The following is a 57671-nucleotide window of genomic DNA, read 5'->3' on the forward strand; positions in this document are numbered from 1 at the left end:
TCAACTTATGTATCCGGTCTTAGCATTCGTTTCCGAATGTTATCCCGATCTTAGGGGCAGGTTGCCTACGTGTTACTCACCCGTCCGCCACTAACCTAGAAGTTAGCAAGCTAACTTCTAGATTCGTACGACTTGCATGTATTAGGCACGCCGCCAGCGTTCGTCCTGAGCCAGGATCAAACTCTCCATAATAGTTGAAGCCGAAGCTTCTTATCATAGAGCCTTTTGAGGCTCAATCTGTACTGCTGGTTTGTCTCCACCGACTCGAAAGTCGACCTCGACGATTGTTTGTTTCTTACGCTCAATGTTCAGTTTTCAAAGAACAATTTGTGTTTCGTTTTTCTTGTTTGTCGTGCGCCCTCTTGAAGCGGCTTAAATAATATATCACAGCCTCCTAGGCATTTGCAACCCCTTTTTTAATGGAAATATAATACATCGTTTTCGGGGCCAACTAACAAGGAAAGCCGGCGTCCGCCACAGGCGAACGACCGGCCATTCAATGCTTCTCTATCGCGCCTCTTATTGTTCGTCGCGCATGTGCGGGAACAGCAACACGTCGCGGATAGAAGGCGCGTCGGTCAGCAGCATGACCAAACGGTCTACCCCGATGCCAAGTCCGCCGGTAGGCGGCATGCCGTATTCCAGCGCGCGGATGAAATCGTCGTCCATCTCGTGCGCCTCGTCGTTGCCCGCTTCCTTCTCGGTCAATTGCGACTCGAAGCGCTCGCGCTGGTCGATCGGATCGTTCAGCTCGGTAAACGCGTTCGCATGCTCTCTCGCTACGATGAATAATTCGAACCGGTCCGTGAAGCGCGGATCGGATTCCTTTTTCTTCGCTAATGGAGAGATCGCCACCGGATGCCCCGTCACGAACGTAGGCTGAATGAGCGTATGCTCGCAGAACGTCTCGAAGAACGCGTTGACGATATGACCGAACGTCATATGCTTCTCGACCGGAACTTTGTGCTCCTTGGCCAGGGCGTGCGCTTCTTCGTCCGTCATTTGTACCTCGAAGTCTACGCCCACCGTCTCGCGGATGAGCTGGGTCATCGACACCCGGCGCCATGCCGGCGTCAAATCTACTTCTTGGCCTTGATACATGATCTTCGTCGTTCCATGCACCTCTTGCGCGATATGGGCGATCAGTTCCTCGGTCAAACGCATGATGTCCTCGTAGTCGGCATAGGCCTCGTACAATTCGATCATCGTGAATTCCGGGTTATGGCGCGTCGAGATCCCTTCGTTGCGGTATACCCGCCCGATCTCGTATACCTTCTCCATGCCGCCGACGATTAGACGCTTCAGATGCAACTCGATCGCGATTCGCATGTAGAGCTGCATATCCAACGCGTTATGGTGCGTAATGAACGGACGAGCGGCCGCGCCGCCCGCGATCGCGTGCAAAGTCGGAGTCTCGACCTCGAGGTAGCCGCGGCTATCCAGATAACGACGCATCGACTGAATGATCCGCGAACGGGTAATGAACGTCTTCTGAACGTCCGGATTAACGATAAGATCCACGTAGCGCTGACGGTAACGCGTTTCCACGTCCTTCAACCCGTGGAATTTATCCGGCAACGGCAGCAGGGATTTCGTCAACACCTCGAGTTCCAGAACCTTCACCGAAGTCTCGCCCGTCTTCGTCTTGAACACGACGCCCTTAACGCCGATCATATCGCCGATATCGAGCAAGTCGAACGCCTTGTATTTATTCTCTTCGACGGAGTCCTGGCGCACATAGATCTGAATTCGGCCGGAGAGGTCCTGCAGATTCGCGAACGAAGCCTTGCCCATCCCGCGCTTGGTCATAATGCGGCCCGCAAGGCTCACTTCGACCGCCCGCTCTTCCAGCTCTTCTTTGGACAAGTCCGAGTATTCCTTCAGAATGTCTCCCGCTTGGTGCGTGCGGTTAAACTTCGTGCCGAACGGATCGACGCCCAGCGCCCTCAGCTCGTCCAATTTATTGCGCCGGATTTGCAATAATTCGCCTAGCTCAATCGTTTCCGGCTGTTCGGTATGTTCCATCGTATTGCGCCCCTTCACTTCTCGTCATTAACAGGCAAAAAAGCTTCCTTAGGAAGCTTTTCTTTCTGCCTCGATCGGCTTCTCCGCCAGTTATCGTAAATTACATTTTGATATCGACTATTTTGTATTGAATAATGCCCGCAGGAACGCTCACTTCTACCGTCGTACCCTTTTTCTTGCCGATAATCGCTTTTCCTACCGGGCTTTCGTTGGAGATCTTGTTATTGAGAGGGTCGGATTCAGCCGTACCCACGATCGAGTATTCCATCGTATCGCCGAATTCCAAATCCTCTACGACGACTTTGGATCCGATGCTGACCGTTTCCAGATCGATCTCGTCGCTGTTGATGATTCTCGCGTTACGCAGCATTTTTTCAAGCGTGATAATGCGGCCTTCGATGAATGCCTGTTCGTTCTTCGCGTCCTCGTACTCGGAGTTCTCGCTGATATCGCCGTAACCGATGGCAACCTTAATGCGTTCCGCGACTTCGCGGCGTTTGACGGATTTAAGGTTCTCGAGTTCGTCTTCCAGCCTCTTTAGCCCATCCTGGGTCAGAAGCACTTCTTTGTCGCTCATCTCACCGATCTCCTGTCATGGAAAAGATTTTCAGGTTTGTTAATCAAATATATGGTCGGCCACCGCTGACATGACATCGTGATGGATGTATACCGACGATTTTCCTGAAGCTTGGGCGAATATTGGTACTGATTATATTTCAACCCCGAAAAAATGTCAATTCGCGGAAAACCTTCGTATGAAACCGCTTCATTTTAGTGTACGAGAATTTCTCCCGATTCAGAAGCGCCCACGGCATCCCGTTGCAACAATTCGTCTACCGTTCTCACGTAGTCGTCCAGAATGGAGACGACTTCGGAACGCGAAGTCAGGTCCATGATCGAATTTTTGACGACGGCCGAGTCCGGCAGTCCCTTCAAGTACCATGCCAGATGCTTGCGCATCTCCCTTACCGCGACGTTCTCGCCCTTCAGATCGGACAAACGATCCAAGTGCAGCACGGCAATGCGGATTTTCTCCGCGGGAGACGGATCGGCCAGAAGCTCTCCAGTAGTCAAAAAGTGAACGGTGCGGTAGAGCATCCAAGGGTTGCCCAATGCTCCCCTGCCGATCATGACGCCGTCGCAATTCGTATGCTCGAGCAGACGTTTGGCATCCTCCGGAGAAAATACGTCCCCGTTCCCGATGACGGGAATGTTCACCGCCTGCTTCACGTCGCGCAGAATGTCCCAGTTTGCGGTTCCGGTGTACAGTTGCTCCCGCGTACGGCCATGAACGCTGACCGCGGCTCCGCCCGCGCGTTCGACGGCTTGCGCGTTCTCCACGGCATAAATATGCGCGTCATCCCAACCAATGCGCATTTTCACCGTAACCGGCTTCTTCGCGGCATCGGCGGCATACGACACCATTTCGTAGATTTTCTTCGGGTCGAGCAACCATCTGGCTCCCGCGTCGCATTTCGTTACTTTCGGCACGGGGCAGCCCATATTGATGTCAATGATGTCCGCATTCGTGTTCTGGTCGACGAATTTCACGGCCTCCACGAGCGATTCCTTGTCGCCGCCGAAAATTTGCAGGCTAAGTGGCTTCTCGCGCTCGTCCACGAACAGCATTTCGAGCGTCCGCTGATTGCCGTGCAATATCGCTTTGTCGCTCACCATCTCCGCGCAGACGAGTCCGCAGCCGAATTCCTTGGCGATAAGCCGGAATGCCGGATTGCAGACGCCGGCCATCGGGGCTAGCACGACGTTATTGTTCATGGTTACGTTCCCGATCTTAAGCATGTTCTTGTTACTCCTTTCGTAGCCCGCCGCCATCCCAATCGGCATAACGAGCGATTCCTTCTTCTTGCAGAGAGAACGCGGACAGCTCCGTTTCCCAAGGGAAAGGCCGCCCGGCTTCCCATACGTCTTTAAGCGGTACTAACACGAATGCCCGCTGTCCCATTCGGGGATGCGGGAGAGTTAATTCCGGCGTATCCATCGACGCTTCCCCATGAACCAGTAAATCCAAATCTATGTTCCGCGGTCCCCAGCGTACGTCCCTGACTCGTCCCATCTCCTGCTCGATCGCGAGCAACCGGCGCAAAAGGGAAAGAGGAGTCAATTCCGTACGAAGGCAAACCGCCATATTGAGAAAAGAAGGCTGGTCCGTATATCCGAAGGGCGCGGTTTCGTAGATCGCGGAGATGCGCCTGACATCTAATTCGGAATCGGCTTCAAGCCTGCGCACCGCTTCCGTTAACGACGATTCGCGATCTCCTAAGTTGGCGCCAAGCGCCACGTATGCTTCTTGCACGCGTATTTCAATCCTCTACAGGTACGATGTTACCGTTAGCGTCCCGTTGTCTGCGGAACTCCACGGTTACTCCGTCGAAGGTTATATCGAAGGGCGGATTCGGTTTGGTAACCGATACCGTTGCTTTGATGATACTAGTATACGTACCGAGTACGGCCGACGCAATCTTTTCGGCCAGCGTCTCGATCAGCTTGACCGGAGGTCCTTCCACGATCCCCTTGACCAGCGCGTGAATCTCCGCGTAATTGACCGTATCGGCCACGTCGTCGCTCTGCGCGGCCCGTTGAAGATTCATGATGAGATCCAGATCGACGTAATACTTCTGGCCTAGCTTATTCTCTTCGGGATACACCCCGTGATATCCATAAAACACCATGCGTTTCAGCAGCATTCGATCCACGTCTCAGTTCCCCTTCCCTATCCGACGATGCACGATCGCATCCGTCATCGTCGCCATTCGCTTCATCTGAAGCACGTCATGTACCCGAACGATCTGGCAGCCTTGAGCGATTCCTAGCGCGGTCGTCGCTCCCGTGCCTTCCAAAGCTTCTCCCGGCGTTACGCCAATCGTGCGCTGGATGAACGTTTTGCGAGAGGTGCCGAGCAATACCGGAAAGCCCAAGCCGACCACGTCGCTTAACCTGCCCATCATCTCGAGATTCTGGTCCTGATCTTTGGCGAAGCCGATTCCCGGGTCCAGCCAGATCCGATCGTCCGGCACGCCGGCCGCTCGCGCGAGCCCGACGCTCTCCATTAGATCGTCTAGTACGTCGGGGACGAAATCGCGATAGTCGCGATTATCCCGGTTGTGCGTCAGAATAACGGGACAACCGTATTCTGCCGAGACTGCCGCAAGTTCCGGGTCGCGCTTGAAGCCCCAGACGTCGTTCACGATATCGGCTCCCGCTTCCAGCGCTTGCCTCGCGGTTTCCGCCTTGTAAGTATCGATGCTGATCGGCAAGCGGACATGCTCGCGTACCGCCCGAATGACGGGCAAGATGCGCCGAAGCTCCTCTTCTACCGGTACCGGATCATGTCCAGGGCGCGTCGATTCGCCCCCGATGTCGATAATATCGGCGCCGTCGGCCGCCATTTGCTTCGCCCGTTCGACGGCCGCCGCCACTTCGTCATAACGTCCCCCATCGGAGAAGGAATCCGGAGTGGCGTTAAGAATACCCATAATGAGCGTGCGACCGCCCAGTTCAAGTCGCATTCCGTCCCTCAAAGCGTACGAGCGCTCATAGATCGTCGGTTTCATTGCGGTTGCGCGCTCCTTTCCCCAGCTTCCCTGTATGCATGCATTAAGTTATAGGTGATGACCCCGACGGAGTTGCAGCCTCCCGGATTCAGGCCCCGTCCTTCGGCGTTCTCGACTTTCGTCACCGGGACGATCTCCTGGATCGAATTCGTCAGGAACACTTCGTCGGCGTACAGCAACCGATCCCATTCGTACGAGCCTTGTTCTGTTTGAATACCCATTTCGGTCGCTAATGCCAATACGAATTCCCGCGTAATCCCTTCGAGCGGTCCCGTCGATGCCGCGGGCGTGAAGAGCACGCCGTCCTTGATCCAGAATACGTTGCTGACCATTCCTTCGACCACATGCCCTTCCCGGTTAAGGAACAACCCTTCCGTTCCCGGTCTTGCGCCCGAACTAGTTAATTCCCTCTTCGCGTTAATATTATTCATATAATGAAACGACTTTAACCGGATATCGCCCTCGGGCGTGCTGCGGGGAAGGCGAAGCAGCCGCAGCGTCTTGCCTTTGCGGGCGGACGGATCGTCCGGAGCCAGCGGCTTCGCGTACGCGATCTCGTTCGGCTCGCCGTAAGCATCGGCAGGCAAGCCGATCTCTCCCGCTCCCGCGGACACCGACCATCGGATATAGCCGTCTTCCAAACCGTTAGCCGCAAGCAATTCGGCGACGGACTTCCGCATATGCGCCAAATCCGGGACATATCGAATCCCGAGCCGCTCGCAGCCTTGTGCCAGCCGGGCGGCATGCTTGTCCAACAGCCAAGGAACTCCGTTGTAAGTGCGGAAAGTCTCGAACAACCCCATTCCGTACAAAAAACCGTGATCGAATGCGGAGATCACGGCTTCTTCGGGGCGAGTTATTTGTCCATTGTACAGGAAGTTCATGCTCTCACGCCCGACTTCTGGTTCAAGAAATTGCGCAGGATGCGAAGGCCGTTGTCGGTCATGATCGATTCCGGGTGGAATTGCACGCCTTCCACGACGTACTCTTTATGCCGCAAGCCCATGATCAAGCCGTCTTCCGTCTCCGCGCTGATTTCTAGACAGTCCGGCAGCGTGTCGCGTTTGACGATCAAAGAATGATAACGGGTCGCCGTGAACGGGGAAGGAAGCCCTTCGAAGACCGTCCGTCCGTCGTGCTTGATTTCGGAAGTTTTGCCGTGCATGAGTTGGTCCGCGCGAATGACGTCCCCGCCGAACGCCTGTCCGATCGCCTGGTGTCCCAAGCAGACGCCGAATATCGGAATTTCCCCCTTGAATCGCTCCAGAAGCGCCAGGCTTACGCCCGCTTCGTTCGGCGTGCAAGGCCCGGGAGAAATCAGGATGTGGTCGGGCGCCAGCTTGGCGATCCCCTCCAGATCGATCTCGTCGTTGCGGTACACTTGTATGTCCTCGCCCAACTCTCCGAGATATTGCACCAAGTTATACGTAAAAGAATCATAATTGTCGATGACCAGAATCATGAGCGATCTCCCTGCCCTTCGCTGTACTGCACCGCTTTCCAAAGCGCCTTGGCTTTGTTCAGGGATTCCTGAAACTCCCGCTTCGGCACGGAATCGATAACGATCCCGGCTCCCGCTTGAATATGGCAGATCCCCTGGTGAACCGCGATCGTACGAATAATTATATTAAATTCCATATTCCCGTCATAGTCAATCCATCCGATCGAACCCGTATACGGCCCTCTGCGGGTCGGCTCTAACTCTTCGATGATTTCCATCGTGCGGATCTTGGGCGCTCCCGTGATCGTGCCCCCGGGGAATACCGCGGCCAGAACGTCCAGCGCGTCTCTTCCGCGCGCGAGCTTACCCTCGACTTGGGACACGAGGTGCATGACGTGCGAGTATCGCTCTACCGTCATGAGCTCCGGCACCTTCACCGTGCCGTACTCCGCCACCCGGCCGAGATCGTTGCGCTCCAAGTCGACCAGCATCACATGCTCCGCCCGCTCCTTCTCGTTCGACAGCAGCTCGTCCTCCATGGCCAGATCTTCCTCAAGCGTTCGCCCGCGAGGGCGAGTGCCCGCGATCGGCCTCGTCGACAAGCGTCCTTCGTCCAGCTTTACGAGCAGCTCCGGCGACGCGCTCACGAGCGCGAAAGAAGGGGCGCGCAGCATTCCCATGTAAGGAGACGGATTAACGACGCGTAGCCATTCGTACAAAGTCTCGGGAGCGACGCCGATCGGGCGGCTCTGCCTTACCGAGAGATTCACTTGGAACACGTCGCCTTGCCCGATATACCTCTGAATGCTCCGAACCGCATCCTCGTACTCGGCCTTGCTCATCGACGTAGCCAAACCCGGCAAGCTTTCCACGTCGATCTGCAATCGGTCTTGCTCCATCAGAGCCCGCATTTCGAGCTTGCGTTCGACGTTCGCCTCGCTTGCGCCATCCGAGAGCCAGTCCGTCCATTCTTGCTCCATCTCCAAAGCGCGCCTTTCGGCCGCCTCATACAATCGTCGTAACTCCGTATCCGCCATACCCGATTCTACCCGGGCGTGAACCGCGCAATAAACGGCGTTATGGGCATGATCCGCGATCCACAACTCTTCGAAACGCTGGAATACGTATTCCGGAAGTCCCAGATCGTCTCGCGCCATCGTAGGCAATCGTTCCAAGCTGCGCACGATATCGTAGCTCCAATATCCGAATACGCCTCCGATGCAGTCCGGAACCCCCTCCGGCCTCGGACCTTTCCATGGACGCATCCATTCCCGCAGAACGCTTAAAGGCGGCCCCTCCGTTCGGCCGACCTCCGTCCACGCCTCGCCGTTCCCGCCCACGGCCAACACCTGCGCGCCATCGCCATCTCCGACGATGACCGACACCGGATGCAAGCCGACGATCGAATACCTGCCCCCTTTGCCGCTTTCGAGCAAGCAGGCGTACGACGACGCCGTCGCCCAAGCCCGATCCCAAAACTCCGGCAGCACTCCCGATTCCAGCTCTATTTTCCGCACGTAGGGGAGCAACGTATATCCCTTTTCCCGATCGGCGTTCCACCGTAACCACTGCTCTAATGCGATGACTTCCACTAGACTGCTCCTCTGACGATGTTCTTTAATATGCAGGATACCATAAATGCCATCGGCTTGCTTGCCCCGGCTGCGAATCGAAAAAAATTCATTCCCATATATTGACTTGCTATATGTTGGACTGATATATTATGAATCGTCATATAATTGATTATTCCCTGGAGGGAGGAAACAACATGAACAGTCAGGATGTCATTCTAGGCATGCTTATGAAACGTTCCTTATCGGGCTACGAGATCAAGCAGATCTACGAGGATATTTTCGCTTATTTCTATAGCTCGAGTTACGGAACGATCTATCCGATGCTGCAACGGATGGAGAAAGAGGAGTGGATTACGAAGGAAACCGTGCTGCAGGAAGGCAAGCCGAACAAAAACGTGTTTACCATCACGGAGAAAGGAAGGGCGCAGTTCAACGCTTATCTGCATAGTCCCGTCGAGTCGGACGCCGTAAAGTCGGATTTCTTGATGAGGCTTTATTTCGGAGGTTACGCGGGCAACGACATCGTGATGACCTGGTTAAGAGAAGCGGAAGCGAGTACGCAAAAGCAAGTCGAGGGGTTACTGGAGAAATACTCGCTATATAAAGACGAGATGCATCCGGCTCAAGTCATTTGCATCGAGATCGGCATCAAGGAGCTTAGCGCGAAGCTCGAAACCGTCCGCGAAGGCTTGGTGCGCATGGAACAATTAGATGGAGAAGAGGGGTAATCCCATGACCGGAAAGGGTTCAAAACCTAAGCTGATCATCCTCGCGATGGCGCTTGGTTTGTTGATGTCGTCCTTGGATAATACGATCGTCGCTTCGTGCATCAACAAGTTAAGCGAGGATTTCAACGTTTTCGATAAAGTCAGCTGGGTATTTACGGCCTATATGCTGGCGGCGACAAGCACGATGCTGGTGTTCGGCAAAATGTCGGATCTGTTCGGAAGAAAAACGTTCTATTTGATCGGGATCGGAATGTTCCTGATCGGTTCCGCCCTGTGCGGAGTCGCGCAGAACGCCGATCAGCTCATCTGGTTCCGCGTCATTCAAGGGATCGGCTCCGGTGCCTTGTTCCCGATCAGCTTCACCATCATATACACGATCTTCAAGGATCCGAAGGATGCGGCGAAAATGTCGGGCGTATTCGGGGCGATCTTCGGCCTTTCCTCCGTTGCTGGCCCGCAGTTGGGCAGCTTCATCGCCGAGCATCTGGGATGGCGATGGAATTTCTACATTAACGTGCCGATCGGCCTGGCTTCCATGATCATATTGATCATTGCCTTAAAGGAAACGCGTTCGGAGCATAAACCGAAAATCGATTATTTAGGAACGCTGTTCCTCATCGTCACGACCGTTTCCTTGATGCTCGCGCTGGAATGGGGCGGCAAAGATTACGCTTGGAACTCTTGGCAGGAAATCGGCTTGTTCGCGATCTCCGCGATTTTCGGAGCCTTCTTCGTCGCGGTCGAACTGCGCGCTCCTGAGCCCGTGCTTCCTCTTAGCATCTTCAAGAACAAAATGGTGCTCGGAACGAGTATTCTTTGCTTCTGCCAGGGCGTTATCATGTTCTCGGCGATTACCTATTTGCCTTTCTTTACGGTCGGGGTGTTGGGTCGCACCAATTCTAACGGCGTCTTAACGCCCATGATGGCTTCGCTGATCGTGGGAGCGATTCTGTTCGGGTTCTTGCAGTCCAAATTCGCCTTCCGTACTCTCATGCTGTTCACGATGCTGATGACCATCGTCGTTGCCTCATTGCTCGCCGTCGTCGGCCCCGATGCTTCCAACGGTTATATGATCGCGCTTATGATCCTGCTAGGCGTCGGCGCAGTCGGGCCGTTAATGAGCGTCGCGCAGAGCTCCGTAGCCGCGAACGTCGATCCCAAGTACATGGGCGTAAGTTCTTCCATCGTCGGCTTCTGGCGTAACCTCGGAGGAATATTGGGCGCTTCGATCATGGCGACGATCGTAAACAACAACCTGCATCGGCTAATCTCCGCCGGGGCGGATAAGATCGGCATCCCCGCGAACAAAATCGGAGAATTGGCCAATCCGGAGCTTCTGATGCGCGCGGGAGGCCAGCTTGATCCCCAAATCCGCAGGTTCCTCCGGGAGGCGCTCGCAACGGCCATTAATCACGGCTTTATTCTCAGCATTTGCGTTGGCAGCATTGGCTTAGTTACGGCCATGTTCGTAGGAGTGAGCAGATTGGATACGACGAAAAAAAGCCAATCCAGCGCCGCTCATCTGTAAGCTATGTAATTTAGTATAAGTTCCCCGTGGACGCAAAACAGCCCTCGTCTTGGACGAGGGCTGTTCGCTATTCAGGAATTAGTTATCGAAGTTAAACAAAGGCGTGCTCAGGTAACGCTCGCCGTTGGAAGGAACTACGGCGACTACGCGTTTGCCTTCGCCCAGTTCTTTGGCGATTTTAAGCGCCGCGAAGATTGCCGCTCCGGAGGAAATACCCACGAGCAGGCCTTCTTTTTTCGCTACCGCGCGAGCGGTTTCGAACGCTTCTTCGTTCTCGACCGTAAGAACTTGGTCGTAGATTTCGCGATTAAGAATATCCGGGATAAAGTTCGCGCCGATCCCTTGGATCTTATGCGGACCAGGGCCGCCGCCGGACAAGAGCGGGGAAGCCGCAGGCTCGACCGCGACGACTTTGATGTTCGGGAAGTTCGCTTTCAGAACTTCGCCGGCGCCGGAGATCGTTCCGCCCGTACCGATTCCCGCGACGAACGCATCGATCTTGCCGTCGTAAGAGTTAATCGCTTCGACGATTTCCGGACCCGTCGTTTCGCGGTGGATTTTCACGTTCGCTTGGTTCTTGAATTGTTGCGGCAGGAAGTAGTCCGCGTTTTCTTTCACGATCTCTTCCGCTTTCTTAACGGAGCCGTTCATGCCCTCGGATCCCGGAGTCAGAACGAGCTCTGCGCCGTAAGCGCGAAGCAGGTTGCGACGCTCCAAGCTCATCGTCTCGGGCATAACGAGAATCGCGCGGTAGCCTTTGGCCGCTGCGACCATTGCCAGACCGATACCCGTGTTACCGCTTGTAGGCTCGACGATCGTGCTAACGCCCGGTTTGATCAGGCCTTGTTTCTCGGCTTCTTCGATCATGCTGATCGCGATGCGGTCTTTAACGCTGGAACCCGGATTCTGGTATTCCAGTTTCACGTAGATTTCCGCGCTGCCTTCAGGTACGATGCGGTTCAAACGAACGAGTGGAGTATCGCCGATTAACTGAGTGACGTTCTGAACAATTTTAGCCATTAGACATGTTCCCTCCTAAGATATGCGGCCGTGTGCCGCTCGATACGTTAATCCGACTAAATCAGTAGGTTTTTAATATGGTTTCATCTTATCAAACCGTTAAGACGATTGTCAATAGTTGGTTCCAATCCTTTACAGCGCTCGTCTTTACCTAAGGGCGGAGGATCCGATCCTTGACTTCGGCATGGTACTTGTCCAATAACGATTGTTCGAAATCCTTCATCGGAACGGCTTTGCCTAAGGCGATTTGCCTCTCCGCCGCGGAACGGATTTCCGACTCCGAACGGGTTTTAATCTCGCTCCTGCCTTCGAGCTTCACGATGGCATAACCTTGATCGGTCTTAACGGGTCCGGTGACGTCCCCTACCTGCATGTCCGTCGCCGCCTGCATGATTCCCGGATCCGTGAACGGATCGCCGGCTTCTATCCATCCGGCGTCACCGCCTTCGTCCGCCGTGAATTCATCCACGGAATATGTACGGGCAAGCTCGGCGAAATCGGCGCCTTTCGTAAGGCTGGCAAGCAGATCTTCCGCTTGTCCTTTCGTTTGCACGATAATTTGGGAAAGGCGGTATTGCCTTCGGGGAACGAAATCCTCTCGATGCTCGTCTATGTATCGGTCGATCTCCGAAGGCGTCACCTTGACGTCTCGAATGGATAGCTTCTCGAGCAGCAGCCGGTAGCGGGCGTCTTCCAGCACCTCTTCCCGGTTCATGCCGAGCTGTTCCTCCATCTCTCGGTAGAACGCTTCTTCGCTCTCGTATCCTTGCTTCATCTGACGCAACTCCTGCTCCAGTTCCGCGTCCGTCACTTCGACTCCGAGCGAATTCGCCTCTTCCTTCACGGCCTCAAGCAGCATCATGCTTCTAAGGGTATGCGCGCCGTAAGTCGAAAGCAATCGGTCGATCAGCTGCTGACGGGAAAAAGACGAACCTTCGATCGTCGCAACGATATCGTCCTCCGTAGCATTGGTTTGAGGCGCGGTTCCACCGGGAGATGGGGAAGGCGCGGATGTTCCCGACGATTTGCACCCCGTTATCATTGCCAATATTGCCAAGAGGGCCAGCAGTACGAGCGGCTTCTGCCGTATCGTCTCCCTCATGAATGATCATCCCCTCCGCTATCGCTTTGATTAGCCGCGATCCGTTAAGCGATACAGAGCCTCTAATTGCTCGGCATCGAATAAATACTTCTCGTTGCAGAAGTGGCAGTGAAGCTCCGCTTGGCCATCTTCCTCGATTAGGTTTCTCAGCTCTTGCCGGCCGAGCGTGATCAGAACCTTCTCGAAACGTTCGCGCGAGCAATTGCAACGGAAGACGGGTTCGATGATCTCATGAACGGTAATATCGTCCCCAACCAGGAAACGCAAAATGCCTTCCGGCGTTTCGCCTTGGTCCATTAATGCCGTTACGTGCGGCATGGCCGCAATCGCGCGCTCTAGGCGAACGAGTTGTTCTTCCTTTAACCCCGGCATCACTTGGACGATAAAGCCTCCTGCGTGAAGCACGGAATTGTCCGTATCCACGAGTACGCCCAGACCGACGCAAGATGGCGTCTGCTCCGAATCGGCGAAATATAGCGTAAAGTCTTCCGCGAGCTCACCCGAGATGATCGGAACGCTGCCCCGATAAGGTTCCCTTAGCCCAAGGTCCTTGGTCACGTTAATAAATCCGTTGCGGCCTACCGCCCCGGCGACATCCAGCTTCCCTTCGCTATTGCTAGGGAGATGTACGTGAGGGTGATCGACATACCCTCTCGCTTCGCCCTTTGCGTTAGCGTCGACGGCGATCTGACCGATCGGCCCGTCGCCCTTCACTTGAACCGACAATCTCTCGTTGCCTTTAAGCATAAGTCCCATCATCGTAGCGACCGTCGCGGTTCTGCCGAGCGCGGCCGTTGCAGTCGGGAACGTATCCTGCCTGCGTTGCAACTCCGACACCAATTCCGTCGTCCGGGCCGCGAACACGCGCAAGCCGCCATTCCAGGCGGTACCCCTAATAATTTCGTCTTTCATCCGGCGAATTTCCCCTTTCCTTGCTTACCCCTAATCATGCGACATCGCCGTCCGTCGGACGGCGATCTGTCGGAATTATGGTTGCTGCCTAAGATTACCCGTTTCGTTCGTATACGATTCGCAAGCCTTCCAACGTAAGCAATGGATCGACTAGCTCGATCGTCTCCGACTCTTCCGCGATCAATTCCGCCAAGCCCCCGGTTGCGATAACCCTAGGCTGCACGTTAAATTCTTTGCAAATTCTTCTGACGATCCCGTCCACTTGGCCGGCATAGCCGTAAATCATCCCCGACTGCATAGCCGCCACCGTGTTGCGGCCGATAACCGCCTTCGGCTTCGTCAGCTCGATCCGCGGCAGCTTCGCCGCCCGCTGGTACAGCGCCTCGGCGGAGATGCCAATTCCCGGCACAATAGCTCCTCCCAAATAGGCGCCAGTGCCGTCGATATAATCGAAGGTCGTCGCCGTACCGAAGTCCACGACGACAAGAGGCGTGCCGTATTGCTCGATACCCGCCACCGCGTTCACGATACGATCGGCGCCGACCTCGCGGGGATTCTCGTAACGGATGTTCAAGCCCGTCTTAATGCCCGGGCCGACGACCAACGCATGTTTGCCGACGTATTTGACGAACAGCTGCTCAAGCGTATGCATAATTGGAGGTACGACGCTAGAAAGAATTACGCCCTCTATTTGTTCTGCCCGAACGCCGGCCAGTTGAAACAGATTGCTGATCAGGATGCCGTATTCGTCCACCGTAGAGGAACGATTCGTGCTTAAGCGCCAGTGATGCGACAACGTACGGCCTTCATAAAGACCCAGTACGATATTCGTGTTGCCCACGTCCACGACCAAGATCATAAAGACGCCGCCCCCTTCTTCTCGTTCAAGTCCAAGCTAATATCGAGCGCTTGGAACGAGTGGGTCAGTCCGCCGACCGAGATAATATCCACGCCGCTGCGCGCCACTTCCGCCACGCGATCGGGCCGGATGCCGCCGGATGCTTCCAAGACGATATGAGGCGCCAGCTCGCGAATCTTCTTCACGGCAACCGCCATGTCTTCCGGGCTCATGTTGTCCAGCATGACGATGTGCGCGCCGGCATGAACCGCTTCCTCCGCTTGGGCTAGCGATTCCGCTTCGACCTCGATCATCATCGTGTGCGGGATGCGGGACCGCGCCGCTAGGACGGCTGGCGTAATGCCTCCGGCCGCCTTAATATGGTTGTCCTTAATCATGACCGCATCGTACAGGCCGAAACGATGATTCGCGCCGCCGCCTACTCTTACCGCATACTTCTCGAGCGTCCGATGTCCGGGCGTCGTTTTGCGGGTATCCGCGATCTTCGCTTTTTGCCCTTCGGCCGCAGTTACGTATTCGTTTGTTTTCGTCGCAATCCCGGACAACCGCTGCAGGAGATTAAGCGCCAATCGCTCGCCGGTAAGAATACTGTGCGTGGAGCCTTCCACGATCGCCAGTACCGTACCCTTCGCCACCGTAGTGCCGTCCGTTACTTGAGCGTTAAATCTCAAGCTAGGATCGACCACCTCGAACACGAGTCTCGCCAGCGGAATGCCCGCGAGAATGCCGGCTTGCTTAGCGTGAATAATACCGCTCGATTGATGCCCTTGAGGTACGATCGCCATCGTCGTTACGTCCCCCGAGCCTATGTCCTCCGACAGCCATGCGCGCAGCTGAGCCTTTACCGTCTCAACCGCGGGACCGCCGACCGTCCAATCGCTCTCTCGTTCAAACATCGTTGTCGACCCTTTCTGTGCTTATGCCATTCTCTCGGTTTAATATCGTATGCTTGCGCCAGTTCAGATCATCTCTCTGCGGATAGTCTTCCCGGTAATGTCCTCCGCGGCTCTCTTCCCGATTCAATGCCGCCTCCGTCACGAGCAAAGCGCAAGTCAGCAGGTTGGCATATTCCAGCTCTTCCCGTTTCGACAGATTTAATTGGAATAATGGCAATTGCTTCTTCAGTTCTTCCAAGCCCTTCAGCAATCCCGCCCGGTCCCTGTGAAGTCCGGCATAACGCACCATGCTCTTCTGAAGCTTTAATCTGCGTTCGATCAAAGCGCCGGTCAGAGTCGCGTTCCGCTGCGAATTCGAACCGCTTCCGTCCGCGACCGATTTGCCTTCCGGCAGCTGATTGATCGTATCCACGATCCTTTGGCCGAACACGATCGCCTCGGACAACGAGTTGCTCGCGAGTCGGTTAGCCCCGTGAACGCCGGTCGAAGATGCTTCTCCGCAAGCGAAAAGGCGACGGATGCTCGTCTCCCCGCGCAAGTCGGTTTTCACTCCGCCCATCATATAATGAGCCGCCGGAGCAACGGGAATCCAGTCCGTCGTCATATCCAGCCCGTAGTTCAAGCAGAATTCGAAGATCGTCGGGAAACGGTGCTTAATGAGCTCCGGAGTTTCATGCGTAATATCGATATAAACGTAAGTAGATTTCGTCGCTTCCATCTCGTTGACGATCGCGCGGGCAACGACATCCCTAGGAGCGAGCTCCAGCTGGGGATGGTAGTTTTCCATGAAGCGATCTCCGCGAATATTACGTAAGTATGCCCCTTCGCCGCGAACGGCTTCGGAGATCAGAAACCGGGGCGCTCCCGGGTAGCACAGAGACGTCGGATGAAATTGATTAAACTCCATGTCCCGAATATCGGCGCCGGCACGGTAAGCCATCGCGACCCCGTCTCCCGTGGCGACTTCCGGGTTCGTCGTATAGCGGTATAACTGACCCATTCCGCCCGTGCATAAGATCGTCGCCTGCCCGAATACCGCTACTCTCGAGCCATCCGGCTTCTGTACGTGGGCGCCGCGGCATTCGCCGTCTTCGGTCAGAAGATCGAGCACGAAGTGGTCGTCCCATAGCTCGATCTTCGAATTGGCTTTTACTTCCTCGGCCAAAGCCCGCACGATCTCGAATCCGGTCGCGTCGCCGTTGGCATGCAGAATGCGCCTCTGGCTGTGAGCGCCTTCTTTGGTCAAGGCAAACTGCCCATCTTCTTCATCGAAGAGGGTTCCGTAACGAATGAGTTCTTGAACCCCCGCGGGGCCTTCGTGCACGAGTACGTCAACCGCCGAGGCTTCGCATAATCCTGCTCCGGCGATCAGCGTATCTTGGGCGAGAAAATCGGGCGAATCGTCGTCCGACATGACGGCCGCAATGCCGCCTTGCGCATAACGGGTATTGCTATCGAAAAGCGATTTCTTCGTAATCATCAGAACCCGCTTCGTCTCGCTTGCTTTTAATGCCGTAAACAAACCGGCGATTCCGGCTCCGATCACGATGACATCCGTCTCGATGCGTGGAAGCTTAGCCAAATCAAAATCGACAACGTAACGTGGAATCATAAGGTATGTCGTCCCCACTCCAAAAAGAGAGTAGCGCAAGCTACTTCGCGATCAAGGGTTACTTGACCAGCAGCATGCGCTCCAGCGATAAACGAGCTTTGTCCGCAACGTCTTGCGGCACGTAGATTTGCGGTTGCATCGTCTCCAGGCATTTCACGACCTTCTTCAGGTTGTTGACCTTCATGTTCGGGCAGACGAGGAATTTCGAAGCGAAATGGAAAGTCTTGTTCGGACTGTCCAGTCGTAATTGATAGCCGGTTCCATCTTCCGTACCGACGATAAACTCCGGATGATCCGACTCGCGGCAATATTTCAGGATCGCCGTCGTGCTGCCGACGAAGTCCGCCATCTCGACCACTTCCGGACGGCATTCCGGATGAACCACGAATTGCGCGTTCGGGTGCTTGGCTCGCATCTCTTCGACATCTTTAATCGTAAGCATGTCGTGAGTATTGCAATACCCTTCCCAGATGATCATCTTTTTGTCCGTGAATTGTTGAACGTAATGACCCAGGTTCTTGTCCGGACACCAGATGACTTCATCCGCGTCGACCGAGTTGACCACCTTGACCGCGTTCGCGGACGTACAGCAAATATCGGTTTCCGCCTTCACGTCGGCCGACGAGTTAATGTACGTAACGACCTTCGCGTTCGGATGCTTCGCCTTTAATTCCTTGAGACCGATCGGATTGACCATATCCGCCATCGGACAGCCCGCGCGTTCGTCCGGTACGAGTACCGTCTTATTCGGAGCGAGAATCTTAGCGCTCTCCCCCATGAAGTGAACGCCGCAGAAAACGATGACGTCCGCATCCGTAGAAGCCGCCTTCTGAGCGAGCAGGAATGAATCTCCCCGGAAATCGGCAACCTCCTGTATTTCATCGCGCTGATAATAATGAGCGAGAATAATAGCATTCCGTTCTTTCTTCAGCTGCATAAGCCGCTCGCGCAGCTCGCGGTTCTGTTCCGCCTTGCGCTCTAACGCCAAAGCCTCCATGTCGATCTCCTCCCTAGAGTACGGCAGTTTGTGAATGTATGCACAAACATAGTGGGACTGCTGTCATTATTGTGGACGAAAAGGACTTCGTTCATTAACACTTAATTTACACTTGCCAAGTAAGGCTGTCAATTCATCTTACGCCGAATAACCGCCCTTTTTTCGCCTTGCGGCCCGACATGACAAACGGGGTGTCCGCCTTGCGCAATTAAGCGCGCGGACACCCCGTCGTAGGAGAGATTAAGCTTATTTCGGTTCTTCTTCCGTGCCGTCATCCTTGCGTAAATCCGGCATCGTCGTTAAGGGTTCGTCTTCGCGGGTTTGAATCCGCACTTTGACATCGCCCACGGTATCCACGATCAATTCCGTCTTCGGCTCTTCGCCGCTTCCGGAATCTTCTCCGTCCGCGTCGACGATCATGCCTTTCTCGATCAAGGATTTGATCTGATCGAGGTCCAGCGTCTCCACGTCCAGAAGCGTCTTGGCGATCAGATGCATTTCTTCGCTCTTCTCGGTCAACAGCTTCTTGGCGCGGTCGTAGCAATCGCGCGTAATGCTTTGCATCTCTTGGTCGATCTCGTAAGCGATAGCGTCGGAATAGTTCTGCTCATGCCCGATATCGCGACCCAAGAACACTTGGCCTTGCGAGCTGCCGAATTGCATCGTTCCGAGCTTCTCGCTCATCCCGTATTCCATGATCATGGCGCGTACGATGCTTGTCGCCGACTTAAAGTCGCTATAAGCGCCCGTACCGATCTCGCCGATGAAGATTTCCTCCGCCGCGCGGCCTGCGAGCAAGCCGGTCACTTTGTCGAGGAGCTCTTGTTTCGTCACGAGCATCCGGTCTTCCTTCGGCAACATGATAACGTATCCGCCCGCGCGTCCACGCGGAATGATCGTAACCTTGTGAACCGTGTCGGCATGCTCGAGGAAAAATCCGGCGATCGTATGGCCCGCTTCGTGATAAGCGACGATCCGCTTCTCGCGGTCGCTGATGACGCGGCTCTTCTTCTCGGTACCGACGATAACGCGGTCGATCGCTTCGTCGACTTCCTGCATCGCGATATCCTTCTTATTACGACGAGCGGCAAGCAATGCCGCTTCGTTAAGCAAGTTCTCCAGATCCGCGCCGGTGAAACCGGTCGTCCGCTTAGCGATCGTGCCAAGACGCACGTCTTTGTTAAGCGGCTTGTTGCGGGCATGAACCTTAAGCACCGCTTCGCGGCCTTTCACGTCTGGACGGTCGACCGTAATCTGACGGTCGAAGCGGCCCGGACGCAGTAACGCCGGATCAAGAATGTCAGGACGGTTCGTTGCGGCTACGATAATGATGCCTTCGTTCGCGCCGAAGCCGTCCATCTCGACGAGCAATTGGTTAAGCGTCTGTTCGCGCTCGTCATGTCCGCCTCCGAGGCCTGCGCCCCGTTGACGACCGACCGCGTCGATCTCATCGATAAAGATAATACAAGGAGAATTCTTCTTCGCGTTCTCGAATAGATCGCGTACGCGGGAAGCTCCGACCCCGACGAACATCTCGACGAAATCCGAACCGGAGATCGTGAAGAACGGAACGCCCGCTTCGCCTGCTACGGCGCGAGCCAGCAACGTTTTACCGGTACCCGGAGGACCTACAAGAAGAACGCCCTTCGGAATACGCGCGCCGACCGCAGCGAACTTGCGCGGATCTTTCAAGAATTCGACGACTTCGACCAATTCCTGCTTCTCTTCGTCCGCGCCGGCCACGTCTTCGAACGTGACCCGCTTTTTCTCTTCATTATAGAGACGGGCACGGCTTTTGCCGAAGTTCATCACTTTGCCGCCGCCGCCCTGCGCCTGATTAATCAGGAAGAAGAACAGAACGAACATAATAATGAAAGGAATAATGGAGGTCAAGAATGTCAGCCAGAAGCTTTGTCCCGGCATTTTTTTGTCTTCGATAGCAATGTTTTTCTCGCGGGCGGTATCGTGCAACTTCTGCGCCGCGAGCTCAGTCAGAGGAAGGCGACCGGTGAATTGCTGGCTCTTCGCTCCCGCTGGCATTTGCTTGTACTTACCCGTAATGAGATACGTACCGCTCTGAGCTTGCATCGTCAGCTCGGTGGCATTACCAGCCTCGACCACCTGTATGATTTGGTTGTAGTTTAATTCCTCCGTCGTATCGTTCTTTCCGATGAAAAACTGAACGATCCCGACTGTCACCAAAAAGATAAGTAAGTAAAACCCTGTATTCCGGATGAACCGATTCATCCCCGACCTCCTCTCGACACGCTTACATCATTTTACCATAGCCTGTCTTGGCATCACAATCATTACGCCCCCGCGATGTGACGGGGTTTAGCTCGAATAAACTTCCGGCTTAAGTACACCGACGTAAGGCAGGTTGCGGTATTTCTCCGCGTAATCGAGCCCGTAGCCGACGACGAACGCATCCGGAATCGTGAAGCCGGTATAATCCGCGTTCAGATCTACCGTCCGGCGGCCCGGCTTATCGAACAGCGCCACCACGTTAACGGAAAGCGCGTTGCGGCGTTCCAGTACGTCGATTAAGTAGCTTAGGGTCAAGCCGCTGTCGATAATGTCTTCTACGATAATGACGTCGCGCCCCTCGACGGAAGCATCCAAATCCTTAATAATTTTGACTTCCCCCGACGATCTCGTCGAGTTGCCATAGCTGGATACCGCCATGAAATCAAGCTCGATCGGAATCGTAATGTTCTTGGACAAGTCCGCCATAAAAATAAAAGCGCCCTTCAGTACGCAAATGACGAGCGGGTTGCGCCCCTCGTAATCGCGGCTGACCGCTGCTCCCAACTCCTGTACCTTCTGCTGTATTACTTCTTGCGAGTATAGAACTTCTTGAATGTCGTTTTGCAAAGAAGGTACCTCCCAGTGAGATTATTACACGGTATGATGGCTTTCGTCCGATCATGCCCTAGTTTTCCGTCGCGTCGAGCGTTATCCGCAACGTCGTTATCGTGCGATCGGTGACTAGCGCATGGCTCGATCGCCGCATTCCCGGTATCCATAGCACGCGTCCATCGCGATCCGCCAGCAGCGGCAGTTTATCCCGTAAAGAACGCGGCACTTTCGCATCGACGAACATATCTTGCACTTTTTTGGTGCCGTTTAGTCCGTACGGTTGCATGAGATCGCCGGGCAGGCGACTGCGAATCCGAAGGGGAAACTTTAATTGCCCGAAATCAAAGCAAGCTTCTTGCCGGTCTGCCTTCGCACTGGATACGGCTCCGTCCAGTCGCTCTAACCTTACCCGGTCCCCGGTTTCTTTAATCGTAACCTCGTACAAGCTCTCGGTTACGTCATACGCAAAATGTATCGATTCCGGAATGGCCGGACCGATATAACCCTCTTCATATTCCCTGCGAAACACCCAGCCGTCTCCGATATCCAATTGGACGACCGTCGGACGTTCCTGCGCGATTGCCGTCAGAATTTCCTCGACTTGGGGGAAATCCAGCATTTGGCGCGGGTTTGAAGAACAGTTTAATATTAATTTAATCAATCTGCGTTGTAAAGCGACGTGAAGGCCGCGGAACCAACGTCGCTCTAGCCGGAAGCCCTCTCCCGAAGGAGTAACCCCCGTTTGGAACGCCTGCAAGGTCTCGGTTTCCATATAGTCGTCTTCTGCCGCCGCCATATCGGCCAGCCGGATTAAGGAGGTCTTCAGCCGCGGATTATGCTGTTCCAGCATCGGCATGAGGTCCATCCGGACGGCGTTGCGGAAGTAATGCCTATCGGCATTGCTGCTGTCGACCGCGTAGGGCACCCCGTTTCGCTTACAATACTCGAGAAGCTCACATTTGGTTATACGCAGCAAAGGGCGAATCAGTTCCAATTCGTCTTCTTTACGATGGGAGGGGATACCCGCAAGGCCTCCGATACCGGTTCCGCGGATAATTCTCATGAGCACGGTTTCCGCCTGATCGTCCGCGTGATGGCCCGTAATCAGATAGGAGCAGCCATGCTTAAGGGCGATGTTTTTTAGGAAAATATACCGTTTCTCTCTTGATGCGCTCTGGGGGTTCATTCCCGTTTCCGCTATGTACGCCGGCATGCCGAGCTCCGTCGACTCGAAGGCCAGTCCCCAATCGCGCGCCGCGCCGGCCACCAGTTCCGCTTCCGCATCGGATTCGGCTCCACGAAACTGATGATTCGCGTGGGCAACGACGATGCGGAACGGCGTTTCCTCCGCCATCGCTCGGAGCAGATGAAGAAGCGCCATCGAGTCCGGTCCTCCGGATACCGCCGCGACGACCGCGCTGCCTTCGCGCCACCAGCCGTCCGTACGAGCCTGCTCCATGATCCGAAGCTTCCATTCTTCCTGGGGCTGCACCGTCATTTCTCCTTTAACGCTTATTGACTCTTTATTGAAGCAACCAAACCGCCGTCGCCGAAACGCTGAGCAAGATTGCGCCCCCGAGCAAACCGGCCATCCAGCGCGGCACCCTATCTTCCGGCGCCTTAAGGCGCTGCGAGGAGCGGAATACGCTTCTCCATTCTTCGGAGGCTTCCTTCGTATTCTCGAATTTTCCGTTTAACGCTTTCTCCATCCAGCTCTCGAGCGGAGCGAGTCGCGCATTGCTCCGTACGAGCTTCATTAACTCTCGAGGATGGCGGTTCTGCGGAAGCAGCGTCCGGGTCAATTGAACGAGACGTTTGCCTTCCAGCGCGTGCAACCATAACATGGCCACCGAGAAATGATCGTAAGCCGGATCGGCGATCCGGCTTCCCGCGAACCAATAGCCACGGTCATAGATTTCGGTAAATTGACGAACGCTGCGGCCGATGGCCGAAGCGCCGCCGTAATCGACCAATTCGACGCGTCCGTACTCGCCTACAAGTACGTTATCGCTCTTAATATCCCCGAATGCCCAGCCGGCTTCGTGCAATTGCGCAAGTCTCTCCAACAGCCGGAATCCGACGACTCCGAGCCATTGCGGTCCATGCTGTCGCAAATACGCCTGAATCGGACTGCCCGGTATATACCGCATGACGTAATAGGGAATGTTTTTCCCATCGATAACCGCATCGTCGACGTCTAACAGAAAAGGAACCCGCCCTTTCTCCGAACTATCCAAGGAGGCTAGGATATTCGCTTCTCCTTGGAGCTCGGACGTCTCGAACCCGAGCTTCACCGCGCAAGCCGATCGATAGCCGATTCCCGAAGAAGCCAGATACACATGCCCATTCGAGCCGAGCCCTAGCAGTCTCTCCAAGCGGTATTGCTTGCCGTTCCATCTGCCTCTGATCTCCGTGCCTTTCGGAAGAGGTCGCTGTTCATTAGACGACGTAGTCACTGCGCACCCCGTTCGATTCGCCCCTCGTCCCTTGGATCGGCGTCTCCGTTAGCTCTGTTTTGCTTATTTTACCACAAGTCGCGCGGATAAAATCAACGACCTGCAACAGAGCCGGCCCCGTAGGCGTCGTCCCCTTCATACGGATGCGGCCGAACAACGAGCCGATCTTGGAAGCGTCGGATGTCCAGCCCGCGTCCTTGACGCAATAATCGTGTTGCGTATCCCCCGGAAAATGGAACACGGACACCTGGCTCCTTCCCGTTCGGGCTTGGATGCTCAGGGTGAGATCCCTGACCGCTTCTTCCACGGCTAGAAGCTTGGGCTTCATGCTTGCGCTCGCATCGATCAGGAGCGCGACGGACAGCGACATCGTCTCCTCCATCTCTTCCATAACCTTTACGATTTCCGCCCGCTTCGGCGGAGGCAGCGCGCCAACGTCGTTCACGCCGAACAGTTCGCGCAGCTCCTGATTAACCGCGTTGCGAATCGTTCCCGCGACCGTCTGCCTCGTCATCATCTGTACCGTCCGTGACAGCTGACGGCTCGTCACGATGCGGCTAATCCCGCCGCCCGCGCGGGCAATCTCGGCAATCTCCGCCGCCCCGTACTCGCCGATCGTGCCTTCGTCGATTACCCCTGCCACGTTCACCGTGATCCCCTCGGCATAAGCCTGCGCCGCCGCGATTACCGGACTGTCACCTACGTTCGATCCGCCGTCCGTAATAAGCAAAATCTGCTTCATCATTCCCACACTCCTTAGGTTCTAGCATCTATTAAGAGTTTCGCCAAGGAATGGGAGATTTAACCTCGATTAGGCGTTGGGATAAACTGAGGCGGGGTTGAACTCCTTCCGGCATTTCCACCGAATGGCCTTTGTTGCTACTGATAGCGGAAGGTGGTTCCGCTATCTCCCATGTTCTGGCCCCCGAAGACACATTAACGGATTCTCCTTCCGCTATTTCTCCTTAATGGCCTCTGTTGCTACTGATAGCGGAAGGTGGTTCCGCTATTCCTCATGTTCTGGCCCTCGAAGGCACATTAACGGATTCTCCTTCCGCTATTTCTCCTTAATGGCCTCTGTTGCTACTGATAGCGGAAGGTGGTTCCGCTATTCCTCATGTTCTGGCCCCCGAAGACACATTAACGGATTCTCCTTCCGCTATTTCTCCTTAATGGCCTCTGTTGCTACTGATAGCGGAAGGTGGTTCCGCTATCTCCCACATTCGAATCAGTTAGTGGTCTGGCAGAACCTTATTTCGCTGAATCAAGCGACAACGAGACTGTTAGTGGTCCGGCAGAACCTTACTTCGACGAATGGAGCAACCGCGAGACGATTAGGGGTCTGGCAGAACCTTACTTCGACGAATCAAGCAACCGCGAGACAATTAGCGGTCTGGCAGAACCTTACTTCGACGAATCGAGCAACCGCGTGACAATTAGGGGTCTGGCAGGACCTTAATTCGACGAATCGAACAACCGCGAGTCAATTTGTGGTCTGGCAGAACCTTACTTCGACGAATCAAGCAACCGCGTGACAATTAGCGGTCTGGCAGAACCTTACTTCGACGAATCGAGCAACCGCGTGACAATTAGCGGTCTGGCAGAACCTTACTCCGAAGAATCCAGCGACACTCCCCAAACAAGTTAAAGCGAGCCCCCCTTCGCCGGGAGGCTCGCTTATGGTATGGCCATCTATAGAGTCACCTACTTTAAGTATCAATTAACTATTGCGATCGTTCCGCCTAGCCTCCTTCAGCCCTTCATAGGGTTTATGATTCCTACGCTCTACTTCCTGCTGACTTGTCACCTCTCCCCTAGACTATGTTCCCAGCCAAATGCTTGTTCGCCTCAACACAACCCAGCCAACATCCGCCAACTCTCATCCGTCGTCCATAGGAGCCCCACCTTTCAGGTTCTCACGCTCGGCACATAAAGCCTCCGCACTCAACTCACCGTCCTTGGACGCTCTAACCGTGTCAGACCCGGCCAACGGAAGGCTGCCCATTCCGGCTGGTGGCGCGTCAACCGGGTGACGATGACGGTCATGTCGTCCTTGATCCCGCCTGGATATTGGCGTAACGCCGTATCTAGAAGCGCTTCGGCGATTTCCTGAGGGTCATCTTCCTCGAGCTCCTGGAGAACCCTTTTCATCCAAATTTCCTTATTGATCGCATGACCCGGAGAATCGAGAATGCCGTCCGTCATCATGATGAGCGTATCTCCAGGCTGCAGTTGCACCCGCAGCAAGTCGATCTCGATATCCTGCAAAATACCGATAGGCAAGTTGTTGGCCGCAATCGGAATAATATCCCTCCCTCGCTTAATGAAGCTCGGCGTCGATCCGATCTTAAGCATCGTAGCATGGGCCGTGTAAAGGTCGATCAATGCCAGATCGACCGTCGCAAACATTTCGTCCGGAGAGCGCAGCAGGAGGATCGAATTCACCGACTTAACCGCCAGCCGCTCGTCGATGCCCGACTGCAGCAGCTGTTCCAGCATCGATAACGCGGCGCTGCTCTCCATTCGCGCCCTCACCCCGTTGCCCATCCCATCGCTTAACGCCACCGCGAACTTCCCGTTGCCTAACTCCACCATGCTGAAGCTGTCTCCCGACAATAGGTCGCCGTCCTTCGCGGCGCCCGCTACCCCCGTTTCCACCTCGTAGATTTTCGCCGATCCGAACGTTACCGTGCTCAGGTGAGCGGCAGGCTCTCCGCTTCGTTCTACGCGGACCGTTACCGTCTCCCCGAGTATTTCCGTCAGGATCGGCGCGATCATCTTGCGGCATTCGTCGTACCCGCTGTGGAACGCGTGTACCATCTCAATGTCGATATGTCCCTCCTCCAAACTAATGATATCTATATTTTGAATCGCTAGCCCCAGATGGTCGAGCGCGTCTCGGATTTGCCTCTCTTGGGCGTCCATCTGTTTGGCCTCGCGACGAATTTCTTTCACCAGATCGTCCATGACCTGCGATACTCCCGTTAGTTGATCGGCTACGAGGAAACGGCTATCTTGGAGCTGCTGCCGCCAATGCAGGTCGTTCCGGTACACGCCGTATTGGCGCTTGAGCACATCGAGCACGAGCGGCGTCTTCGTGCATACCCGCTCCCAAGACTTCGGAATTTGCGCGGGCATCATATCCGGATTCTCCTCCACCGCCGTCATCATGTCCGTCATGAGCTTGTAGGTCTGGATAAAATGTCCATCCCAACACAATCCCCGGCGGTGACAGCCCGAGCATGCCCGCTCATGAACCTCGTTCACGAAATGATCGAAGTCTCGGCTCTGTCTCGCCGTTTCCCCCGCTTGGGTCATCTGGCGGAAGCTCCTCGACAGTTGCCGGAACACCTCCGAGAACTTCTCTACCCTTTCCGCCGTCAAATCCCGAACTTTCTGGGCATAATCGTTCTGGTTCTGAGCATAAGTTGTAGTACCGGGCACGAATCTCGCCAGCACCTCCGCCGCGAAACGCGGAGTCGCCAATAACAATACGCAAGCCGCGACTGACGCCCACGTAGACACCATCGTCGCCGCGGCATTCTCCTGATAGAGAACGAGCACCGAGGTTCCCAGCAGCAAACCGAACGCGGATGCGGCCTTACCGCCTTCCCGCACAAGTCCGGCCATCAAGCCTCCGAAAGCAAGCAAGCCGATATCCGAAGGCGTGCCATGGTTGGACAAGCTTAGAATCATTCCCGCCACGACGCCGGCGGAAGTGCCTAGCGCCGGCCCGCCGACGTAAGCCGTCAGAACGACGAAATATCGAGACAATACGCCCGCCACCGCGATGCCATAGATCGTCCACCCCGTCATACCGGTTAGCAAGCACGCGAGCAGGATCGCCAGACCCACCCATTCCTCGTGCCGCAGATCCGCGGCCCTCTTCGCCCGGGTTAGAACGGGAAGCGCATGTACGAGCAATAACGTCAACACGAAAGCTAAGCCCGCTTCTACCAACGTGAGTACATAAGGCAGCCAATCGGTCTTGTCGGCCAATAGCGTGACGAACATTCGAACAAGCAGCACCGACGCGAACACGACGACAGGCGCATGGGACAAATCCGCCCTCTCATACATCGAAAGCCCCCGATGGAGCAAATAGATCACTCCGATCTCCGCGCAAATAACCGCAGGGGCGGGATCAAGCGCCCAGAAGCTTCCCGCGACCAACGATACCATGGCCCAGAACGCAAGATCCTTGCGCAAGTACAGCACGACTCCGAAGAAAGCGGCGGCGAACGGAGCGATTCCCTCCAGCATAGCGGCCCTTCCCAGCAAGAAACCGACAACGATGACGATGAACAGCCATTGCCGCGTCTGCAGCGCTCCTTTTAATCCCGACAGGAACGATGGCGGATGAGAGCTTGTTTGCTTGCGCGTAGATTGATTCGACTTCTGAAACCAACTCTTGCGTCCCGTTTCGGGAGCAAGGGAGGGTCCGGTTCCCGTGCGCGGCACGAAAGGAATTACGGACGGCTTGTCCATGGTGCACACCCCATTTACCAGATTGAATTGTGTTCTTAATTATAGGGTGGGCATTTTATGAAGTTTGTCAGAAACGGTTGGCGGGTAAAAAGTTTTTTCCGACAGGTTCGGGCGGGAGTTGGCGAAGCGCCGCGCGAATACGCGCAACCCGCGGCACGCATGGACTTCACTTGGTTCCCGTTACGCTTATCCCGGCATTCCCGCCTATTACGACAACAAAAAAACGCGCTCATCCGACGGAGGATGGCGCACCTTGCGGCCTCCACGCAGACGCCAACCGCGCGGCAATGCCGGATCGTCGCGAATGAGTGCGGGGAGTTAAAATTTTCTCAGACAAGACTGCCCTGGATAACAACAAAGCCAGACCCTAAGGGTCTGGCTCTGAATACGATACTTGCTCTTATATCTTACGAACGACGTCCGCCACGTCCGCCTCGTTTGGATTCGGTACTTTTCTTAAGATTAGAAATGCGCTCTTCGCTGTCCTTCAGGAAGCGAGACAATTTGTCATCAAAAGAGGGGGATCTTCCGAAACCACCCGGTTTGGAGGGACGACCACCGCGATCGCGTGGTCCACGTTGTTGCGGTTGGTATTGCTGTTGTTGCTGCTGTTCCGGCGGTTTATCCACGGCTTGACGAATGGACAGACCGATCTTCCCGTCCTTGTCCACGTTAATGACCTTAACCGTAACCATGTCATTAATCTTCAAGTGCTCGTGAACGTCCTTAACATAGCTGTCCGCAATCTCGGAAATATGAACGAGTCCCGTAACGCCGCCCGTCAGATCAACGAATGCTCCGAAATGCGTGATGCCGGTAACCTTGCCCTCCAATTTGGTTCCCACTTCGATGGCCATAAAAACCGATGTTCCTCCCTGAACCTAAATGTGCCCAGACTGCATAAGTCCGGCTATGCCAATTATAACCGACAATTCAAAACAAGGTCAACAGACGTTAGACTACATCGAAGCATATGTACAGGCTTATTCTTTCTCGATCTGGAACTCGCCCGGAAGTCCGAGGCCATGTTCCTTGCGAGCAATCTGTCCGAGATACTCGTCATCGTTCAAGCGAGCGACCTGCTGCTTCAGAGCTTCATTCTTCGCTTGGGCGTCAGTAAGCTTCTGATTGACTTCATGCAATTGACCCGAACGATCGTTAAGCTGTCCGTGTTGAACGATCAACACGTATAACGCCCAACTCATGAATAGAACGATCACGAATAGAAATAATTTCAATCTTCTGCGCGCGCCCGTCATCACGGGTGTCGCGGTCATCGTGCTAGAGGACAATCCGACGCCTCCTTTCCCAAGCTGGAACGTTTTCCGAACGAATGTACTGACAACTGTCCTAATTCCCTTATGCGAACGGGAACAGTCGCAATGGAGTAACGCGACTATTATAGCATAATCTGGACATTGGGAAATATCCTTCTTCGGGAGCAATTGCGGATAAAATGTTGTCGAACTAGCTACTTTAAGCGTTTAAAACTAAGGCTTTTTTCTCAGTAAGTCCCTGATTTCCTTCAAGCGATTCCGTATTCGTCCGTAAGCCTGAACCATCGGATCGAACTTGCGCCTGATCGGAAGCGTCTTCGGCCAGAGCCAATTCGTCAAGGCGGCGAACGGTTTGAAGACCAGCTTGCCTACCCAGAGCAGAAGAGCCGCGGTGATGACGAACAGGATATCCAACAGCTTGGCCAACAATCGGACAATCCACAAGAAAGGAGTCCATATCAACGTATTAAACAGCTTCCACAGGAAATGAATCAGCGAGTTTACCGTATCGATCAACTTTCCCGTCAGCTTGATCACCCATTGGCTGAATAACCCGAAGTATCCGGTCACTCCGATACCCAGCCCCAGGAACACGTACATCCGCACTTCGCCTTCGTTCTTGGCGAGCAGTATGCCGAACACGGCGAGCGTCGCCGCCGCCCAATAAGCCACATCCAGCGCGGGCAGAAGCCAACGGGCAACGTGATAACGGTGCGAGGCGACACGGTAGACGTCGAATGCCATTCCCATGGCCAGACCGCACAGCATCATGGAGGCGATGGTCATCCCTTGTGCCGCCGCGCTCACTTGAATAACTTCCCGAACAAGCCCTTCGACTTATTCGCCGTGTTGCCGTCCAGATAGACGAGGGAGTGAATCGTCCCCTCGATCGACACGAGCCCTTGGTCGAGGCTTAAATTTTTCATGTGCAGGTTCTGCCCCCGCACGGTAAGAAAACCGCACTCGGTCTCGAGCAGAAACTCTTCGTTATCGAAGCTCTCCACATTGCTCACGCCGGTAATATCGAGAGATTTCCGGTTCAGCATGCGGAGCTCATGATGCTTGGCACCTTTCGCGTGTTCCATGGCACGTCCCTCCTTGCCTTTAAGACTAGCCTATGGGCGAAGGAGGCGAATTAGAACGTCGGGCGAACCGCCGAGAGCGGAAAAGAAAACGGGAGCAACGAGCGACTTAAGACGCAGGTTATCGGATAAGCACGCAGACCGGCTTGGAAACGGGCAACTCCACCCCGGCATAGATCGGCAGACCGGTGTGCGGTTCGATTCGGAACAGCACGACGGAATCCGATTGCTGGTTAGCCGCTAACAGCCATTGTCCGTCCGGCGTGAGCGCGAAGTTGCGTGGCGTCTTGCCGCGAGTGGAGACGTGGCCCGAGGCTTGGAGCTCGCCCGTCGTTTCGTCGATGCGGAATACGGCGATGCTATCGTGTCCGCGATTCGACGCGTACGCGAACCGTCCGTCCGGAGAGACCAAAATTTCCGCGCAGGTGCTTTCTCCCTTGAAGCTGGCTGGCAGCGTCGTGAGCGAAGCCCGGCGGTTCAGCTTGCCTTCTTCGTCTACTTTGAAATGCGTAACCGTACTGTCTAACTCATTCAAGACGTAGGCGTCATTCGATTCCGGGCGAAACGCAAGATGGCGAGGACCCGCTCCGGGTTCCAGGGACACCGCATCGTAAGCGGACCATTCGTGCGCTTCCGGGCCGCGCTCGTACGTCAACACTTTGTCCATGCCCAGATCGCACACGTACAATAATCGTCCGTCCCCGCTGAAAAATGCGGAATGCGGATGCGGCGCTTCCTGGCGGTCCGCGTTCGGACCCGTCCCCGTGTGACGGAACCGGATCATCGGAGGCCCCGGCTTCGTGTCCGGATTCACGGGGTACATCGTTACCGAAGCACCGCCGTAATTGGTTACCGCGACCCAATCCTCCGTCGGAGTCAGGCTGAGATGGCAAGGATGGATGCCATGCGTCGGCGCGTAAGTCCCGGGTCCAAGCTTGCGGGTGTCGGGATCTACCGGGAACGAAGCGAGCTGTCCGCCCTCTGCCTCGTCGCCATCGACGTCCACGTATTTATCCGTCTCGCTTACCGCGTACAGTCGAGTTCCTTCCTTGTTCATTCGAAGGAACGATGCATTCTCGATATTGCCGTATTCGGCGGTTTTGAAGAGCTCGCCGGTCTCGGGCAGAAGCTCCATTCTCGTTATTCCGATTTCGTTCTTGGCGGCATAAGCGCCGACCCATATTTCATGAGCTTTGGTCATAACGATATCGCTCCTTAATATGTAAAATAAAAGCCCCCGAGTCTCCTCGGGGAACTCTTAATTTATGATACAACAATTAGGGATTTCGTGCAGGGGTGGCGATGTGCTCATAGACGCAGATATTACTGCGTGTCCATCTTCTGTTCCGCGCGAATATTCTCTATGGTCGTTCCGCTACCATTCGATTTCTGAGACTGCCCAGCTTATCGATCGTCACCGTAACGAGGTCACCGGGCTGCAGGTAGATTTGTTTTTCCGGCGGATAACCCATCACGACGCCTTCCGGAGTACCGGTCAGAATAATGTCGCCGGGTTCAAGCGTGAATATCGAAGAAATGTCGCTGATCAGCTCGGCCACTCCGAAAATCATATCTCCAGTGTTGGAATTCTGGCGTTCTTCTCCGTTAACATAGGAACGAATGTTCAACGCTTGGGGATCACCCACCTCGTCGGCGGTCACCAAATAGGGGCCGATCGGCAGAAACCTGTCCCCGGATTTGCCTGCCAGCCACTGAGAGGTGCGCATTTGCAAATCCCTCGCGGACAGATCGTTTGCCGCGCAGTAGCCGAACACAAACTCGAGCGCCCGATCTACGGGCACATATTTCGCCCTCTTGCCGATCACGACAGCAAGTTCGGCTTCGTAATCGAGCTTGGCCGTAGTCATCGGAATGGCGACTTCGCTGTCGTGTGACGTTATGGCATTGTTGAACTTGTTGAACAAAATCGGAAAGGGGGGAATCGGAGAATTGGTTTCCTCCGCGTGTTTGCGATAGTTAAGGCCGATACAGATGATTTTGTTCGGCTCCGTAACGCAAGTTCCCCATTCGACGTCCTCCTCTTTCAGCCATATCCTGTCATCCTTCGATTCCAACGCGAGCAGGAGCAGCCGCTCCAATCGGCCGAGCGCTTCCGCCCCTCCGCGAACGGTTTCCATCGTGCTCAACGGAACATACGTATCGGGACAGAGCACGCCTGCCGCAGCTTCAACGTCCAGCACGCCTTTATCCGAGGCGATCCCGAGCGACCACCGTTTTTGCTTAGCCATGCTCAACAGCTTCATTTTGCGTTGTCCCCCTCGTAATCTCTTTTAAGCTCGCATGCCTGTCGAGCCGAAGTTCCTCCCGAAACAGGCGATCGATCCGCCGCTCGAGCAATTCGGCAGCACGCAGAATGGCCTCGTCGACGGTAACCCCTAATTCAAGCAAACTTGCAAGGGCAATTATACGGCTTCCATTCATTAGTTCCAGGGTCTCCAGCAAGTCTACCGATCCGCCGATTAGAATTGCAGGCACTTCAAATCGTGCCGCGGCTTGCAAGACTCCGTAAGGCGTCTTTCCCCGAAGAGTCTGCGCGTCGATCCGCCCTTCGCCCGTGATAATCAGATCGGCATCCGCAAGCTCGTGTTCCAACCCGCTCTTCTCGATGCAGATCCCGATACCGGACTTCAGCTTCGCCCCTAACAACGCAAGCAACGCTGCGGCAACTCCTCCCGCAGCCCCGGCGCCCGGCTCATCATGCATGCGGAGGCCCGTCGCTTCCGCCATCACGTCGGCCCAATGCGACATGCCCTTTTCTAGCTCATGGACCATTGCCGGCGTTGCGCCCTTCTGAGGACCAAATACGGTCGTAGCTCCGTTCAGCCCGTTCAGCGGATTGTCGACGTCGCAGGCAACGATCCATTCACACTCGCGGATTCGAGGGTCTGCCGAATTCAAAATGAGTCGCTGAATCCGAATTAATGCGCCGCCGCCGCGTTCGACCTGGTTACCGGTTTCGTCCAGAATGCCGAATCCCAGCGCCTGCAGCATGCCTATACCTCCGTCGTTGGTCGCGCTGCCGCCCAAGCCCAACACGAACTTGCGGAAGCCTGCATCAAGTCCGGCGCGAATCAATTGACCGAATCCGTAGGTGGAGGCGGCCAGAGGATTCCGTTCGTCGGACGAAAGCCGGGGCAGACCGCAAGCGGATGCCAGTTCCGCGACGCATACCGAACCATTGCCCAGTATGCCGAATGAGGTTTCCAAGGGTCTACCGATGGCGTCTTCGACGGTTGCGGCAACATAACGCCCCCCGGTTCCTTCGACGAGACAGGAGAGCGTACCCTCTCCTCCGTCCGCCATCGGAACGACCTTGACTTCCCAATCCGGATGCACACCGGTTATGCCTCGGGCAATCGCTTCTCCCGCGCCGCGGGAAGTAAGGCTTCCCTTAAACGAATCCGTTGCGATCACGATTTTCAAGTTCGCTTCAATCCTTTCGGTTAATCGCTGTAAGCACGGACAACGCCCGATCCGCCGATGCCAAGGTAAGCGTCACGTCTTCCTCCGTATGAACGCTGGATAAGTACCACAAGCCGCTTGGACGAACGAGGACGCCTTCGTTCAACATCAGTTCCGCAAACTTGGCATACATCCCTGCATCGCGCTCCGCGAACTCTTCGAAAGTCGTGACTTCGTCGCGTTCGATGAACATAAGATGAAAGACGGGACCAGTCCGGTTCACAACGCCGCGAAGGCCATGTTTGCGCAATAATATCCGCAAACCATCCGCCAACCGGATCGCATTTTGCTCCATCTCGCGGAATGCGGCCCCGTCATCGAGCGTCAATTCCTCGATCGTAGCCAGCGCCGCGGCAGTCGCGATGCAGTTGCCGTTGAGCGTTCCCAGATGGTTGACCGTCCCTCGGTCGATGAGATTCATGATCTCCAGCTTCCCCACGACCGCGCTTAACGCGATACCGCCCGCCATCGCTTTGCCCATTGTGGTCAAATCCGGCACGATACCCAGCCGCTCTTGCGCGCCCCCAGGCCCAAAGCGGAATCCGGTAATGACTTCGTCAAAAATAAGCACGATACCTAATTCCGCGGTCAGCTCGCGCATCCGTTCGAAGTAACCGGGTTTGGGAGCGATACAGCCGTTGTTGCACATGACAGGCTCGGTGATCACCGCGGCAATCTCCGCATGCCTGGCGCGCAACACATTCTCTAGCGCCTCCGGATCATTCCACGGTAGCAAAATAACTTCCTGCAGGCTCGATCTGCTCTGCCCCGAAGTGCCCGGCCGTACTTCATCCGTTTCTCCGGAGGTTTCGGCCAACTTCATATCCGGACTCGGGAAGGAGGTAAAGATCGCGTCCGACCAACCATGGAAATGTCCATGGAAGCGAACGATTTTCGTCTTGCCCGTATGCGCTCTGGCGAGACGAAGCGCCACCATCACCGCTTCTGTGCCCGATCCGCTTAGCGCGACCTTGTCGGCGCTCGGCCACATTTCGGTCAGCCTACGCGCGAGTCGGATCTCGCCGTCATGCTGCAATCCATAGGTGTACCCTTGCTGCATCGCCTCGTGCACTTTGGCCGTTAATACGGGGTGCGCATGTCCTAGGATCAGAGGTCCGTAGGCGAGCAGGTAATCGATATATTCGTTGCCGTCAACGTCGCGAACGCGCGATCCCGCGCCCGAGCTCACGAATAGAGGCGTCGGCTTCATCGCGGCGCGCAATGAGCTTGCGACGCCGCCGGCCAGATAGCGCGATGACTCCGCGAGCTTACGTTCAGATACCTCGAATGATTTCAATTGACTATCCTCCTAATTCCAAGTACGAATTTATGAACAATGAATGCTCGGCTGAGCCATCAAGCCGTAAGGCTTTAACCGGTAACCCGGCTCGTCGCGGGCATCCCCGCGTTCGAAAAACGACCAATCCATCCAAGGATTATGTTGGCCCGACTGATGGAACGGACCCAGCAGATTGCGAAGGCTTCCCGCAATTTCGACGTCGATCCGACATTCGCCATCGGCACCGTTCACCGAATGGGCGATGTCCAGACCGTCTGCATCTTCCCAAGCCACGACGCCGGAGGAATGCCCGTTCACGCGGACTTCCGCGCATACGCCCTGCATTTGTCCTAAGACGAGATGGCAGCTTCTTTTGCTTCCTAACGCTTCCTTTAGAGCCATGCTAAGATCGATCCGGTAATGGTAGACGATGTTGCCCGGATAATGCGGATACCCTTGCAGCGTCCAATCCCCAACCGCTAATTCCTCCGGTTCCCGCACGATCCGCCTCTTCGCGTCGACCGCGAAATCGCCGAGGATATATACATTTTCCATCTCGTCCGCGTTTCGATAGAGACAAGACAGAATGATCTCGTGAGATCCCGCGCCCGTATGCGGCAATCGCGTTTTCAGCCAATCCCGATCGATGAAATAACCCTCGGCGCGCACGGGAACATCATCGCCGTCCAATACGATCCGAAACCGTTCCGCATGCTCTACGGCGATATAGAGGTCCGCGGACAATTCGTCTCCCTGCTCGAAAACGAATCTCCAATCCACCAACGCTCCGTCCCGATCATGAGGATTCAACGCCCAGCGAAAGCGTTGCTGTTGGCCGTTATAATGGATGTCCCGCATGCTTAGACGATTCCGTACTTGCCGCTGCGCCTGCCATACCTGCATCGGCTCGGACCACGGCTCTCCGTTCATCCGAAAGCTGCATAAGTCCAACGGCAACGCGTTGGGCATCGTCCTGGAGAACGGGCAACTCACCGGCAACGTAGCCGTTGCTATCGTCATCTCATGTGCCATACGATAAGTAAAGCGATGTTCGGCGGCAGCGCCCGCGGACGGCAATCGCTCTAGCTCTCCCGCCTTGCGAATCCAATACAGCTTTGACCCCGCCGCACCCCAACGTTCTACGAAACGCATGCCGCCGTTAGACGACGTGACTGCCGGAGAAGTCTTCCGAACGATCTCTCCCGTCAAAGGGTTCCATTCCTCTAGATCACCCCGGACAGAAAGCCGCACTTCCGCTTCCGCGCCGGTTGTCCTATCGTTGTTAACGACGAATAGGGAGTAACCCTCCTCATGCTCTCGGAACATGTACAGAAGCTGGGGAAGCTCCAGCCCGTATTCGCTTCTCAACGATACTCTGCGGAGCCCGTAACCCTCAATAATCGAAATCGCTTTACCGACGTCCTCCGCATGGCGGAAACCGGCATGCCGCTCCAGCGCAAGCCAATCTTCCGACGGCTCACCGTCGATCAGATAGGGCAGACCTCCGATCGCGATGATCAACCCTCCCTCGTCAGCGAACTTCCGCAACAGCTCGAAGGTCGAGCGAAGAGCCGTGCGAAGAGCCGGAAGCAAGACCGCGCGGTAAGGAGCGTTCTTGACGAATAACTTCCCGTCCCTCGCTTCGCCGTCATCGGCCATGATCGTTTCGTCTCCGAAATCGAAGTCGACGTGCTGCCCAAGCAGCGTCTTCACCGTCCGGACGAGTTCGGCCTCGTAAGCGTTGACGGCAAGCAGGCTCGGATCCTCCCATTGCAAATATGAATGCGGATCGCTACCCACCATCGTCCACGCCGTCGACGCGGGATGGATGACCAGCAAATCGCGAATCGGAGCGCCGTCGCTTAATACCGCCGAAAGTCTAGCGAAGTAATTTTCCATGACGTGGTTGTACTTCCACCACGGGGAAGCCTCGCCGAATACCGGCGGGAAATCCCGTTTACGGCAGCCGTTAAGGCTGTATAGCGATAAATGCTGGCATCTGATCGTCACGCCCATCGCGAACTGCCAATCGCCGATCCACTTCTGGCCTTCGAAGGTAAAGTCCCACCCGCAGCAGCCGTAAGTCTCGCTTAGAACGTGTTTGCGTCCGTATTGATGGGCAACGCTCGTACATTGCTTGACGGTCAGCCATTCCTCCGTTTTCTCGTCCAGGACGTCGATTCCGGGAACGTGCTGATGACGGTAATGCGGCATAACCGCGCCGGTGACGCGCGTAGAGATTCCGAGATTATGTTCGATCAGATAGTGTCCGGTAAAAGCAAGTCCATTCGTTTCGCACCATTCGCCGATCTGCCTCGAATACGCGTCCTCGAACCGTTCGGAAATCGTTCGCCAGTAATCGTGCCTCGTCTTGGCGGACTTCTCCCCTTCCAGAAACAAGTAAGGCAATCTTTCGATCAGATCGTAACCTCGCTCCTTCAGAAACCGGTCGCCGAAATCCTCCGTCCACGGAAGCCAAGGTCTTCCCTCCGCATAGCGACAGTGAAAGTCGGCGATGCTCGGCTCGTCGGTGAAAATACCGGGAACCGCGCTGCCGAAATCTTGACCGATAAGCCGTTTGTAAGGCTCGTGCGTGACGGAGAGAAAAGCGGAGACGGCTTCCGGATTCAGATTATCGACCGGTGCCTCGCCGTTGAACCACTCGCTGCCGGCGGAAACTTCGCTACGTAACGCCAGCCATACCGTGGCCCCCCCGTCTCTAGCGTCCTGTTGGCGATCCTTGCGCATCGCCTTCGATTGTTCCTGCTCGGCCGCCCCGAAGGATACGCGCTCCAAAGAAACGAGGGTCGTGCCCTCGCGCAACCGCGCACGGAATATCGCCAGAATCCCCACATCATCCGATCGGGGAGGGGCGTCTCTCATTTCCAGCGTCACGGCTTTGGCGCGATAAGCGTCGCCCATCGATGCCACGCGTCCTCCCGCTCCTCCCGAAGGAAAGCGATCCTCGTCGTATAACCAAGCGCGAAGCCCAAGCTTGCGTGCCGCGGCCACGACTTCCCTGACGCAATTCATCCATTCCTCGCCCATGTACTCCGTCTCCAGCCCTTCGCGCGAATGCATGAAGAAGCCGCCCATGCCCTGCTCCTTCATTTGCTCCGCCTGTCGGACCAGTTCTACGGCGTCCAACCGGCCGTTCCACGCCCAGAAAGGGCTGGAACGGTATTCCGCGCCCGGATCGCGAAAATGATCGCGAAGAGCAAGTTCGGCTCTCCCGGTCATACTCGGGCTCTCTTCCGCGTTCATTCCGCAGCCTTCCCGCCGACGGCCGGGCTTCCGAACCGGAGCACCAGTACCGAGTGCCGCGGAAGGTGCAGCTCGACCCGCCCGTTCTTGAGGCTCGCCGGTTCTACGACGCCGAAGTCGCGGGAACGATCCAACAATTCCCACTCCGCGAAGGTCGAATGCGCCGCCGCGCTCCCCTCCAGCTCGACCGTATATTCCCGGCTCTCGCCGCCGAAGTTGCTGACCCATAGCACGGATTGTCCCTTCTCCGACGTCATGGCCAACGCGTACAGTCCTTCCGCGCACACCGACACTTCCGCGCGGTTAGGGTATGCCGATAGCGATTCGAATTTCTCGAACACGCGATAGGATTTCTGCGGAATGCAATAGGCATCGAACAAGCCGCTGTATAGCTCATGCGGTTGCCCGTCGTAATAGTTGGCTTCGTCGACCGGCGTATCCTGCAGCATGGCGAATACGGCGGCGATGAAGGATGCTCCCTCTTCGTTCTTCTGCCGTTCGAACAGATTGCGGCGGAACGTCTCGCCGCCCGGCTTCCACAGCTGGCGCCAGATTTCATCGTTCGCGCCCTCGTCTGCCCGCATGTAATTCCATTCGTTGAGATGGCTTTCCGTCCGGATATATCCCGCATCGTCCAGCAGCTTACGGGCTTTCAGCGCATTGGTTCTGATCTGGCCGGGATCGTCCGCGTACGTGTGCCACGTGAAGAAATCGAGAGGCAGACCGTGCTCGCGGCAATAAGCTACGAATCCTTCCGTGAAGGGCATGTTGACCATCGTCGCGGCTTGGCCTCCGACTTTCAGCGAGGAATCGTGGGCTTTAATCGCGGTCGCGGCAATCCGGTAAAGGTCGTAATATTGCTCTGGCGTTCCGGACCACATGCATTGCCGATCGGGGTTGTCCGGCTCGTTCCAGATTTCCCAATAACGAATGTCGTAATGGAATCCGTTCGCCCAGCCTTCGTTGTAATGGCGAACGATATTCACGCAGATGCGCGCCCACTTGTCCATGTCGGCGGGCGGGTGCACGTAGTATTTGACTTTCGTATGCTCGATGCTTTCCCCTAAGCGATAGACGATTTTCGCACCCGTCGCCAATACGGAGGCGATATATTCGTCCGTACGGGAGAAATCGTAGCTGTCCGGATCATTCTCGTCCCGGCTCATGTCCCGAAAAATCGTATGAATATCCACTTCTCCCGGATTGGGCCAGTTGGTATCGTGCAACCGGACGAGAGGGATGCCCGCCTTTTCGTAATAGACGGATACATCCATCAAAGAGCCGTAGCAAACGGGTCCGTTGTTTACGCCATGCACCCGTTTGAGCGGGGACGTCTTGCGATCGGAATGCAATATGAGATCAGCCATCGTTTTTCCTCCTAATGGAACATCCAGCCGCCATCGACGTTCAGCGTCTGTCCGGTAATAAAGTCGCTGTCCTCCGAAGCCAAGAAAACGAAAGCGCCCTCGAGGTCGGAGGCGTTTTCCCGACGGGAGAAGCATTGTGCCGCAGCCAGCATTGTCGCGGATGCGTCCAGTTCCTCCTCGCTGAACCGTGCCAGCTCCGTCTCGGTCAGCACGGCGCCCGGCATAAGGCAATTCACGGTAATCCCGTGCTCGCCAACTTCCCGCGCAAGCGCCCTAGTGAAGCCGATGACGGCTCCTTTGGACGAGACGTAGTGCAGCAAATTACGCTGACCGGTCAGGAAGGTTACGGACGAGACGTTGACGATTTTGCCGCGGCCCCGCTCTTTCATGTAAGGAAAAACGGCTTGGGAGCATAGAAGCTGGGAGCGAACGTTAACGCCCATAATCCGATCCCAATCCTCCTCGGTGATCTCGAGCCAATTTTTGCGCGGATCGATACCGGCGTTATTGACGAGAATATCGACGGTGCCGAACCGGCCCGCGACCGCTTGGACCATTGCTTCGACATCGGCGCGACGAGATACGTCCGCTCGAACGAACATCGCCTCGCCACCTGCCTGCACGATTTCGGCAACGACCTGCTCCGCCAGCTCGGGATTCGCGACGTCGACAATGGCCACCTTCGCACCTTCCCGCGCGAAGCGTTGGGCGATCGCGGCTCCAATCGAACGGGCGGCCCCGGTCACGATAGCCGTTTGTCCCGATAGTCTCATAGGCCGCCCCTCGAAGCCGAACCGCCCTCGAGCGCGGGGAGGGCTAATGCCGTATATTGGCGCAGCGCGCCCTTATGATGAAACGCGGGTGGCGACCACTGCCGCAAACGTTCGGCGAGAACGGTGTCGATTTCCGACGCTGTCTGCTCCGCGCCTTCGATGCCGACGATGTCGATGCTTCTCCCCGGAATGTCGATCCGAATGAGATCGCCGTCCCGAACCGCCGCGATCGGGCCGCCGTCCAGCGCTTCGGGACCGAGGTAACCGACGCACGGTCCGCGCGTCGCCCCGGAGAACCTCCCGTCCGTCACTAGCGATGTCGTGCGCGATAGCTCCGGATCGGAGGCGATAAGCTCCGACATGAAGAACATCTCGGGCATGCCGACCGCTTTCGGTCCTTGATACCGGATGACGACGACGTCCCCGGGGACGATACGCTTCTCGAGCAACGCGTCGACCGCGTCGCGTTCCCGGTCGAACACCTTGGCCGGGCCTTGATGCACCTGCATGTCGGCGACGACCGCGAATTTCTTGATCGTCGCGCCGGCAGGAGCGAGATTACCCTTCAGCACGGCAAGCGCGCCTTCGGGCTTAAGGGGTTTCTTGACGGTGTAAATCAGATCCCGGCGATTCAGCTTGTAATTGGCGAGGAACATCTCCGCGAACCGCGGCATCTCGTTTTTATTGAAGTCGTCCAGATTTTCCCCCAGCGTCTTGCCCGTAGCCGTTAAGACGTCCAAATGAAGAAACTCGCGAATCTCGTTCATGACGAACGGCACGCCGCCCGCGTACCAGAACAATTCCGTCGGATAGTGCCCCGCCGTCTTCGTATCCACGAGCACCGGAACGCGGCGGTGAATCTCGTCGAATTCCTCCGCCCGCAACTCGATGCCCGCTTCCCGGGCGATCGCGATCAGATGCATGACGGCGTTCAGCGAGCCGCCGATAGCCGAATGCACGCTAATCGCGTTCTCGAACGCCTTCTTTGTCAAAATCATCGAAGGCACGATCCCGGCGCGCGCAAGCCTCATGACTTGTTGGCCGGCATCCCGGGCGGATCGGCGAATTTCCGCGTTCGTCGCCGGAATTAGCGCCGACCAAGGCAGCGCGAGTCCAAGCGCTTCGGCCATCGCCTGCATCGTCGCGGCCGTGCCCATGTACTGGCAAGCGCCGCAAGTCGGGCAGCATGCGCGTTGGAATGCCAGAAATTCTTCCTTCGTCATCTGCCCCTTGTCGACCTCGACGCTCATATGCCATAACTCTTCGTTAGACCGCAGGCACGGCCCGGCCCCCATCGCCCCTCCCGGCATATGAAGCGCGGGAATATCGAGGCGCGCGATGGCCATAAGATGCGCGGGCACCGCCTTGTCTCCCGCGGAGGAAAGTACCATTGCATCGAACGGGGTCGCGAGCGCGTGGATCTCGACCATCGATGCGATCAGATCTCTCGACGGAAGCGAATAATGCATGCCGCCGTGCGCTTGCGCGACTCCGTCGCAGATATCCGTCGCCGTATAAATAGCGGGCTTACCGCCGAACTGATAGACGCCTTTCTCGATCTCGGCGACAAGCTCTCCCAGATGATAAGAGCTCGGGTGGCTGGCGCCTGCCGTGCTCTCCACGAGCACTTGGATCTTGTCGAGATCCTCGACGCTCCAATCCATCGACATGCGCAGCGCATCGCCTTCGAAACTGATTTTACGAACCTTCTGGCTCTCGTAGACGCGATCTTCCATTATGCCAATCCCTCTTCCCGTTGTTAGATTCGCTCCTATTGCCGCCTCGTTCTACCGGCGAATCCGTCAATCGTCCATCTCGTCGAACGGATAGATCGGCCTCGGCACGCGGTCGAAGACGAGCGAGCGAAGATTGGCCGTGCTGGCCCCCGGAGTGTCTAAAATATAGATTTCGTTCGATAGCTTCTCGTATTCCGAGCGGAATTGGTTGGCCGACTTCACCATGACCAGATCCGCCTTCAGCGGTTCCAATCCCACGCTGCGATACAGCGCCGGATCTCCGGTAAACACCGCCCGTTCCATGACGACGACGGAGATACCCCCGATGGCGATAACCGCGCAAGTTCCCATATTTCCTTCGAGATTCTCGATGAAACCGTCCCCGAACCGGAACTTCCCGCTGCCGATTGTCATAACCGTACCTTCGACTTCAAGCGGAGTTCCCGAATCCGTCGATACCGAGTGCCCTAGCGACAATCGAACCGAACTTCCCTCTCCCGCGGCAACCGCCAGCCGCGCGGCCGCGGCGTCGACGATCGTCAGCATCGCCGTAAAGCGCTTATGGGCGTTCAACTCGAGCAATTGACGAAGCACGTGGACGCTGTCTCCGGGAGAACCGGCTCCGGGACTGTCCGCCGAATCCGATACGATCATCGGACTCGAGTCTTCCCGGCCGTCGGCCAACAGCGATACGGTCTCCGGCACAGAATACAACCGAACGTCGAATGCCCGGCGTTTATCCCACATGAGCGACGCAAGGCGATCGGCTTCCGCTTCCGCGCGCGTACGGTCCTCGCCGACGACGACAATCGAACAGCCCATCTCTTTCACGTCGAGCCAAGGCTGAACCGCGAACAGCGACGTCTCGACGGCGCTGCCGTCGCTCTCCCCGATCTCCGCCTCCGCCCATAGCTCCCTCATCGGACCTCGATACGTCTGTTGATTTTCCGCGGGAACGATCATCGGCACTTTGCGATACGCGATGATCGGTTTCAATCGTCCTCGAATCCGGTCGAACAATAGTTTCGCCGCTTTATAGCCCGTCTCCTGATAGTCCACATGAGGAAAGGTATGATAGCCGACCAGCGCGTCGACGATATCCACCATCCGGCGGGTAACGTTCGCGTGCGAATCGAGCGTGATGACGATCGGAACGTCCGGACCGACCAACTCTCTTACATCCGCCAGAATCTCCCCGGCAACGTCGTCTTCGTCTTCCGCCGACCATGCTCCGTGCAAGGCCAGCAGGACGCCGTCCGCGGGCAGAGATCCGCGAATTCTGCCGAACATCATTTCTTTCAGCTCGTTCAACGTCTGCCTGCCGATTCTTCCCGAAGATACCGCTCCCGTGTACAGCGTCGGAAGAAGCTCTACGCCCTCCTCTTCCGCCGCTTGATAGAATCCGTTCAGTTCGTTGCGCGCGGAGCGATCCTCCGCCATCTTCTCGTCCGCCGCGAAATAATAACGGAGAAAATCGTCTACGGTCGGTACCGCTTTGCTGAAAGTGTTGCTTTCCTGAATAAAACCGCCAGCGATTACCCTCATCTCGAATTCGCTCCTATCTATTCGAATTCCGGCTCGTCCGGTAGGAGAAGCCGTCACAGCGCATGACGCCTTCCTCCAATATCAAAACCAGCGCATGATGCTCGTCCGTTAAGTCATTCTGCTCAAGTACGACGCGCGAAAACGTATCCGCCCCGTCCTCCGGCCGTAAAACCAATTCCTCCAGCTTCCGACCGTCCAAATATGCGGTTGCCCTGCCGTATGCCTTCACCGGCATACGAAGTCGGAATGCGTCACCGCGGAAATTCCACTTGAGCCTATGCTCGATTTCTTCCGAGAAACCCCGGCGATCGACCGAAAAATAGCCGATGCCATGCACATAGTCGGCGGACTCCTCCGGCTCCCAGCGATCCGGGCTTTGCGCCGATCCGGCCAGTCCTTCCGAAGGCAGCAAGTTGACCCAATGCTCCCGGACCTCCCCCTGTATATCCAAACGCGAACACTCGGCGATCACGCCCCCGCTCGCGATTATACCGATACGTCCAGGTACGGCGGTCAGCCCGATTTCCATCTCGATACCGTTAACCGTCGCCTTGCATCCGTCTTGTCTTTGCACGACGGTAATACGATAGGTCGCGGCCTTTCCGAAAGGACGACGATCATCGTAATCATGCCGATCGGATTTGGCCCAATCGGAAAGCGTCTCGCCGTCTTCGCCCCCGATCGCTAGAATACGCTTCGTTCCGTCCCTCGCGATTTGAATCAAGGCAACCGCGCCGCTTTGAACGGCAAGGCCGATACCGTCCGCGAACATGCGCGGATCGGGCTCGCCGTCCGCCCAACGCGGCATGACCGTCGAACCGACCGGTCCGTTCCAGCCCCACGCGACGGTAAATAAACCGGTACTGACGATCTCGGCGATCATCGCGAATTCCTCGTAGCCTTTACGGACGAAACTAACGGCAGGCGCATTGTTCGCGGAGAGCACGAATCGGTCCGCGTACGGCTCCGCCCAAGGACGCGAAGCGGAGTTGATCGTCCCTTCGCCCCGCTCGTTTAACGCGGGATACATCGCATGAAGCATCCCGTCCGCGGTTACTTGTCCGGAGTACGTCTGTCCCCATATGCCGTATCGCTCATGGCCGCGGGGGAAAGAGTGCCAGCAGGAGCCTTCCTGATGAAGCTCCCAAGCTTCTTCCAGATGGGCCTTTTCAAGCTCCGCCCGGAATACGGCCTGATAGGAACGATTGCTCCCGACGGATGTGGCGGGCGCGTATACGTAACCTCCATGCACGTAAGCGGGATAAAATTCTAGCGGCGCCGGATGATACTTCAAGCTTTGCGGATACAAAAGGAACGCCGGATCGCCATACGGACCGTCGGGCCGATCGGCGACGAGCGCCGCCAGCGACCAGGAGCCTCCCGTATTGCGCGACATGCTCATCATGGCGACGATCAGCCAATCTTCGGAACGCCGAATGAGCGTGCTGGCGTAAGTTCGCTTGTACATCCCCTTAAGCAGCGGCTGATCCGTTTCGTTGCGGAGAGGATGCGCATGCTTAATGAAGGGGCCTTCCGGTCGGGAAGCCGAGGCATATGCGATGCCCCCCTGCTCCTCCTTCAGCGAGCCCCAGCCGTAAATCATATGGTAGATTCCGTCCTCGTACACGACGGAAGCATCGAGAGTCGCGAGCGTCGCATCTTTCGGCGTATAACGATCGGCCAGCCCCCTGCCGTCGAATACGGGTCCGGTGTTGTGCCAGCTTGCCCCTCCGTCGGTCGAGCGCAGAAGCGTAATAACTCCGAGATGAACATATCCTTTCGAATACAGGCTTACGTAAAAATACCAATTTCCGGATACGGGATCGATGAAGAAATATCCGTTAACCGGCCAATCCCATACGCCGACTCCGACGTGGACCGGATTGCCGGAATATTCGGCGAAAGTGTCGAACGAAGGATCCCCGATCAGAGGGTGGGAGTGCCAATGCCGAACATGCCGGCTCTCCGCGTAGTTCATGTTCTCTCCTCCATCGCGCTCAGGATTTGACCGAACCGGCGGTAATGCCGGCTACCATGTATTTCTGACCCGCAACGAAGAATATCAGGCATGGGATGATGGCGATCATAATATCCGCGAATAAGAGGTCCCACCTTTGACTGAACTTTCCGTAAAATTTAAAAACCGTCATAGGAAGCGGCCATTTGTCTCCCCCGGCGAAGTAAAGATAGGTCGTAACGTCGTTCCAGACGCCGATGAAGTTAAAGACGATAACGGTGACAGTGACCGGAGCCAGCAGCGGGAAAACGATGCGGAAAAACATTTGAATCGGACGGCTGCCGTCTATGATGGCCGCTTCGTCGATCTCCCGCGGGATCGTCCTGATAAACCCGGTATATAGGAAGATGCTTAAAGGCAGCGTATAAGCGACAAATATAGAGATAATACCCAGATACGTGTTGTTCAGGTGCAGAACGAGCATCGTGAAGTAGGTCGGGATGATCGCCGTCGGCACGATAATGCCCGTCAGAAAATAGAGCGAAGTAAACTTGGCGAATCCCGAGCCTTTTCTAGCGATGTAATACGCCGCCATGGCGGCCAGAAATCCGGCGAGGATGACGACCGTGACGCCGATAAACACGCCGTTCGTCAAGCCTTGAAGCGCATTGGACTTCGCGAATACTTGAGCGTAATTATTGAAATGGAGGCTTTTGGGCCAGCTGTAACCGAGTCGGTTGGCGCCGAGCGTGTCTTTAAGCGAGTTGACCACGACGATCCAGATAGGCATGAGGTAACATAGGGCGACAACAACCATGACCGCTTCCAGAAGCCAGGTTGCGGAACGGAACTTAAAGGTTCGCTTCATCAATAATCGACCTCCAGTCTGCGGAACAAACCGAGAGTGATAAAGCTGACCAGACTGATTACGATCGTGAACAGCAAGCCCGCCGCAGCGGAATATCCGAACAAGCCCGAAGAGAAAGATTTGAAAATGAAGGTGCCGTACACTTGCGTCGCGTCCGCCGGCCCCCCATTCGTCAAACCGTATACTTGTCCGAATACCTTCGCGCCTCCGATGAGACAGAGAATCGTATTGATGCAAAGCGAATAGATCGTAAGAGGAAACGTAATGTGCCTGAACTTGCTGATTCCGCCCGCGCCGTCCACCGTAGCGGCTTCGTAGTATTCCTTCGGCACGGACTGTAGGCCCGTCAGAAAAATGACGACGATCGCGCCGATCGACATCCATATATCCATTACGCAGATAGCCGTCATGGCATACTTGGTGTCGGTCAACCAGTTCTGGGCCAAAAACCCGAGCCCGACGTGCCGAAGCAGCGTATTGATCGGTCCGAATGTCGGTTGGTATAGCGCGCTGAACACATAAGCAATGACGAGCGGATTAAATACGAACGGCGAGAAAATAATCGTCCGGTACGTATTTTTGTATTTGACGCCGTTGTTCAAGATGAGGGCCAAGCCGAAACCGACGACGATTTTCACAATGGTCGTGGCAGCCGTGAAAATGAGCGTGTTGCGCACTGATATCGCGAACACCGGCGATTCGAACAAGTCTTGAAAGTTTCGCCAACCGTTGAATTTGGGATGCAACGGGAAGTAGGAGGACCAGTTCGTGAACGCCATGACGAGTCCCGATAAATTAGGCAAAATGAAAAACAGACTGAATAGGCAAAAAGCCGGAAGGACGAACAGCACCGAATATTGCCCGGATATTCCTTTCGATCGCATGCCGCACCTCCTTTCCAATAGAACCGCCGCGCCGGTTTCCCGGTTCGCGGCGGCGTGTTTAACTGCTAAGCCGATTACCAGCCCGGGGTTTGGACGGTGCGGTTATATTGCGCATAGTCCGTATACCAGTCATCGAAAGCCTTCTTGATGTCTTTGCCGTTGAAAATATCCAGGAACGGTTTCCCGGCATCCGTACCGAGCGGGAAAGTCGGGAAGTGCTGGCGGATAACGTCGAGCGTGACCGGCATCCCGGTTTGGGCAATGTAGCCGTCCATCTCTTGCTGCCAGACGCTCTTCTCGGTGTTGTAGTCCTTGTAAGGCGCCGCGCCCTGCACGGGTTTAACCAGCAAGTTGAAGTGATCCGGTTCCATCAAATAATTGACCAAATCCTTGGCTTCTTGCTTATGTTTGCTGTTCAGCGGTACGCCCAGCGCGCGTCCCGACAAGTTAACGACTGCGCTGATCTTCGAGTCGTCCATCGTGAACGGCATGAAGCCCAGATCCTTGACTTTCTCGGCATCGAGCTTGGCAAGATCGTCGTACAGCCAGTCGCCGAGAACGGTCATTCCGTACTTGCCGTCAAGCAGCCCTTGATAGCCATCCGCGATCAAGAGAGACAGATGGTCTTTGTTCGTATAAGGAACGAGCGAAGTCATGCGCTCGGCAAACTGCATAAAGCCGGGCATCTCGGAAGGTTTCGTCTCGTTCTTTGCCATCTTCGCCGCATCTTCGTCGGTGACCGAGAATACGCCGCCGACGGCTTGCAGCATCTGGTAAGTCCAGCTGTCCTTGCCCGGGATGAAAATCGGCGTGACTCCCGTCCCTTGAATCTTCTTCAATCCGTCCATCAATTCCGCGTAGTTCATCATCGGCACTTTGACTCCGGCCTTCTCGAACACTTTCTTGTTGTAGATCGCGCCGAAATATCCAAGCGGGAATGCATAGGCTTCGTACGCTACGCCGTCTTTCGCCGTGAAGAGTTTCACGCTGTCGAGCGTCTTGTCCACCCACGGTCCTTGAAGCGGTTCAAGGAAGGAGAAGGGAATCAAGCCGTCGCCGGCGTTGGCCATGAACAGGTCCGGCGCGTCGTTGGTCGACATTTTGGTTTTCAGGATGTTGATGAACTGATCGTCGGGGTAGACGTCGACGCGTACCGTGTTGCCGGTCGACTCCTCGTATGCGGCGATGGCGCTCTTAAGCCCTTCGGACTCTCCCCAAGCGTTGAAGGTAGCGAGTACCATTTCGACCGGTTTCTTGCTCGGAGCGGACGCTCCCGCAGAAGGCGAGCCGGCTGGCTCTTGCGAAGACGCGTTGTTGGAGTTTCCTCCGCACGCGGCCAGAATCGAAATCATGATAGCGGTTACCAATAACGTCATTCCTAACTTGCCATTTCTTTTTAACAAGCGACGACCTCCAATAATCTGAATTTTCAATCAATTTGGATGCATGATCATTATTGCAAACGGAATGCCCTGCAGGATATAGAGGATTGTTCGGTCGATCTGGATTTTTGGACAAATTTGCGGACGGTCGTTCGGTCAGAGCGTCATCAGCTTGTTCCAGATCTTGTTGTAATTGCGCCAGTCGCTATGGATTCGCGGACTATTGCTCAGAATAACGCCGATTGTCCCGTAATGGGGATCGATCGACAGCATACATCCGGTGAACCCGGGATGCCCGATGCACGCGGGGGATTGCAGGTCGCCGAAACATCCGTGCGGGTCGACGTCCGACTTCCGCCAAGCGATCGGCGTCTTCGAGAATCGGCCCCCCGTCGTCTCGCGAAGCATCAAATCGACGCCGGCCGGCGAGAAAACGATTGGGTCCCCGTGTTTCCGGAGAAGGAACAATCGCGCGAACAGCATCAGATCGGATACGGTGGAATACAAACCGCTATCCCCGGTCACGGCCGCATTGCGTAATCCGCCCATACCGCTTCCCGTCTCGTAGTTCCAGGGCAGTACGAACGTGCCTTCTTCCAAAAGCGGCGTCTCGAACGTCGTATCCTTCATCCCGAGCGGATCGAACAGGCATTCCCTGGCGAAAGCCTCCAGCCGCTTTCCCGACAACCTTTCGATCATATCCATCAGTATCGTGTACCCTTGCGTAAAATAAATCTGGCGTTCTCCCGGCGTATACGAACGGGAATCGATCGCGTAAATTCGACGCAAATACGCTTCCGCGTCTTCCCTGTTCGGCCAAGGCTCGTCGATTCCATCGTAACCGGCGGTATGCGTCAGCAGATGCCATACGGTTACGTCGGGAAAACGATATTCCGGAATAACGGATCTCACGGGCGAATACAAGGTAAGCAGCCCCTCTTCGATCAGCTTGACGATTAGGCTTGCGGTTACGATCTTGGTCACCGATCCGACATTAAAACGCGTCCGGCCGTCGACAGCCGCCCTTTCATAGCCTTCCGGCGCGGAATATCCCCCCGTGAAGGCATAGCGAATTTCCCTTGAGCAATCCAAATATCCGATAGACAAGCAAGGACTTAAATCCTCTTCCATCAGCCGATGGAAATACGAATCCAACCTGGGCGCATGCGCCGTTAGTATCATCCCGATCGCCTCCGATCCTATCCCGTCGCCTTGTCTTCCCGGAAAAATAGCGTTGTTTGTACTATACAATAATCGATCTCTCGTGAAATATGGAAGATTGTTCGACCGTTCTGGATTATTGACCATATTTAGTTCCTACCGGCTATTTCTCCTTGGGTATGTGCTAAAATAAAACCAAGGGGTGGTCAGACTGAGAATACGCAATCCGTTGCAAATCAGACTTTTCTTCTTCTATTCCCTCGTCTTTATTCTGATTATCATTCTTGCAAGCGTTCCCACTTATATTTATCTCAAACGAGGAATCGAGAAAAACGCCCTCAACACGATGAACGAAACGGTCGGGAACGTTGCGGAGAAGCTGGACGCCCGCCTGAAGGAATTCGACAACATCAGCAAACAGCTTTACCTGAGCACGGATTCGAACAACCGCACCATTATTCAACACTTGGGAATTCTACAAAACGATAAAGGCTCCTTCGACGAGGTCGAATCCGTGCAAGCCGTCTACAGTTTGCTGGGTCTCGTCACTTCTATATACAACGATATTCACCGGCTCACGATCTTTACATCCCGCGATGTCGTCTATTCCAATCCGAAAGCTCAAATGTCCGTCGCGAAGGCTTATCCGGACTCTTTCGAATTGCAGGAAATCCGGCATTCCGCGGGCGAGACGGTTTTACGGTATTCGGCTCACGACCGTTGGGCAAATACCGGCGCCTCGCCGGTTTTCAACTTCAGCCGGTTGCTTAACCCGAGGCAGGATAAAATCGCGGTCATCGAAATGCAAATTCGCGCGGGCGATATGCTGCCTCTCGACCAAATTCGCTCGATATCGGGCGCCATCCTCACTTTGTCCGACGGCGATCGTATTCTTTTCGATAGCGCGGCCGGCGATGCTTCTCAACCGCGGCGGAACGAGTACGTCTTCCGGAAAAATATCGAATCCGCGAATCTGACGATCTCTCTGACCGTTCCTCGCCGCGTCGTCCTGTCCGAGCTTGTTCTTTTCCGCAATTTCTCATTGGCTACCCTATTCGTGCTTGTCGTGTTCTCCCTGCTCGTATACTATTACTTGTCCAGACTGCTCACCCAGCCGCTAGTCAAATTAAAAGAAGCGATCGACTCTATCGATCTGGAAGACAAGAGGCTCAATATCGACAACAAGTACAAGGTCAACGAGATCGAGCGAATTAACAGGTCCTTCCGCAATATGAATTCCCGACTGCAGCATTCCCTCGAACAAATCGTGCAATTCCGTATGACGCAGCTGCAATCCCAGTTCGATACGCTTCAAGCGCAGATTAACCCGCATTTCCTGTTTAATATGCTCGGCATTATTCAAGAGTCCGCCGAGAACGGAGAACTCCCCCAAGTACGGACGATTTCTCGCAGCTTGTCCGAATTCATGCGCTATTCGATTTCCATAGATTCGCCGGTCACGACTTTGGATACGGAAGTGTCCTTCTCGATGCGCTATTTGGAACTAATGAAGACGCGTTACATGCATAGGCTGACTTACTCCTTCGACTTCGATCAAAATATGCTGCACATGATGGTGCCGAAGCTGATTATCCAGCCGCTTTCGGAAAATGCCATCAACCACGGATTCGCGGGCATTCCCCACCCGCTTCATATCGAAGCGACGGGACGGCTCGTCGGCGAACAGTGGGAAATACGCTTCCGGGACAACGGAGCAGGTTTCGGTTCGGAAAGGTTGGAAGAGGTGCGGCTCAAAGTTCAGGAGGCGCTCGATCATTTGAATTCCGACTTCGATACGGTAAAGCTGGGAATGGGAGGCATGGGCCTGACCAGCACGATCGTCCGGCTCAAGCTCATGTTCCGAAGCAAGCTTCAGGTAGAGATCGGCGATCACCCGGACGGCGGAGCGGAAATTACGATGCGGGGATTAATCAACGGGTAGGTGACTTCACATGAAAATCCTGATTGTAGACGATGAACCTTTCTACATCGAGCAATTCAAGAAGAAGCTGGCGATCGCCGGCTCCGAGTCGGGGGTCGAAATCGCCATCGCCGGCGAATGTTACGATGGCCGTGAAGCGCTGGACTTTATCGCCAAGGATAAGCCCGATGCGGTATTCACGGATATTCGCATGAGCGCGCTCGACGGCATTGAACTGGCTAAGGCCATCCGGCAACGTTATCCGGAACTTCCCGTCGTCATCGTAAGCGCTTACCCTTCCTTCGATTATTTGCGCGAAGCGATGCGCGTCAATGTCTCCGAATATCTGCTCAAACCGATCGAAATGCAAGCGTTAAAAGCGATTCTCGACAAGCTGTCACTGCAATGCCGCAGCCGTAGCAACAAAATGGCCAGGGACTGCCTGCAGGCGGTATTGGCTTCTCCCCAATTGGAGGAAACCACGGTCCAAGCCGCGCTCCGGGCGCTAGTCCATCCTTACTATCGCGCGCTTTTCATACGCAATAGAGAATCCGTATACGAATATCCGGTGCTGGCGCCTAATATCGAAGAGGACAACGAGGTGCTGCAAGAGGCTTTAAGACCGTTGTTAACCGGGCAGCCTTCCTGGATCATTCCGCTCGACGACGGAAGGTCGCGGCTGATCGTGCTCGCTCTGACCGATGCGAACGGGCACGACCTGTCCGCCATTCTGGCAACCGTTTCCGCCCATTACGCCAGCGATGGCATAAGACCGTCCATCATTTACAGCGACGCTTTTGCCGATATTCTAACGTTGAACCGTCTCGTCCCTACTCTGCGAACCGCTCTGGCCGATAGAATCGTTATCGGCAAGCCATCGTATTTCGAGTTGTCCGGCCTTAGCGTGCCTTTGACTGCCCCCTATTCGGATATCGAACGGGCCAAGCTGGACAAGCTGATGGTCTCGCGCGACACTTCCGGAGCGTCAGCGTTCATTCGCGGACTGTTTCGGAGCTGGGAGAACGGCAGTTATCCCATGAAAACCATCGGCAAAAGGATGAAGGAAATCGTCTCCGGAATCGAGCGGAATAGTGGCGACTCGAGCCGGCTGGAACCAGGGGACGGGGACGCGCGAATCGACGAACTTCTGCAGACGGCCCGAACGTTGCCGGAACTCGCCGAAGGGTTCCTTTCCATGCTGGCGCTCGTCTTCGAATGGGACGAGGCCGAGCAAGAAAACGGGGATTTCAGCCGGCTGTTCGCCCGAATCGAGACTTATATCGCCTCGCATATCGGCCAACCGCTTTCCCTTCCGTTGCTTACCGAGCAATTCCATGTCTCCAAGACGCTGCTTTGCAACCTATTCCGGGATTATACGGGCAAGTCGTTCGTCGAGTACGTGACTTCTTATCGGATGCGCAAAGCGCAGGATCTCATGCGTTACTATCCCCGCATGCGCAACAAGGAGATCGCCGAGATGGTCGGTTACCCCGACCAAAACTACTTTAGCCGGGTGTTCACGACGGCAATCGGCATGAGTCCGAGCGATTTCCGGTCGCGCAGCGCCGCTAGCGGAGATTAACGCCTTATTTGTCCAATATTCCATGTCTTCCGAACGATTATCCATATCTTCCTCCCGATTTTCTCCGCTATAATTCGCACCAAGAGCGGCCGAACGAATAGCACGGCGGCCGTCAACTTGAAAGAGGAGCTGAATATATGAATTCAAGGTTTTGGCGTATGGCAATCGTTTTCGCGCTCGTACTGCTACTTACCGCACCTCGACTTACCGACCTTCCCATCGCGTACGCTTCATCGCAGACGTATTACGTCAGTTTTTCCTCCGGCAACGATTCGAATGACGGGCTTAGCGCCGCCACTCCCTGGAAGACGCTTGGCAAGGTTTCTTCCCGGACTTTCGGCGTCGGCGATTCCGTTTTGCTTAAGAAAGGCGATACTTGGACCGGGGAAACGCTGTATCTGAACGGCAACGGCACTTCGTCCAACTGGATCACGCTCTCCTCGTACGGAACGGGAACGGCCAAGCCCGCCATTACTCCCTATGCTTCCGTGGCCGCAATTCCCGCCGCCAATCCAACCAATCTCGCCGCGAACGGCTTGCTCTACGCCGTTTATCTTCATAATGCAGCCGGCTGGAAAATCAACGGACTCGAAATCGGTTACGCCAAGAGCGGCATCGTATACGTCAACGATACCGGCGGGACGCGCGACGGGTTATGGATCGAGGACTGCTACATCCACGACATCGTCAAATGGCCGATGAACCCTTTTCCATCTGCCGATAATCGGCTTGCCGCTCTACAGATCATGTCCTATTCGGTAGGTATCTACACCCATCTGGACGAATCATCGCCTTCCAATCAGCGACTAAAAAACGTCACGGTCAAAAATGTCGCGATCGATCGGACCGACGGGCCGCTCGAAATCCGCAAAGCAGACAACGTGTCTCTCGAAGGAATCCATACGAACGATTCGTACCACGAGGGCGTTCAGCTGACGGGCATAAACGTCGGTTACTCCGGGACTCCGATCGGTCTCATGAAGAACAGCGTCATTCTTAATTCCGGCATCAACGGCATGGCGTGGGGAACCGCCGGCCTGCAATTCAACGCCGTAGAGAACTTCGTGGCCGACAACGTTGAAATCGGTTATACCTATTCTCCGAACGGTATTGACGGCGTCGGCATCGATTACGAGGGACTGAACAAAAACGTCACCGTAAAGAACAGCTTCATCCACGACAATGCGGACGAAGCTGTGATGGTATACCGCAATCCCCAGTGGAGCGGAGGCGTCGAGAACGTCAATACGAGTTTGATCGACAACGTTTTCCAGAATAACGGTATCAACAACGACGGCAACCCGCACGCGGCCTTCTTGGTGCAGCAGTACAACTATGCGAACGGGGGCACCGTATCGGGCAACACGATCGTCAAGACAAGCCGGGCGCAAGCGCTCAACATGATCGTCGAGCGCACGCCCCAATTCAACGAATACTGGCCAACGGGCAGTTATTCCCTTTCGAATAATACCGTCAAACTTCCGAACGGCAATATTTTGAATTACGCCTCCACGGGCTTCAGCGGCACTCAGGGCAAGAACGGTTGGACCTACAGGCAATTCAACGGCTCGACGATCAGCGATCTCTCTTGGAACAATACCGATCAAACCTGGCAAGGTAGCGCGACATTCTTGCTCGTCGGCGAAGACTGGATGCATCCCGCGACCGGATATGTAACCGAGCGTATTTGGACGGCTCCGGCCTCGGAAAATATCCGAATTACGGGTAATCCCAAGAAAACCGATTCCGCTCTAGGCAACGGAGTCATCACGAGCATCTGGAAGAACGGCACCCAGATCTGGGCGCAGACGGTCACGACTACGACCGGCGTCCAACACGACATGCAAGTCAGCGTTAATGCGGGCGACACGATCGCGTTCGTCTTGGATCCCAACGGCGATTCCTCCTACGATAAGACGACTTGGAATCCGGTCGTCGAGGAAATCAAACAGACGGCTTACACGGCGAACACGGACTTCGGTCCGCAGCAAGGCATGTACGGCTGGCGTTATGTCGAAAACAACGGGAGCGCCGAAACGAATATGACGTGGAACGGCGCTTCGGGCGTTTGGTCGGGATCCGTAAACAACCTGTTGATCGGGGACGACTGGCAGCATCCGGCAATCGGAATTCAATCGCAGCGGAAATGGGTCTCACCTTCGTCCGGCACCGTGCGGATTACGGGGACCGTCCGGAAGTACGACTCCGCCTCCGGCAACGGCGTTATCGCAAGCATCTGGAAGAACGGGACCAAAATATGGGGAGATACGTCGGTAACAACCTTGACTGGAACATCGCACGACTTTACGGCAACGGTAGCGGCGGGCGATGCCCTCTATTTCAAGATCGATGCGAACGGGGAGCCTTCCAACGATAAGACGTTTTGGAATCCAACGATCAGTCTCGCTCCGTCCTTCAGCTTCGACGAGAAGATGGCGCCGTATTGGTCGGGAACTTCGATGTAAAACGAATCGGTTCAGAATCACCCGAACGATTTCCTGGTGCACGCTTATGCCAAATAATACATTCCCTCTCCAAACCACCTTCTTATGACGAACGCCGGCATTCCCTTGCTCTTGGTTAATGCGCAAAGAAAAAAGTCAGCACAATGGCTGACTTTTTCGCGTTCTATTGGCAAAGTGCTTAGAGCCCGAACGGGTCTTCCTCGCGCTTGCGGGCTTCTTCCTTCAGGACGGTGTACATGCCGGCGACATCTTCCTTGCGGGTGGACTCGGCCAACCGCTCGATCTGCACGGTTAACGTCCGCTGCCCGAATTGGACGTCCAGCACGTCTCCAACTTTTACGGTGGCGCTCGGTTTAGCCTCTTTACCATTGAGAAGGACGCGCCCCTGTTCGGACACGTCCTTCGCAACGGTGCGGCGCTTAATAAGGCGCGACACCTTCAAAAACTTATCGAGACGCATCTAATTACTTAACGGCGTCTTTCAGTTTGTTACCCGCTTTGAAAGCAGGAACTTTGGAAGCAGGGATCGTGATGGAGTTACCCGTTTGCGGGTTGCGGCCTACGCGGCCGGAGCGGCTGCGAGTTTCGAACGTGCCGAAGCCGATCAGTTGTACTTTGTCTCCGCCAGCAAGAGCGTCGGTTACTTCGCCCAAGAAGCCATTCAATACGGATTCTACGTCTTTCTTCGTCAAGCCGCTTTTTTCTGCGATGTTGTTGATCAGGTCTGTTTTGTTCATGGTACGGAATTCCTCCTATGATCTTTACCTAAATTCGTCGGGCGAGCCCTTGAGCCGCCTGCAACGTTTGATTGTTTATTGCATGAAGTGTACTATTCTGTCCCTTGCTAAAAAAATCCTGCCAATTCGCAAAAAAATTTCTCGAAATAGGTAGAAAGTACGGGAAAATCAGCGAATTTTAGGTCTTTTTAAGGTTTTACGCGCATTTTGGCCTCTCGCCACCAATTATCCATCTCTAACAAGTCAGTCTGCTCAAAAGTCCGTCCGCTTATACGCAGTTGCTCTTCGATGTACTTGAAACGCTCCGCGAACTTGCGATTCGTGCCCGCGAGAGCTTCTTCGGGATCTGCTTTGAGGAAACGGGAGGCATTAACGACAGCGAACAGAAGATCGCCCAGTTCGTCCTTCTGACGCTCCGAAGATTCCTCTTTGGCCGCATGGCGCAGTTCTTGCAGCTCTTCCTCGATTTTATCGAACACGCCGGTCAGATCGGGCCAATCGAAGCCGACGCCGGACGCTTTCTTCTGGATCTTATGAGCGCGCGGGAGGGCGGGAAGATCCTTCGGAAGGCCGTCGAGGAGCGATAGGCGTTCTTCGCGTCCTTTGAGTTTCTTTTCTTCGGCTTTCATTTGCTCCCAGTTAGCCAGTGCTTCTTCCGCGTCTTGGGCATTCTCGCCGCCGAAAACGTGAGGATGACGGAAAATCAGCTTATCGTTCAGCTCCGCAAGCACGTCGAACACGTCGAACGCACCGGTCTCCTCTTCCATCTGGCTATGCAGAAGCACTTGCAGAATCACGTCGCCGAACTCTTCCTTCATTCCGTCCGGATCGTCCAGATC

General features: G+C 55.4%; 48 protein-coding genes and 1 rRNA gene (1 of these 49 running past the window's edge). 5 read left to right on the top strand and 44 right to left on the bottom strand.

Annotated features, from left to right (window positions below; all coding sequences use genetic code 11):
• The 10 genes from D7Z26_RS25370 to D7Z26_RS25415 all read right to left on the bottom strand — a co-directional run.
• Nucleotides 1-192, bottom strand: a 16S ribosomal RNA gene (locus D7Z26_RS25370); the annotation flags it as partial.
• Between the two features lie 327 nt (nt 193-519).
• Complete coding sequence (gene lysS / locus D7Z26_RS25375) at nt 520-2025, bottom strand: lysine--tRNA ligase (protein ID WP_120979840.1); 1506 nt, start codon at nt 2023-2025, stop codon at nt 520-522.
• A gap of 100 nt (nt 2026-2125) precedes the next feature.
• A complete protein-coding gene (greA, locus tag D7Z26_RS25380) occupies nt 2126-2602 on the bottom strand; it encodes a transcription elongation factor GreA (protein ID WP_120979841.1) in 477 nt (158 codons plus the stop codon).
• A 194-nt stretch (nt 2603-2796) separates the two neighbouring features.
• Nucleotides 2797-3825, bottom strand: coding sequence for a tRNA dihydrouridine synthase DusB (gene dusB / locus D7Z26_RS25385; protein ID WP_120979920.1), 1029 nt, complete (start codon nt 3823-3825; stop codon nt 2797-2799).
• A 7-nt stretch (nt 3826-3832) separates the two neighbouring features.
• Nucleotides 3833-4339 carry a 2-amino-4-hydroxy-6-hydroxymethyldihydropteridine diphosphokinase gene (gene folK, locus D7Z26_RS25390; RefSeq protein ID WP_120979842.1) on the bottom strand — a complete coding sequence of 169 codons (507 nt, stop codon included), beginning with the start codon at nt 4337-4339 and terminating at the stop codon, nt 3833-3835.
• A gap of 7 nt (nt 4340-4346) precedes the next feature.
• Entirely contained in the window at nt 4347-4739 is a 393-nt protein-coding gene (folB, locus tag D7Z26_RS25395; RefSeq protein WP_120979843.1) for a dihydroneopterin aldolase, read from the bottom strand.
• A gap of 3 nt (nt 4740-4742) precedes the next feature.
• The gene (gene folP / locus D7Z26_RS25400) at nt 4743-5597 is read right to left on the bottom strand and encodes a dihydropteroate synthase (RefSeq protein ID WP_120979844.1); all 855 of its coding nucleotides are present in this window, start codon (nt 5595-5597) and stop codon (nt 4743-4745) included.
• A complete protein-coding gene (gene pabC / locus D7Z26_RS25405; RefSeq protein ID WP_120979845.1) occupies nt 5594-6481 on the bottom strand; it encodes an aminodeoxychorismate lyase in 888 nt (295 codons plus the stop codon). Before pabC ends, folP begins: the two co-directional genes overlap by 4 nt.
• Nucleotides 6478-7059: an aminodeoxychorismate/anthranilate synthase component II gene (gene pabA, locus D7Z26_RS25410; RefSeq protein WP_120979846.1), complete on the bottom strand. Its 582-nt coding sequence runs from the start codon at nt 7057-7059 to the stop codon at nt 6478-6480. The genes pabC and pabA overlap by 4 nt, the downstream gene beginning before the upstream one ends.
• Entirely contained in the window at nt 7056-8630 is a 1575-nt protein-coding gene (locus tag D7Z26_RS25415) for an anthranilate synthase component I family protein (RefSeq protein ID WP_120979847.1), read from the bottom strand. The genes pabA and D7Z26_RS25415 overlap by 4 nt, the downstream gene beginning before the upstream one ends.
• 176 nt (nt 8631-8806) lie before the next feature.
• On the opposite strand from D7Z26_RS25415, the gene D7Z26_RS25420 reads away from it, so the two are divergent.
• Nucleotides 8807-9340, top strand: coding sequence for a PadR family transcriptional regulator (locus D7Z26_RS25420; RefSeq protein ID WP_158602443.1), 534 nt, complete (start codon nt 8807-8809; stop codon nt 9338-9340).
• Between the two features lie 4 nt (nt 9341-9344).
• Nucleotides 9345-10868 (top strand): DHA2 family efflux MFS transporter permease subunit, encoded by a 1524-nt coding sequence (locus D7Z26_RS25425; RefSeq protein ID WP_120979849.1) that lies wholly within the window; start codon nt 9345-9347, stop codon nt 10866-10868.
• 78 nt (nt 10869-10946) lie between these two features.
• Here the strand turns inward: D7Z26_RS25425 and cysK are convergent, their stop codons facing one another.
• The 31 genes from cysK to D7Z26_RS25580 form a co-directional block, all read right to left on the bottom strand.
• A complete protein-coding gene (gene cysK / locus D7Z26_RS25430) occupies nt 10947-11888 on the bottom strand; it encodes a cysteine synthase A (RefSeq protein ID WP_120979850.1) in 942 nt (313 codons plus the stop codon).
• A 151-nt stretch (nt 11889-12039) separates the two neighbouring features.
• The gene (locus D7Z26_RS25435; protein ID WP_120979851.1) at nt 12040-12990 is read right to left on the bottom strand and encodes a peptidylprolyl isomerase; all 951 of its coding nucleotides are present in this window, start codon (nt 12988-12990) and stop codon (nt 12040-12042) included.
• A gap of 30 nt (nt 12991-13020) precedes the next feature.
• Nucleotides 13021-13902 (bottom strand): Hsp33 family molecular chaperone HslO, encoded by an 882-nt coding sequence (gene hslO, locus D7Z26_RS25440; protein WP_120979852.1) that lies wholly within the window; start codon nt 13900-13902, stop codon nt 13021-13023.
• Between the two features lie 94 nt (nt 13903-13996).
• A complete protein-coding gene (locus D7Z26_RS25445; protein ID WP_120979853.1) occupies nt 13997-14761 on the bottom strand; it encodes a type III pantothenate kinase in 765 nt (254 codons plus the stop codon).
• Nucleotides 14758-15657: a carboxylating nicotinate-nucleotide diphosphorylase gene (nadC, locus tag D7Z26_RS25450; RefSeq protein WP_120979854.1), complete on the bottom strand. Its 900-nt coding sequence runs from the start codon at nt 15655-15657 to the stop codon at nt 14758-14760. Before nadC ends, D7Z26_RS25445 begins: the two co-directional genes overlap by 4 nt.
• On the bottom strand, nt 15650-17269 hold the full coding sequence (nadB, locus tag D7Z26_RS25455) for an L-aspartate oxidase (protein ID WP_120979855.1): 1620 nt from the start codon (nt 17267-17269) through the stop codon (nt 15650-15652). Before nadB ends, nadC begins: the two co-directional genes overlap by 8 nt.
• A gap of 58 nt (nt 17270-17327) precedes the next feature.
• Nucleotides 17328-18266: a quinolinate synthase NadA gene (nadA, locus tag D7Z26_RS25460; RefSeq protein WP_120979856.1), complete on the bottom strand. Its 939-nt coding sequence runs from the start codon at nt 18264-18266 to the stop codon at nt 17328-17330.
• Nucleotides 18267-18512: 246 nt separating this feature from the next.
• The gene (ftsH, locus tag D7Z26_RS25465; RefSeq protein WP_120979857.1) at nt 18513-20513 is read right to left on the bottom strand and encodes an ATP-dependent zinc metalloprotease FtsH; all 2001 of its coding nucleotides are present in this window, start codon (nt 20511-20513) and stop codon (nt 18513-18515) included.
• 87 nt (nt 20514-20600) lie between these two features.
• Nucleotides 20601-21140, bottom strand: a complete 540-nt coding sequence (gene hpt / locus D7Z26_RS25470) for a hypoxanthine phosphoribosyltransferase (protein WP_120979858.1) — start codon at nt 21138-21140, stop codon at nt 20601-20603.
• A gap of 58 nt (nt 21141-21198) precedes the next feature.
• On the bottom strand, nt 21199-22617 hold the full coding sequence (tilS, locus tag D7Z26_RS25475; RefSeq protein WP_158602444.1) for a tRNA lysidine(34) synthetase TilS: 1419 nt from the start codon (nt 22615-22617) through the stop codon (nt 21199-21201).
• Between the two features lie 31 nt (nt 22618-22648).
• The gene (locus D7Z26_RS25480) at nt 22649-23581 is read right to left on the bottom strand and encodes a serine/threonine protein kinase (RefSeq protein WP_120979860.1); all 933 of its coding nucleotides are present in this window, start codon (nt 23579-23581) and stop codon (nt 22649-22651) included.
• Nucleotides 23565-24323, bottom strand: coding sequence for a vWA domain-containing protein (locus tag D7Z26_RS25485; protein ID WP_120979921.1), 759 nt, complete (start codon nt 24321-24323; stop codon nt 23565-23567). Before D7Z26_RS25485 ends, D7Z26_RS25480 begins: the two co-directional genes overlap by 17 nt.
• A gap of 1202 nt (nt 24324-25525) precedes the next feature.
• Entirely contained in the window at nt 25526-28069 is a 2544-nt protein-coding gene (spoIIE, locus tag D7Z26_RS25490) for a stage II sporulation protein E (protein ID WP_120979861.1), read from the bottom strand.
• A 407-nt stretch (nt 28070-28476) separates the two neighbouring features.
• On the bottom strand, nt 28477-28926 hold the full coding sequence (locus D7Z26_RS25495) for a S1 domain-containing RNA-binding protein (RefSeq protein WP_120979862.1): 450 nt from the start codon (nt 28924-28926) through the stop codon (nt 28477-28479).
• A 126-nt stretch (nt 28927-29052) separates the two neighbouring features.
• Nucleotides 29053-29361, bottom strand: coding sequence for an FtsB family cell division protein (locus D7Z26_RS25500; RefSeq protein ID WP_120979863.1), 309 nt, complete (start codon nt 29359-29361; stop codon nt 29053-29055).
• Nucleotides 29362-29559: 198 nt separating this feature from the next.
• Nucleotides 29560-30153 (bottom strand): spore cortex biosynthesis protein YabQ, encoded by a 594-nt coding sequence (gene yabQ / locus D7Z26_RS25505; protein ID WP_120979864.1) that lies wholly within the window; start codon nt 30151-30153, stop codon nt 29560-29562.
• On the bottom strand, nt 30150-30431 hold the full coding sequence (yabP, locus tag D7Z26_RS25510; RefSeq protein WP_120979865.1) for a sporulation protein YabP: 282 nt from the start codon (nt 30429-30431) through the stop codon (nt 30150-30152). Before yabP ends, yabQ begins: the two co-directional genes overlap by 4 nt.
• Before the next feature lie 118 nt (nt 30432-30549).
• Complete coding sequence (locus D7Z26_RS25515; RefSeq protein WP_120979866.1) at nt 30550-31629, bottom strand: lactonase family protein; 1080 nt, start codon at nt 31627-31629, stop codon at nt 30550-30552.
• A 160-nt stretch (nt 31630-31789) separates the two neighbouring features.
• Complete coding sequence (locus D7Z26_RS25520) at nt 31790-32692, bottom strand: fumarylacetoacetate hydrolase family protein (protein ID WP_120979867.1); 903 nt, start codon at nt 32690-32692, stop codon at nt 31790-31792.
• Nucleotides 32670-33863: a glycerate kinase family protein gene (locus D7Z26_RS25525; protein WP_325050477.1), complete on the bottom strand. Its 1194-nt coding sequence runs from the start codon at nt 33861-33863 to the stop codon at nt 32670-32672. Before D7Z26_RS25525 ends, D7Z26_RS25520 begins: the two co-directional genes overlap by 23 nt.
• A gap of 16 nt (nt 33864-33879) precedes the next feature.
• On the bottom strand, nt 33880-35208 hold the full coding sequence (locus tag D7Z26_RS25530; protein ID WP_120979869.1) for an aspartate aminotransferase family protein: 1329 nt from the start codon (nt 35206-35208) through the stop codon (nt 33880-33882).
• 30 nt (nt 35209-35238) lie between these two features.
• Nucleotides 35239-38454: a glycosyl hydrolase gene (locus tag D7Z26_RS25535; RefSeq protein ID WP_158602445.1), complete on the bottom strand. Its 3216-nt coding sequence runs from the start codon at nt 38452-38454 to the stop codon at nt 35239-35241.
• Entirely contained in the window at nt 38451-39821 is a 1371-nt protein-coding gene (locus D7Z26_RS25540; protein WP_158602446.1) for a GH39 family glycosyl hydrolase, read from the bottom strand. The genes D7Z26_RS25535 and D7Z26_RS25540 overlap by 4 nt, the downstream gene beginning before the upstream one ends.
• Before the next feature lie 11 nt (nt 39822-39832).
• Nucleotides 39833-40594 (bottom strand): SDR family NAD(P)-dependent oxidoreductase, encoded by a 762-nt coding sequence (locus tag D7Z26_RS25545; protein WP_120979872.1) that lies wholly within the window; start codon nt 40592-40594, stop codon nt 39833-39835.
• Nucleotides 40591-42330 (bottom strand): dihydroxy-acid dehydratase, encoded by a 1740-nt coding sequence (gene ilvD / locus D7Z26_RS25550; RefSeq protein WP_120979873.1) that lies wholly within the window; start codon nt 42328-42330, stop codon nt 40591-40593. Before ilvD ends, D7Z26_RS25545 begins: the two co-directional genes overlap by 4 nt.
• 66 nt (nt 42331-42396) lie before the next feature.
• Nucleotides 42397-43875 (bottom strand): M81 family metallopeptidase, encoded by a 1479-nt coding sequence (locus D7Z26_RS25555; RefSeq protein WP_120979874.1) that lies wholly within the window; start codon nt 43873-43875, stop codon nt 42397-42399.
• A gap of 13 nt (nt 43876-43888) precedes the next feature.
• On the bottom strand, nt 43889-45853 hold the full coding sequence (locus D7Z26_RS25560) for a glycoside hydrolase family protein (RefSeq protein WP_120979875.1): 1965 nt from the start codon (nt 45851-45853) through the stop codon (nt 43889-43891).
• Between the two features lie 19 nt (nt 45854-45872).
• Nucleotides 45873-46700: a carbohydrate ABC transporter permease gene (locus D7Z26_RS25565; protein WP_120979876.1), complete on the bottom strand. Its 828-nt coding sequence runs from the start codon at nt 46698-46700 to the stop codon at nt 45873-45875.
• Nucleotides 46700-47584 (bottom strand): carbohydrate ABC transporter permease, encoded by an 885-nt coding sequence (locus D7Z26_RS25570; RefSeq protein WP_120979877.1) that lies wholly within the window; start codon nt 47582-47584, stop codon nt 46700-46702. Before D7Z26_RS25570 ends, D7Z26_RS25565 begins: the two co-directional genes overlap by 1 nt.
• Before the next feature lie 74 nt (nt 47585-47658).
• Complete coding sequence (locus D7Z26_RS25575; protein ID WP_120979878.1) at nt 47659-48987, bottom strand: ABC transporter substrate-binding protein; 1329 nt, start codon at nt 48985-48987, stop codon at nt 47659-47661.
• Between the two features lie 135 nt (nt 48988-49122).
• Nucleotides 49123-50148, bottom strand: a complete 1026-nt coding sequence (locus D7Z26_RS25580) for a serine hydrolase domain-containing protein (protein ID WP_158602447.1) — start codon at nt 50146-50148, stop codon at nt 49123-49125.
• Between the two features lie 208 nt (nt 50149-50356).
• Here D7Z26_RS25580 and D7Z26_RS25585 point away from each other — a divergent pair, with 208 nt between their 5' ends.
• The 3 genes from D7Z26_RS25585 (at nt 50357) to D7Z26_RS25595 (ending at nt 56095) form a co-directional block, all read left to right on the top strand.
• Nucleotides 50357-52069: a sensor histidine kinase gene (locus D7Z26_RS25585; protein ID WP_120979880.1), complete on the top strand. Its 1713-nt coding sequence runs from the start codon at nt 50357-50359 to the stop codon at nt 52067-52069.
• A gap of 10 nt (nt 52070-52079) precedes the next feature.
• The gene (locus D7Z26_RS25590; RefSeq protein ID WP_120979881.1) at nt 52080-53630 is read left to right on the top strand and encodes a response regulator transcription factor; all 1551 of its coding nucleotides are present in this window, start codon (nt 52080-52082) and stop codon (nt 53628-53630) included.
• A gap of 137 nt (nt 53631-53767) precedes the next feature.
• Nucleotides 53768-56095 (top strand): hypothetical protein, encoded by a 2328-nt coding sequence (locus tag D7Z26_RS25595; protein ID WP_147423903.1) that lies wholly within the window; start codon nt 53768-53770, stop codon nt 56093-56095.
• 178 nt (nt 56096-56273) lie between these two features.
• On the opposite strand, the gene D7Z26_RS25600 is transcribed toward D7Z26_RS25595, so the two are convergent.
• The 3 genes from D7Z26_RS25600 to yabN form a co-directional block, all read right to left on the bottom strand.
• Complete coding sequence (locus tag D7Z26_RS25600; protein WP_120979883.1) at nt 56274-56555, bottom strand: RNA-binding S4 domain-containing protein; 282 nt, start codon at nt 56553-56555, stop codon at nt 56274-56276.
• Between the two features lie 4 nt (nt 56556-56559).
• Complete coding sequence (locus D7Z26_RS25605; RefSeq protein WP_120979884.1) at nt 56560-56832, bottom strand: HU family DNA-binding protein; 273 nt, start codon at nt 56830-56832, stop codon at nt 56560-56562.
• Nucleotides 56833-57020: 188 nt separating this feature from the next.
• On the bottom strand, nt 57021-57671 hold the 3' end of the coding sequence (yabN, locus tag D7Z26_RS25610; RefSeq protein WP_120979885.1) for a bifunctional methyltransferase/pyrophosphohydrolase YabN. The gene runs 837 nt beyond the window's last position; the window shows 651 of its 1488 coding nt (coding positions 838-1488); the start codon falls outside the window, past its right edge; the stop codon is at nt 57021-57023.

The sequence above is a fragment of the Cohnella endophytica genome (assembly GCF_003628305.1).
Taxonomy (GTDB): domain Bacteria; phylum Bacillota; class Bacilli; order Paenibacillales; family Paenibacillaceae; genus Cohnella; species Cohnella endophytica.

Coding starts and splice junctions, on each gene's coding strand:
- lysS (WP_120979840.1), bottom strand. CDS start 2,025: ATGGAACATACCGAACAGCCGGAAACGATTGAGCTAGGCGAATTATTG.
- greA (WP_120979841.1), bottom strand. CDS start 2,602: ATGAGCGACAAAGAAGTGCTTCTGACCCAGGATGGGCTAAAGAGGCTG.
- dusB (WP_120979920.1), bottom strand. CDS start 3,825: ATGCTTAAGATCGGGAACGTAACCATGAACAATAACGTCGTGCTAGCC.
- folP (WP_120979844.1), bottom strand. CDS start 5,597: ATGAAACCGACGATCTATGAGCGCTCGTACGCTTTGAGGGACGGAATG.
- pabC (WP_120979845.1), bottom strand. CDS start 6,481: ATGAACTTCCTGTACAATGGACAAATAACTCGCCCCGAAGAAGCCGTG.
- pabA (WP_120979846.1), bottom strand. CDS start 7,059: ATGATTCTGGTCATCGACAATTATGATTCTTTTACGTATAACTTGGTG.
- D7Z26_RS25420 (WP_158602443.1), top strand. CDS start 8,807: ATGAACAGTCAGGATGTCATTCTAGGCATGCTTATGAAACGTTCCTTA.
- D7Z26_RS25425 (WP_120979849.1), top strand. CDS start 9,345: ATGACCGGAAAGGGTTCAAAACCTAAGCTGATCATCCTCGCGATGGCG.
- cysK (WP_120979850.1), bottom strand. CDS start 11,888: ATGGCTAAAATTGTTCAGAACGTCACTCAGTTAATCGGCGATACTCCA.
- D7Z26_RS25435 (WP_120979851.1), bottom strand. CDS start 12,990: ATGAGGGAGACGATACGGCAGAAGCCGCTCGTACTGCTGGCCCTCTTG.
- hslO (WP_120979852.1), bottom strand. CDS start 13,902: ATGAAAGACGAAATTATTAGGGGTACCGCCTGGAATGGCGGCTTGCGC.
- D7Z26_RS25445 (WP_120979853.1), bottom strand. CDS start 14,761: ATGATCTTGGTCGTGGACGTGGGCAACACGAATATCGTACTGGGTCTT.
- nadC (WP_120979854.1), bottom strand. CDS start 15,657: ATGTTTGAACGAGAGAGCGATTGGACGGTCGGCGGTCCCGCGGTTGAG.
- nadB (WP_120979855.1), bottom strand. CDS start 17,269: ATGATTCCACGTTACGTTGTCGATTTTGATTTGGCTAAGCTTCCACGC.
- nadA (WP_120979856.1), bottom strand. CDS start 18,266: ATGGAGGCTTTGGCGTTAGAGCGCAAGGCGGAACAGAACCGCGAGCTG.
- ftsH (WP_120979857.1), bottom strand. CDS start 20,513: ATGAATCGGTTCATCCGGAATACAGGGTTTTACTTACTTATCTTTTTG.
- D7Z26_RS25485 (WP_120979921.1), bottom strand. CDS start 24,323: ATGAAGCAGATTTTGCTTATTACGGACGGCGGATCGAACGTAGGTGAC.
- spoIIE (WP_120979861.1), bottom strand. CDS start 28,069: ATGGACAAGCCGTCCGTAATTCCTTTCGTGCCGCGCACGGGAACCGGA.
- D7Z26_RS25495 (WP_120979862.1), bottom strand. CDS start 28,926: ATGGCCATCGAAGTGGGAACCAAATTGGAGGGCAAGGTTACCGGCATC.
- yabP (WP_120979865.1), bottom strand. CDS start 30,431: ATGGAACACGCGAAAGGTGCCAAGCATCATGAGCTCCGCATGCTGAAC.
- D7Z26_RS25515 (WP_120979866.1), bottom strand. CDS start 31,629: ATGACCAAAGCTCATGAAATATGGGTCGGCGCTTATGCCGCCAAGAAC.
- D7Z26_RS25520 (WP_120979867.1), bottom strand. CDS start 32,692: ATGAAGCTGTTGAGCATGGCTAAGCAAAAACGGTGGTCGCTCGGGATC.
- D7Z26_RS25535 (WP_158602445.1), bottom strand. CDS start 38,454: ATGAACGCGGAAGAGAGCCCGAGTATGACCGGGAGAGCCGAACTTGCT.
- D7Z26_RS25540 (WP_158602446.1), bottom strand. CDS start 39,821: ATGGCTGATCTCATATTGCATTCCGATCGCAAGACGTCCCCGCTCAAA.
- D7Z26_RS25545 (WP_120979872.1), bottom strand. CDS start 40,594: ATGAGACTATCGGGACAAACGGCTATCGTGACCGGGGCCGCCCGTTCG.
- ilvD (WP_120979873.1), bottom strand. CDS start 42,330: ATGGAAGATCGCGTCTACGAGAGCCAGAAGGTTCGTAAAATCAGTTTC.
- D7Z26_RS25555 (WP_120979874.1), bottom strand. CDS start 43,875: ATGAGGGTAATCGCTGGCGGTTTTATTCAGGAAAGCAACACTTTCAGC.
- D7Z26_RS25560 (WP_120979875.1), bottom strand. CDS start 45,853: ATGAACTACGCGGAGAGCCGGCATGTTCGGCATTGGCACTCCCACCCT.
- D7Z26_RS25565 (WP_120979876.1), bottom strand. CDS start 46,700: ATGAAGCGAACCTTTAAGTTCCGTTCCGCAACCTGGCTTCTGGAAGCG.
- D7Z26_RS25570 (WP_120979877.1), bottom strand. CDS start 47,584: ATGCGATCGAAAGGAATATCCGGGCAATATTCGGTGCTGTTCGTCCTT.
- D7Z26_RS25580 (WP_158602447.1), bottom strand. CDS start 50,148: ATGATACTAACGGCGCATGCGCCCAGGTTGGATTCGTATTTCCATCGG.
- D7Z26_RS25590 (WP_120979881.1), top strand. CDS start 52,080: ATGAAAATCCTGATTGTAGACGATGAACCTTTCTACATCGAGCAATTC.
- D7Z26_RS25595 (WP_147423903.1), top strand. CDS start 53,768: ATGAATTCAAGGTTTTGGCGTATGGCAATCGTTTTCGCGCTCGTACTG.
- D7Z26_RS25600 (WP_120979883.1), bottom strand. CDS start 56,555: ATGCGTCTCGATAAGTTTTTGAAGGTGTCGCGCCTTATTAAGCGCCGC.
- D7Z26_RS25605 (WP_120979884.1), bottom strand. CDS start 56,832: ATGAACAAAACAGACCTGATCAACAACATCGCAGAAAAAAGCGGCTTG.